Origin of the sequence: Actinomycetospora soli, assembly GCF_021026295.1 — a bacterium.
Lineage (GTDB): Bacteria > Actinomycetota > Actinomycetes > Mycobacteriales > Pseudonocardiaceae > Actinomycetospora > Actinomycetospora soli.
The window spans coordinates 53699-109964 of record NZ_JAJNDA010000004.1 but is presented as its reverse complement, the minus strand read 5'-3'; the positions used below and the strand labels follow the sequence as shown (position 1 = coordinate 109964).

At 75.1% G+C, this 56266-nt stretch carries 57 protein-coding genes (2 of these 57 cut by a window edge); 25 read left to right on the top strand and 32 right to left on the bottom strand.

The window, feature by feature from the left end:
- The 4 genes in view from LN037_RS07510 to LN037_RS07495 are tightly spaced (at most 56 nt apart) and all read left to right on the top strand, a layout consistent with a single transcriptional unit that may run on beyond the window.
- Window positions 1-573: the 3' end of an MDR family MFS transporter gene (locus LN037_RS07510; RefSeq protein ID WP_230751327.1), read on the top strand. The gene continues 876 nt to the left of window position 1, outside the view; only the last 573 of its 1449 coding nucleotides appear in the window; its start codon lies off the left edge, out of view; its stop codon occupies window positions 571-573.
- Complete coding sequence (locus LN037_RS07505; protein WP_230751326.1) at window positions 570-1319, top strand: alpha/beta fold hydrolase; 750 nt, start codon at window positions 570-572, stop codon at window positions 1317-1319. Before LN037_RS07510 ends, LN037_RS07505 begins: the two co-directional genes overlap by 4 nt.
- A 10-nt stretch (window positions 1320-1329) precedes the next feature.
- Window positions 1330-2211, top strand: a complete 882-nt coding sequence (locus tag LN037_RS07500) for a polysaccharide deacetylase family protein (RefSeq protein WP_230751325.1) — start codon at window positions 1330-1332, stop codon at window positions 2209-2211.
- 56 nt (window positions 2212-2267) lie between these two features.
- Entirely contained in the window at window positions 2268-3980 is a 1713-nt protein-coding gene (locus tag LN037_RS07495; RefSeq protein ID WP_230751324.1) for an FAD-dependent oxidoreductase, read from the top strand.
- Between the two features lie 18 nt (window positions 3981-3998).
- Here the strand turns inward: LN037_RS07495 and LN037_RS07490 are convergent, their stop codons facing one another.
- Complete coding sequence (locus LN037_RS07490) at window positions 3999-4571, bottom strand: TetR/AcrR family transcriptional regulator (RefSeq protein ID WP_230751323.1); 573 nt, start codon at window positions 4569-4571, stop codon at window positions 3999-4001.
- A 77-nt stretch (window positions 4572-4648) separates the two neighbouring features.
- Between LN037_RS07490 and LN037_RS07485 the strand changes: the two genes are divergently transcribed.
- A complete protein-coding gene (locus LN037_RS07485; protein WP_230751322.1) occupies window positions 4649-5272 on the top strand; it encodes a pyridoxamine 5'-phosphate oxidase family protein in 624 nt (207 codons plus the stop codon).
- 82 nt (window positions 5273-5354) lie between these two features.
- Here LN037_RS07485 and LN037_RS07480 read toward each other — a convergent pair whose 3' ends face one another.
- From LN037_RS07480 to LN037_RS07465, 4 genes are all read right to left on the bottom strand, one after another.
- Window positions 5355-5588 carry a hypothetical protein gene (locus LN037_RS07480; protein ID WP_230751321.1) on the bottom strand — a complete coding sequence of 78 codons (234 nt, stop codon included), beginning with the start codon at window positions 5586-5588 and terminating at the stop codon, window positions 5355-5357.
- A 59-nt stretch (window positions 5589-5647) separates the two neighbouring features.
- On the bottom strand, window positions 5648-5884 hold the full coding sequence (locus LN037_RS07475; RefSeq protein WP_230751320.1) for a hypothetical protein: 237 nt from the start codon (window positions 5882-5884) through the stop codon (window positions 5648-5650).
- 93 nt (window positions 5885-5977) lie between these two features.
- The gene (locus tag LN037_RS07470; protein ID WP_230751319.1) at window positions 5978-7327 is read right to left on the bottom strand and encodes an MFS transporter; all 1350 of its coding nucleotides are present in this window, start codon (window positions 7325-7327) and stop codon (window positions 5978-5980) included.
- Window positions 7328-7400: 73 nt separating this feature from the next.
- Window positions 7401-8021, bottom strand: coding sequence for a TetR-type transcription factor C-terminal domain-containing protein (locus LN037_RS07465; protein WP_230751318.1), 621 nt, complete (start codon window positions 8019-8021; stop codon window positions 7401-7403).
- An 89-nt stretch (window positions 8022-8110) separates the two neighbouring features.
- Between LN037_RS07465 and LN037_RS07460 the strand changes: the two genes are divergently transcribed.
- Genes LN037_RS07460 through LN037_RS07450 form a run of 3 tightly spaced genes read left to right on the top strand, consistent with a single transcriptional unit; the run spans window position 8111 to window position 11339 of the window.
- A complete protein-coding gene (locus tag LN037_RS07460; RefSeq protein ID WP_230751317.1) occupies window positions 8111-8926 on the top strand; it encodes an SCP2 sterol-binding domain-containing protein in 816 nt (271 codons plus the stop codon).
- The gene (locus LN037_RS07455; protein ID WP_230751316.1) at window positions 8923-9738 is read left to right on the top strand and encodes an alpha/beta fold hydrolase; all 816 of its coding nucleotides are present in this window, start codon (window positions 8923-8925) and stop codon (window positions 9736-9738) included. Before LN037_RS07460 ends, LN037_RS07455 begins: the two co-directional genes overlap by 4 nt.
- On the top strand, window positions 9735-11339 hold the full coding sequence (locus LN037_RS07450; RefSeq protein WP_230751315.1) for an AMP-binding protein: 1605 nt from the start codon (window positions 9735-9737) through the stop codon (window positions 11337-11339). Before LN037_RS07455 ends, LN037_RS07450 begins: the two co-directional genes overlap by 4 nt.
- A gap of 4 nt (window positions 11340-11343) precedes the next feature.
- Here LN037_RS07450 and LN037_RS07445 read toward each other — a convergent pair whose 3' ends face one another.
- The 6 genes from LN037_RS07445 to LN037_RS07420 form a co-directional block, all read right to left on the bottom strand.
- A complete protein-coding gene (locus LN037_RS07445) occupies window positions 11344-12276 on the bottom strand; it encodes a 2Fe-2S iron-sulfur cluster-binding protein (protein ID WP_230751314.1) in 933 nt (310 codons plus the stop codon).
- Window positions 12273-14123, bottom strand: coding sequence for an NAD(P)H-dependent oxidoreductase subunit E (locus LN037_RS07440; protein ID WP_230751313.1), 1851 nt, complete (start codon window positions 14121-14123; stop codon window positions 12273-12275). The genes LN037_RS07445 and LN037_RS07440 overlap by 4 nt, the downstream gene beginning before the upstream one ends.
- Before the next feature lie 9 nt (window positions 14124-14132).
- On the bottom strand, window positions 14133-16058 hold the full coding sequence (locus LN037_RS07435) for a molybdopterin oxidoreductase family protein (protein WP_255693572.1): 1926 nt from the start codon (window positions 16056-16058) through the stop codon (window positions 14133-14135).
- Between the two features lie 75 nt (window positions 16059-16133).
- Entirely contained in the window at window positions 16134-16835 is a 702-nt protein-coding gene (locus LN037_RS07430) for a PAS domain-containing protein (protein ID WP_230751311.1), read from the bottom strand.
- Window positions 16836-16909: 74 nt separating this feature from the next.
- On the bottom strand, window positions 16910-18409 hold the full coding sequence (locus LN037_RS33455) for a HAMP domain-containing sensor histidine kinase (protein ID WP_230751310.1): 1500 nt from the start codon (window positions 18407-18409) through the stop codon (window positions 16910-16912).
- Window positions 18406-19116, bottom strand: coding sequence for a response regulator transcription factor (locus LN037_RS07420; protein WP_230751309.1), 711 nt, complete (start codon window positions 19114-19116; stop codon window positions 18406-18408). The genes LN037_RS33455 and LN037_RS07420 overlap by 4 nt, the downstream gene beginning before the upstream one ends.
- A 172-nt stretch (window positions 19117-19288) precedes the next feature.
- Here LN037_RS07420 and LN037_RS07415 point away from each other — a divergent pair, with 172 nt between their 5' ends.
- Complete coding sequence (locus tag LN037_RS07415; RefSeq protein WP_230751628.1) at window positions 19289-19936, top strand: hypothetical protein; 648 nt, start codon at window positions 19289-19291, stop codon at window positions 19934-19936.
- 326 nt (window positions 19937-20262) lie between these two features.
- On the opposite strand, the gene LN037_RS07410 is transcribed toward LN037_RS07415, so the two are convergent.
- Window positions 20263-20655 (bottom strand): SRPBCC family protein, encoded by a 393-nt coding sequence (locus tag LN037_RS07410; RefSeq protein WP_230751308.1) that lies wholly within the window; start codon window positions 20653-20655, stop codon window positions 20263-20265.
- A gap of 216 nt (window positions 20656-20871) precedes the next feature.
- Here LN037_RS07410 and LN037_RS07405 point away from each other — a divergent pair, with 216 nt between their 5' ends.
- Window positions 20872-21219 (top strand): hypothetical protein, encoded by a 348-nt coding sequence (locus LN037_RS07405; protein ID WP_230751307.1) that lies wholly within the window; start codon window positions 20872-20874, stop codon window positions 21217-21219.
- Here the strand turns inward: LN037_RS07405 and LN037_RS07400 are convergent.
- A complete protein-coding gene (locus tag LN037_RS07400; protein WP_230751306.1) occupies window positions 21212-22378 on the bottom strand; it encodes an MCE family protein in 1167 nt (388 codons plus the stop codon). The genes LN037_RS07405 and LN037_RS07400 overlap by 8 nt on opposite strands.
- A gap of 93 nt (window positions 22379-22471) precedes the next feature.
- On the opposite strand from LN037_RS07400, the gene LN037_RS07395 reads away from it, so the two are divergent.
- From LN037_RS07395 to LN037_RS07385, 3 genes are read left to right on the top strand one after another with little or no spacing between them, the layout of a single operon-like run.
- Window positions 22472-23353, top strand: coding sequence for an oxidoreductase (locus LN037_RS07395; RefSeq protein WP_305058219.1), 882 nt, complete (start codon window positions 22472-22474; stop codon window positions 23351-23353).
- 14 nt (window positions 23354-23367) lie between these two features.
- Window positions 23368-24429, top strand: a complete 1062-nt coding sequence (locus tag LN037_RS07390) for a glycosyltransferase family 4 protein (protein WP_230751305.1) — start codon at window positions 23368-23370, stop codon at window positions 24427-24429.
- 34 nt (window positions 24430-24463) lie between these two features.
- Window positions 24464-25129: an SDR family NAD(P)-dependent oxidoreductase gene (locus tag LN037_RS07385; RefSeq protein WP_230751304.1), complete on the top strand. Its 666-nt coding sequence runs from the start codon at window positions 24464-24466 to the stop codon at window positions 25127-25129.
- Here LN037_RS07385 and LN037_RS33450 read toward each other — a convergent pair.
- Together LN037_RS33450 and LN037_RS07375 are read right to left on the bottom strand one after the other, a co-directional pair.
- Window positions 25114-25734, bottom strand: coding sequence for a response regulator (locus LN037_RS33450; protein WP_230751303.1), 621 nt, complete (start codon window positions 25732-25734; stop codon window positions 25114-25116). The two genes, LN037_RS07385 and LN037_RS33450, sit on opposite strands and share 16 nt — an antisense overlap.
- Window positions 25731-27062, bottom strand: a complete 1332-nt coding sequence (locus LN037_RS07375; protein ID WP_230751302.1) for a sensor histidine kinase — start codon at window positions 27060-27062, stop codon at window positions 25731-25733. The genes LN037_RS33450 and LN037_RS07375 overlap by 4 nt, the downstream gene beginning before the upstream one ends.
- Before the next feature lie 95 nt (window positions 27063-27157).
- On the opposite strand from LN037_RS07375, the gene LN037_RS07370 reads away from it, so the two are divergent.
- The gene (locus LN037_RS07370; protein ID WP_230751301.1) at window positions 27158-27871 is read left to right on the top strand and encodes an SDR family NAD(P)-dependent oxidoreductase; all 714 of its coding nucleotides are present in this window, start codon (window positions 27158-27160) and stop codon (window positions 27869-27871) included.
- Here LN037_RS07370 and LN037_RS07365 read toward each other — a convergent pair.
- From LN037_RS07365 to LN037_RS07340, 6 genes are all read right to left on the bottom strand, one after another.
- The gene (locus LN037_RS07365; RefSeq protein WP_230751300.1) at window positions 27868-28440 is read right to left on the bottom strand and encodes a DUF305 domain-containing protein; all 573 of its coding nucleotides are present in this window, start codon (window positions 28438-28440) and stop codon (window positions 27868-27870) included. The genes LN037_RS07370 and LN037_RS07365 overlap by 4 nt on opposite strands.
- Before the next feature lie 48 nt (window positions 28441-28488).
- Window positions 28489-28851 carry a DUF6153 family protein gene (locus LN037_RS07360; RefSeq protein WP_230751299.1) on the bottom strand — a complete coding sequence of 121 codons (363 nt, stop codon included), beginning with the start codon at window positions 28849-28851 and terminating at the stop codon, window positions 28489-28491.
- 169 nt (window positions 28852-29020) lie between these two features.
- Window positions 29021-30478, bottom strand: a complete 1458-nt coding sequence (locus LN037_RS07355; protein ID WP_230751297.1) for a class I SAM-dependent methyltransferase — start codon at window positions 30476-30478, stop codon at window positions 29021-29023.
- A 44-nt stretch (window positions 30479-30522) separates the two neighbouring features.
- Window positions 30523-30996, bottom strand: coding sequence for a hypothetical protein (locus LN037_RS07350; protein ID WP_230751296.1), 474 nt, complete (start codon window positions 30994-30996; stop codon window positions 30523-30525).
- Between the two features lie 91 nt (window positions 30997-31087).
- Window positions 31088-31393 carry a hypothetical protein gene (locus LN037_RS07345; protein ID WP_230751294.1) on the bottom strand — a complete coding sequence of 102 codons (306 nt, stop codon included), beginning with the start codon at window positions 31391-31393 and terminating at the stop codon, window positions 31088-31090.
- Between the two features lie 41 nt (window positions 31394-31434).
- Complete coding sequence (locus LN037_RS07340; protein ID WP_230751293.1) at window positions 31435-32139, bottom strand: RraA family protein; 705 nt, start codon at window positions 32137-32139, stop codon at window positions 31435-31437.
- Between the two features lie 203 nt (window positions 32140-32342).
- Here LN037_RS07340 and LN037_RS07335 point away from each other — a divergent pair, with 203 nt between their 5' ends.
- Complete coding sequence (locus LN037_RS07335) at window positions 32343-32780, top strand: ATP-binding protein (protein ID WP_230751292.1); 438 nt, start codon at window positions 32343-32345, stop codon at window positions 32778-32780.
- 32 nt (window positions 32781-32812) lie between these two features.
- Here LN037_RS07335 and LN037_RS07330 read toward each other — a convergent pair whose 3' ends face one another.
- Together LN037_RS07330 and LN037_RS07325 are read right to left on the bottom strand one after the other, a co-directional pair.
- On the bottom strand, window positions 32813-33616 hold the full coding sequence (locus LN037_RS07330; protein WP_230751290.1) for an enoyl-CoA hydratase-related protein: 804 nt from the start codon (window positions 33614-33616) through the stop codon (window positions 32813-32815).
- A gap of 338 nt (window positions 33617-33954) precedes the next feature.
- Complete coding sequence (locus tag LN037_RS07325; protein ID WP_230751288.1) at window positions 33955-35574, bottom strand: adenylate/guanylate cyclase domain-containing protein; 1620 nt, start codon at window positions 35572-35574, stop codon at window positions 33955-33957.
- Window positions 35575-35759: 185 nt separating this feature from the next.
- Between LN037_RS07325 and treS the strand changes: the two genes are divergently transcribed.
- Complete coding sequence (gene treS, locus LN037_RS07320) at window positions 35760-37976, top strand: maltose alpha-D-glucosyltransferase (RefSeq protein WP_230751287.1); 2217 nt, start codon at window positions 35760-35762, stop codon at window positions 37974-37976.
- Window positions 37977-38080: 104 nt separating this feature from the next.
- On the opposite strand, the gene LN037_RS07315 is transcribed toward treS, so the two are convergent.
- Entirely contained in the window at window positions 38081-39745 is a 1665-nt protein-coding gene (locus LN037_RS07315; protein WP_230751286.1) for a Na+/H+ antiporter, read from the bottom strand.
- Between the two features lie 97 nt (window positions 39746-39842).
- Here LN037_RS07315 and LN037_RS07310 point away from each other — a divergent pair, with 97 nt between their 5' ends.
- The 3 genes from LN037_RS07310 to LN037_RS07300 are packed head-to-tail and all read left to right on the top strand — an operon-like array spanning window position 39843 to window position 42506.
- Window positions 39843-41054, top strand: a complete 1212-nt coding sequence (locus LN037_RS07310; RefSeq protein WP_230751284.1) for an MFS transporter — start codon at window positions 39843-39845, stop codon at window positions 41052-41054.
- A 10-nt stretch (window positions 41055-41064) separates the two neighbouring features.
- Window positions 41065-41736: an ABC transporter ATP-binding protein gene (locus tag LN037_RS07305; RefSeq protein ID WP_230751282.1), complete on the top strand. Its 672-nt coding sequence runs from the start codon at window positions 41065-41067 to the stop codon at window positions 41734-41736.
- Window positions 41733-42506: an ABC transporter permease gene (locus LN037_RS07300; RefSeq protein WP_230751281.1), complete on the top strand. Its 774-nt coding sequence runs from the start codon at window positions 41733-41735 to the stop codon at window positions 42504-42506. Before LN037_RS07305 ends, LN037_RS07300 begins: the two co-directional genes overlap by 4 nt.
- On the opposite strand, the gene LN037_RS07295 is transcribed toward LN037_RS07300, so the two are convergent.
- Entirely contained in the window at window positions 42503-42820 is a 318-nt protein-coding gene (locus tag LN037_RS07295; protein WP_230751279.1) for a hypothetical protein, read from the bottom strand. The two genes, LN037_RS07300 and LN037_RS07295, sit on opposite strands and share 4 nt — an antisense overlap.
- Window positions 42821-42941: 121 nt before the next feature.
- On the opposite strand from LN037_RS07295, the gene LN037_RS07290 reads away from it, so the two are divergent.
- Complete coding sequence (locus LN037_RS07290) at window positions 42942-43676, top strand: LLM class flavin-dependent oxidoreductase (RefSeq protein WP_230751277.1); 735 nt, start codon at window positions 42942-42944, stop codon at window positions 43674-43676.
- 9 nt (window positions 43677-43685) lie between these two features.
- On the opposite strand, the gene LN037_RS07285 is transcribed toward LN037_RS07290, so the two are convergent.
- Window positions 43686-44048: an STAS domain-containing protein gene (locus LN037_RS07285; RefSeq protein WP_230751275.1), complete on the bottom strand. Its 363-nt coding sequence runs from the start codon at window positions 44046-44048 to the stop codon at window positions 43686-43688.
- Window positions 44049-44272: 224 nt separating this feature from the next.
- On the opposite strand from LN037_RS07285, the gene fdh reads away from it, so the two are divergent.
- From fdh to LN037_RS07265, 4 genes are all read left to right on the top strand, one after another.
- Window positions 44273-47539, top strand: coding sequence for a formate dehydrogenase (fdh, locus tag LN037_RS07280; protein ID WP_230751273.1), 3267 nt, complete (start codon window positions 44273-44275; stop codon window positions 47537-47539).
- Window positions 47540-47580: 41 nt separating this feature from the next.
- A complete protein-coding gene (locus LN037_RS07275) occupies window positions 47581-48204 on the top strand; it encodes a DUF4383 domain-containing protein (protein WP_230751271.1) in 624 nt (207 codons plus the stop codon).
- A 72-nt stretch (window positions 48205-48276) separates the two neighbouring features.
- Window positions 48277-49158 carry a Rieske (2Fe-2S) protein gene (locus tag LN037_RS33445; protein ID WP_230751270.1) on the top strand — a complete coding sequence of 294 codons (882 nt, stop codon included), beginning with the start codon at window positions 48277-48279 and terminating at the stop codon, window positions 49156-49158.
- Between the two features lie 12 nt (window positions 49159-49170).
- Window positions 49171-49824, top strand: coding sequence for a hypothetical protein (locus LN037_RS07265; protein WP_230751268.1), 654 nt, complete (start codon window positions 49171-49173; stop codon window positions 49822-49824).
- Here the strand turns inward: LN037_RS07265 and LN037_RS07260 are convergent.
- Window positions 49791-50558, bottom strand: a complete 768-nt coding sequence (locus LN037_RS07260; RefSeq protein WP_230751266.1) for an esterase/lipase family protein — start codon at window positions 50556-50558, stop codon at window positions 49791-49793. The genes LN037_RS07265 and LN037_RS07260 overlap by 34 nt on opposite strands.
- A 132-nt stretch (window positions 50559-50690) precedes the next feature.
- On the opposite strand from LN037_RS07260, the gene LN037_RS07255 reads away from it, so the two are divergent.
- Complete coding sequence (locus LN037_RS07255) at window positions 50691-51635, top strand: SDR family NAD(P)-dependent oxidoreductase (RefSeq protein ID WP_230751265.1); 945 nt, start codon at window positions 50691-50693, stop codon at window positions 51633-51635.
- A gap of 152 nt (window positions 51636-51787) precedes the next feature.
- Here the strand turns inward: LN037_RS07255 and LN037_RS07250 are convergent, their stop codons facing one another.
- The 5 genes from LN037_RS07250 to LN037_RS07230 form a co-directional block, all read right to left on the bottom strand.
- Complete coding sequence (locus LN037_RS07250; RefSeq protein ID WP_230751263.1) at window positions 51788-52381, bottom strand: hemerythrin domain-containing protein; 594 nt, start codon at window positions 52379-52381, stop codon at window positions 51788-51790.
- Between the two features lie 569 nt (window positions 52382-52950).
- Entirely contained in the window at window positions 52951-54588 is a 1638-nt protein-coding gene (locus tag LN037_RS07245) for a phytoene desaturase family protein (RefSeq protein ID WP_230751261.1), read from the bottom strand.
- 8 nt (window positions 54589-54596) lie between these two features.
- Window positions 54597-55982: a cytochrome P450 gene (locus LN037_RS07240; protein WP_230751259.1), complete on the bottom strand. Its 1386-nt coding sequence runs from the start codon at window positions 55980-55982 to the stop codon at window positions 54597-54599.
- Window positions 55979-56212: an acyl carrier protein gene (locus LN037_RS07235; RefSeq protein WP_230751258.1), complete on the bottom strand. Its 234-nt coding sequence runs from the start codon at window positions 56210-56212 to the stop codon at window positions 55979-55981. The genes LN037_RS07240 and LN037_RS07235 overlap by 4 nt, the downstream gene beginning before the upstream one ends.
- A gap of 45 nt (window positions 56213-56257) precedes the next feature.
- Window positions 56258-56266, bottom strand: partial view of an AfsR/SARP family transcriptional regulator gene (locus LN037_RS07230; RefSeq protein ID WP_230751256.1) — the final stretch only. Its footprint extends 735 nt past the window's final position; the window shows 9 of its 744 coding nt (coding positions 736-744); its start codon lies off the right edge, out of view — the gene reads right to left on this strand; its stop codon occupies window positions 56258-56260.

Genomic DNA, 56266 nt, shown 5'->3' with positions numbered 1-56266 from the left:
TGCCTCATCGGCGCCTCGGCGATCCTGCTGCCGCTCTACCTGCAGACGGTGCTCGGCGTCTCCACGTTCGTCAGCGGCCTCGCCGTCCTGCCCGGCGGCCTGGTGCTCGGCCTGCTCGGCCGCCCCGTCGGGTCGCTGTTCGACCGGGTCGGCGCGCGTCCGCTCGTGCTGCCCGGGGCGGTCATGACGGCGGGTGCGCTCTGGCTGTTCGCGACCCTCGGCGAGGGCTCCCCGCTGGCCGCCGTCATCGGCATCCACGTGCTGCTCATGGCGGGTCTCGGCCTGATGATGACCCCGCTCATGACGGAGGCCCTCGGGTCGCTGCCCGACCATCTGTACTCGCACGGCAGCGCCGTCCTCTCGACGCTGCAGCAGGTCGCGGGCGCGCTCGGCACCGCGGTCTTCGTGACGGTGGCCGCGCTCGGCAGTGCGGTCGGGGCCGCGGCGCCCGACGCGGACGGGCTGCAGGTCGCGTTCGTCGTCGCGGGCGTCGTCGGGCTCGTGGCACTCGTCGCGGCGTCGTTCGTCCGGGCGCGCCCGGCTGAGGACCGCGCGCCAGAATCCGTCGCATGACCGTCGTCCTCGTCCACGGCAACCCCGAGACACCCGCCGTCTGGGACCCGCTCGTCGCCGCGCTCGGCCGCGACGACGTCGTGCGCCTCGCCCCGCCCGGCTTCGGTGCGCCGGTGCCGGACGGGTTCTCGGCGACGGTCGACGGCTACCGCGACTGGCTGATCGCCGAGCTGGAACGCCTCGACGGACCGATCGACCTCGTCGGGCACGACTGGGGCGGCGGGCACGTGATCAACGCGCTGCTGGAGCGCCCGGAGCTCGTGCGGAGCTGGGCGAGCGACATCCTCGGCGCCTACGAGCCCGAGTACGTCTGGCACGACCTCGCGCAGGCGTGGCAGACGCCCGGCGTGGGGGAGGAGCACATCGCCGGCATGCTCGGCGGGCCGGTGGAGACGAAGGCCGCCCGCATGGAGGGCTTCGGGATCCCGACCGCCGTCGCCGCGGCGATGGCCGCCGCGCAGGACGAGACGATGCAGGCCTGCGTGCTCACGCTCTACCGCGACGCCGCCCAGCCCGCGATGTCCCGGCGCGGGGAGTCCCTCGAGCGGCTCGCCGCCCGGCCCGGGCTCGGCATCGTCGCGATCGAGGACACCTTCGTCGGCGATGAGGCCATGCGACGACGCGCGGCCGCCCGGGCGGGCGCGCAGGTCGCGGTGCTCGACGGGCTCGGGCACTGGTGGATGTGCCAGGACCCGGAGCGCGGCGCGGCGGCGCTCTCCGCGTTCTGGGCGGGCCTCGCCGGGTAGTCCTGCTCGCATGCCGAAGGACATCCTGGTCAGCTACGGAGTCGACATCGATGCCGTCGGGGGGTGGCTCGGCTCGTACGGCGGGGAGAACTCGCCCGGCGACATCTCGCGGGGTCTCTTCGCCGGGGACGTCGGGGTGCCGCGGGTGCTCGAGCTGTTCCGCCGGTACGGGCTGCGGCAGACGTTCTTCTGGCCGGGCCACTCCGTCGAGACCTTCCCGCAGCAGTTCGAGGCGTGCGTCGCGGCCGGGCACGAGATCGGCGTGCACGGCTACAGCCACGAGAACCCGATCGCGATGTCGCGGCAGCAGGAGTCCGACGTCCTCGACCGCTGCATCGCGCTGATCGAGGAGCGCAGCGGCACCCGGCCCACCGGCTACGTCGCGCCGTGGTGGGAGTTCTCGGAGATCACCAACGAGCTCGTCCTCGACCGCGGGCTGCGCTACGACCACTCGCTCATGCACGACGACTTCACGCCGTACTACGTCCGGGCCGGCGACTCCTGGACGAAGATCGACCTGGACCGCGACGCGGCGGACTGGATGAAGCCGCTGGTGCGCGGCGAGGAGACCGACCTCGTCGAGATCCCGGCGAACTGGTACCTCGACGACCTGCCGCCGATGATGTTCGTCAAGGGCAGCCCGAACTCGCACGGCTTCGTCAACCCGCGCGACATCGAGCAGCTCTGGCGCGACCAGTTCGACTGGGTGTACCGCGAGATGGACTACGCGGTGTTCACCATGACGATCCACCCGGACGTCTCCGGACGGCCGCAGGTCCTGCTCGCCCACGAGCGGCTCATCGAGTACATCTCGGGCCACGAGGGCGTGCGGTGGGCGACCTTCGACGAGATCGCCCAGGACTTCCAGGCCCGCTCGCCGCGGCGGTCGTAGAACCTTCAACCGCGAGTCTTGCGGCCCGACGTCGGGAAGCATCAGGATTCCGGTCCATGGTGACCACCGACGTCGTCGTCGTGGGGAGCGGTCCGGCCGGGGCGTCGATGGCGCTCGCGCTCGCCCGGCTGGGCGTGGACCACATCGTGGTGACGCGCTACGAGACCCTCGCGGCCGAGCCCCGCGCCCACATCACGAACCAGCGCACGATGGAGGTGCTGCGCGACCTCGGGGTCGCCGAGCAGGTCGAGGCCCTGGCCACGCCCCAGGACCTCATCGGCACGACGACGTTCTGCGAGTCCCTGGCGGGCGAGGAGCTCGGCCGGGTGCGCTCGTGGGGCACCGACCCGCGCAGCCGCGCGGCGCACCGGCTCGCGAGCCCCGCGGGCATCTGCGACATGCCGCAGAGCCTCATGGAGCCGATCCTCGTGCAGGGCGCCCAGGCGGCCGGGTCGCGGATCCGGTTCTCCACCGAGTACCTCTCCCACGCCGTCGACGACGACGGGGTGACGGTCACCGTCCGGGACCGGCTGCGCGGCGACGAGTACGAGATCCGCGCGAAGTACCTCTACGGCGCCGACGGCGGACGGTCGCGGGTCGCGGAGAACGCCGGGCTGCCGATGCGCGGCGAGATGGGCGTGGCCGGGTCGCTGAACATCGTGTTCCGCGCCGACCTCTCGCCGTGGGTCGCGCACCGGCCGAGCGTCCTGTACTGGGTGCTGCAGCCGGGCTCGGACATCGGCGGCATCGGGATGGGCGTCGTCCGGATGGTCCGCCCGTGGAACGAGTGGCTGACGATCTGGGGCTACGACGTCGCCGACGGCCCGCCCGATCTCTCCGAGGAGTTCACGACGGGGCTCGTGCGGCAGCTGGTGGGCGTCGAGGACCTCGAGGTGGAGATCGTCGGCAGCTCGGCCTGGACGGTGAACCACATGGCCGCCGAGCACTACGGCAGCGGCCGGGTGTTCTGCGGCGGCGACGCGGTGCACCGGCACCCGCCGTCGAACGGGCTCGGGTCGAACACGTCGATCCAGGACTCGTTCAACCTCGCCTGGAAGCTCGCGTACGTGCTGCGCGGCTGGGCGGACCCCTCGTTGCTCGACACCTACAGCGCCGAGCGCGCGCCGATCGGCCGCCAGGTGGTCGACCGCGCGAACCGGTCGATCGGCGAGACCGGCCGCATCTTCGACGCGCTCGGCCTGAGCGACACCACCGACGCCGCGGTGATGCGGGAGAACATGGCCCGCCGTCGGGAGCCGGGGGCGGAGAAGCAGCGGCGGGCGCTGCGCGAGGCGATCGCGTTCAAGGCCTACGAGTTCGACGCGCACGGCGTGGAGCTGAACCAGCGCTACGTCTCGTCGGCCGTCGCGGCGGACACGGTCGCGGCGGACCCGCTGGCGACCGTCGAGGACCCGGAGCTCAGCTACGTGGCGACGACGACGCCGGGGGCGCGGGTGCCGCACGTCTGGCTCGCCGGCCGCGACGGGGACGTGTCGACGATCGACCTGGCGGGCCACGGGCGGTTCACGCTGTTCACGGGGCCGGGCGGGACGGTGTGGCCGTCGACCGAGTGGCTGCGGGTGATCGTCGTGGGTCCCGGCCAGGACCTCGAGGACCCCTACGGCGACTGGGCGCGCCTGCTCGAGGCGGAGGGGATCGGCGACGCCGGCGGCGTGCTGGTGCGCCCGGACCACCACGTGGCGGCCCGGTTCGCGACGGTGCCCGACGACCCGGCTGAGGTGTTCGCCGCGCTCACAGGTGAGCAGTAAGGGTTGCTATAGCGACCGTTACTGCTCACCTGCGCGCAGCGCACCCAGCGCGGCCAGCGCCCCGCGGACGGCCGCCTGCTGCGGGGCGGGGTCCTGCTGGGCGCGCGCGAGGACGAAGCCGCCCTGCACCACCGCGACCACCATGGCGGCCGCGGCCTCGACGTCCGCGTCGGGCCGCAGTTCGCCCGCCGCCCGCCCCGCCTCGAGCACGTCGGTGAGCCAGCCCTGCAGGTGCCGGAAGTAGCGGTCGGCCACCCCGCGCAGCGCGTCGTCGCCGACCACCTCGGCGTCCTGGACGAGCCGGCCGATGCGGCAGCCGCGCAGCGGGTCGCGGAACCGGCCGAGGAAGGCGGCGACCCGCTCCAGTGTCGGGAGCGACGGGTCGTCGGCGCCCTCCACCGCGTCGGTCATCTCCGCCGCGACGTGCTCCATCGCGGCGTGCGCGAGGTCGGCCTTGCCGCGGAAGTGGTGGTACATGCTGCCCTGGCCGACGCCCGCGCGGGCGAGGATCATCGCCGGGCTGGTGGCGGAGTAGCCGCGCTCCCACAGCAGGTCGGCGGTCGCCTCGACGAGATTCTCACGCGTGCTCACGACCCGAGTGTACCTAGTGGTATGTACAGTCGGCTCTGTAACGACCAGTATGTACAGCACATCACCGAGGAGGAGCCATGAGTCGGTTCGCGCACCTGACGTCCACCGCGCCGGTCCGGGCGGTGCAGGAGGAGCAGGGGAGTCGGCGGGCGAACGAGCGCCGGCTCGTCGGAGGTGACAGGGAGCGGGACGCCCTCGGGCCCGCCGAGACCGAGTTCGTCGGCGACCTCGACGGCTTCTACCTCGCGACGGTGAACGACGACGGGTGGCCCTACGTCCAGTACCGGGGCGGCCCGCCCGGGTTCGTGCACGTGCTCGACGAGCACACGCTCGCGTTCGCCGACGTCCGCGGGAACCGGCAGTACCTCAGCGCCGGCAACCTGCGTACGAGCGACAAGGTCGCGCTGTTCTTCATGCGCTACTCGACGCGCACCCGGCTCAAGGTGCTGGGCCGGGCGCGGTCGGTGCGTGTCGACGAGGACCCCGCCCTCGCCGCGCGTCTGGCCGACGTGCGCACCGACGGCGTGGTGGAGCGGCTCCTCGTGATCGACGTCGAGGGCCTCGACTGGAACTGCCCGCAGCACATCACGCCGCGCTTCACCGTCGACGAGATCGAGCAGGGGATCGTGGGACTGCGGGCGCGCATCGAGGAGCTCGAGCGGGAGAACCGGCGCCTCCGGGCGGTCGGCTCCGCGTCGTGACCCCCGCCCGCGGCCCGGCCGCGGACGTGCGGGAGCCCCGGGGACACCGGTGTCCCCGGGGCTCCGGTGGGCGGGACGTGGCTCAGGCGCGGGGGGTGACGGTGATCCCGCCGGTGGTCACGGGCAGGGCCGTGAGCTTCAGGCCGGTGACGAGCGGACTCGCCAGCGAGCAGTCGGGGATCACGCCCGCGTTGACCGGGGCGAAGGCGATGGTGTCGCCGGTGGCCCCGCCGTCGTGGGCGTAGATGACGATGCCGGTGAGCGCCGGGTTCGGCGGCGGCACGCTGCCCGCGCCGAAGGGGTAGTAGAAGGACACGTCGCTGCCCCGGACGTCGGCGCAGGTGATCGGACCCCGCGGCGCGACGATGTTCGCCGTCAACGGGGCGGCGGCCGGAAGTCACCCGTCACGTCGCGGTTGTCGGCGCCGCGCTGACAGAGGTCGAACTCGAAGGAGTTCAGGAGCGTCGCGCCGTTGCCGACGGCCGTGCCTGCGCCGCAGCCCCCGGTGCCGTGGTTCTCCCACGCATCGGCGACGCCGGTGAGGAGCAGGGCCAGCCCGGTGACGACGACGGCGACGAACGCCCCGCTCGGGTCGTTGCGTTCGTCATGCACCGGGAACGACGGTCGACACGGCACGTTATGCGGACGTGAACGGCCGGTCCGTTCGAGAGAGGGGTACCCCTCCCGGCGGACCGGCGCCCTCACCTACCGCGACACGGGCGCGCGTTCGGGCTCCGACACCTCGTAGAGGTCCCGGCGGAAGCGCTCGCGGATCGACGCGACGGCGACGAAGGTGACCGCCGCGCAGGCGATGATGTACACGGCGACCGACCAGGACGCGCCCGTGGTGGCCAGCAGCGCCGTCATGATGAACGGGGCGAGCCCGCCGGCGAGGACCGAGGCGACCTGGTAGCCGAGCGAGGCGCCGGAGAAGCGGACGTCGGCGGGGAACATCTCGGCGTAGAGCGTCGCCTGCGGCCCGTACATCGTGGCGTGGATCGTGAACGCGACCAGCAGCGCGAGCAGCACCAGCGGGACCGACCCGGTGTCGATCAGCCAGAACAGCGGGAACGCGAAGACCGCCATCGACACGCAGCCGATGAGGTAGAGCTTCTTGCGCGACCCCATCCGGTCGGTGAGCGCCCCGAAGAACGGCATCGTGACGAGCTGCGAGAGCCCGGCGACCATCACGCACACGAGGATCGACGTCCGCGACATCCCGACCTCGGTCGTCGCGTACCCGAGGATGCCGGAGATCAGGATGTAGAACACCGCATTGACGACGAAGAACGCCCCGGCCGCCTGCACGATCGCGAGCCCGTGGTGGCGTACCGCCGTCACCAGCGGCGCCTTGCGCAGACCTGCCTCGCGCGCCGCGGCCGCCGACCGCTCGCGCAGTTCGTGGAACACCGGGGTGTCCTCGATCTTCAGCTGCACGTAGACGCCGATCCCGATCAGCAGCAGCCCGGACAGGAACGGGATGCGCCAGCCCCACGCGTCGAAGGCGGCGGGCGCCATCGTGGCGGTGAGGATCAGGAAGAACAGGTTGCCGAGCACCGCACCGGCGACGGCACCGGTCTGGACGAGGCTGCCGTAGTAGCCGCGGTGCCGCTCCGGTGCGTGTTCCACGAGGAGCAGCGCCGCGCCGCCCCACTGCGCGCCGACGCCGAGCCCCTGCACCAGCCGGGCGACCACGAGCAGGATCGGCGCCCACACCCCGATGCTGGAGTAGGGCGGGAGGACGCCGACCGCGAAGGTCGCGAGCCCCATGATCAGCATCGCGGCCACGAGCGGGGGCTTGCGTCCGAACCGGTCGCCGACGTGGCCCGCCACGATCCCGCCGATCGGCCGCGCGACGAACCCGACCGCGAAGGTGGCGAACGAGGCGAGCGTCCCGGCCACCGGATCCGCGGAGGGGAAGAACTGGGGGCCGAGCACCAGCGCGGCCGCGGTCGCGTAGATGAGGAAGTCGAACCACTCGAGGGTCGTCGCGAAGACCGCCGCGGCGGCGAGCCGCCGCATCTTCGCGGGAGCGATCTCGGTCCCAGCCGTCACGGCGTGCCTCCACCCGTCTCGGTACGAACGATCGTTCGTAAGCTACGAGTCAGGTCCCGGGCCTGGCAAGACCTCACCGCGCCAGCGGTGCCTCGAGGAGGGCGAGGGCGTAGCGCGCCTGCTGCTCGGCGAGCTGGCCGCGGGAGAGCCGCCCGTCCGGGCGGTACCAGCCGGACACGGCGGACAGGGCGGTGAGCACCGTCCGGGCGGCGTCGTCGGGGTAGGGCGTCGCGAAGGTCCCGTCCGCCACGCCCTGGCGCACGACGTCCTCGAAGAGGGTCTGCGTGGCATCGCGTTCGGCGACGAGGGAGGCCCGGTCCGCCCCGGTCAGGTACCGGACCTCGTTGGTCGACACGACCATCGCGACCTGGTGGTCGACGATGAACCGCACGTAGGCGCGCACCAGTTCGCGCAGGCGGGACGCCGCGTCGTCGCCGGCGTCGTCGAGGGCGACGTGCAGGCGCGCGGTCAGCTCGTCGTTGGCCCGGCGCAGCACCTCGGCCAGCAGCCGCGACTTGCTGGGGACGTAGTTGTAGAGGTTCGACAGGCTCGTGCCCGCCCGCTTCGCGACGTCGCGCATCGAGGCCCCGTGGAAGCCGTGGGTGCCGAACGCGTCGAGGGCGGCGTTGAGGATCGCGGCCTCGTTCCCGCGGCCGGTGTCGGCCACGAGGGTGGCCGGGGAACGCGCGTTCATGACGTCGAGGCTAGCGGGCTTGACGGCGCGCGAGGCCGGTGATTCGGTGATGAACGATCGTTCGTGTGTCAGACCCCGAGGAGGAGAGCGTGGTCGCAGCTCCGACCGCCATGGACACCGGCCGGTGGTTCGAGGACTTCGCCGTGGGGGAGCGCTTCACCAGCGCCGGCCGTCCGGTCACCGCCGACGACCTCGCCGCCTTCACCCGCCTCTCCGGCGACGACCACCCGCTGCACGCGGGCCCCGGGGCGATGCTGCAGGGCCCGTTCGGGATCGCGGTCGCGATGGGGCTGATGCAGTCGCTCGGCCTGCACGGCGAGGCGGTGCAGGGCCTGCTCGACACGCACTGGCACTACCGCGCCCCGATCCGCGTCGGCGACGTCCTCCACCTCGAGCTCATGATCCTGCGTGCACGGCGCACCCGCTCCGGCACCCGCGGCACCGTGACCCGCCACATGCGCCTCGTCGGCGACGACGGCGCCACCCGCCAGGAGGGCACCACGACCGCGCTGGTCGCGGCGCGTACCTCCGGTCCCGACGACGACGGGCGCGCGTTCGGCACCGTCGGCTGGGGTCGGGCCGTGGTCGACGCGCTCGACCCGGAGACCGCCGCGGTCCTGGAGACCTGGGACGGCACCATCGGGCTGCGCTGCGACGACGACGAGGTGCACCTGCGGGTCTACCGGGGCGCCGTCATCGACGTGAGCCGACGCGCGCCGCACGGCGCGACGTTCACCCTCGTCGCCGACGCCGCCACGTGGCTCGAGCTGGTCGAGGCGCCGGACAACCCGCTCCTGCGGCTCGCGATGACCGGACGCGTGTCCGCGACCGGGGACGGCTACGAGTACCTGCGCCTGACGCGCGCGCTCCACCTGATCGTCGACGCGGCCCGGGCGATCGCATGACCGGCTACCGCAGCGTCGACGACACGTTCGCCTTCGTCGAGGACCACGGCGATCCGGCGTCGCCCGCTCTCCTCTGCCTGCACACCGCCGGCCAGTCGGGCGTGCAGTGGCGCCACGTCGTGCCCGGCCTCGTCGAGGCCGGCCACCGCGTCGTCGTGCCCGACCTGCCGGGACACGGGCGCTCCGAACCGGCCCCGGGCGGCCCGGTCGACGACCTCGGCGCCTACGCGGGCTGGCTGCTCGCCCTGGCCGACGCGCTGGGGCTCGACCGCTTCGCCGTCGCCGGCTGCTCGATCGGCGGCAAGATCGCGCTGGACCTCGCGGTCCGGGCCTCCGACCGGCTCACCGCCGTCGTCGCGATGGCCGCCGACGCCTGGACCGGGGGCTCGCCGAGCCCGCGCGGCCTCCGTCGGGAACTCGTCGACGTCGCCGCCCCGAGCCGCGCGGACCGCACCGAGCTCGGCACGCTCGCCGTCGTGGGCCGCGCGACCGACCCCGAGCGGGCGCGCCTGATCGCGGCGATGCACCGTCGGGAGGACCCCGTCGTCTCGAACTCGGACCTGCTCGGGTGGGCGTCGCACGACCTGCGGGAACGGCTCGGGGAGGTCTCCTGCCCGCTGCACCTCGTGGTGGGCGCGGATGACCTGTGGCTCGACGTCGAGCGCGTGCGGTGGGCGGCCTCGCGCATCCCCGGCGCACGGTGCACGGTGCTGGACGGTGTGGGGCACTACCCCATGGAGGAGATTCCCGGCTTCGCCGCCGTGCTCGACGGCTGGCTGCGGGACCTGACGACGGGCACGGAGGCGGCATGACCGAGCAGCGCGACGTCGCGCCCTTCCCGACGCCGGGTGCGCGTCCCGCGGACCTGCCCGACCTGGTCGGGCGGCTCGCCCGGCGCGACCCCGACCGGGTCGCGATCCACGAGCGGACCGCCGACGGCCTGGTCGCCGTCACCCGCGGCGAGCTGTGGCAGCGCGTCCGGGCGCTGGCCGAGGAGCTGCGCGGGCGCGGGGTCGACGCGGGCGACGCGGTCGCGGTGTGGATGCCGAACTGGACCGAGGCGCTCGTCTGGCAGTGCGCCGTCGCCGCGCGTGGCGGGCACGTCGTCGGGATCAACACCCGCTACGGCGTCGAGGAGGCGACGCACGTCCTCGCCCGGGCGCGCCCGGTGCTCGTCGCACTGGCGCACGGGTTCCACGGGCTCGACCTCGCGAGCCGGCTCCGAGCCGCCGTCGAGGGCTCCGGCGTGCGCCCGCAGGTGGCGCTCGTACGCGGCGACGGCACCACACCGGACGTCGGCGGCCTCGGGACGTGGACCCCGGAGCGGACCGACGGGCCCGAGCCGGAGCGCTCCGACCCGGACCGGCTCGCCGTCGCCTTCACGACGTCGGGCTCCACGGGGCTCCCGAAGCTCGCCGCGCACACCGGCGCGGCGGTGCTGACCCACGCCGTCGCCGGCGCCGCCGCGCTCGGGCTGACCGAGGACGACGTCATGCTCGGCGCGCTGCCCCTGTCCGGCGTGTTCGGCTACAACGCGGTGCTGGCCGGGCTCGCCGCGGGCGGGGCGGCCCTGCTGGAGCCGGTGTTCGACGCGGACGACACCCTCGACGACATGGCCGCCGTCGGGGTCACGCACCTCGCGAGCGGCGACGACCTCGGGCTGCGGCTGGTCGAGGCGCAGCGGGAGCGACCGCGGGACCTGTCGTCGTGGCGGTGGTGGGGCGTGGCCGACTTCCAGGGGCGCTCGCACGAACTGGCGGCGTGGCTGGACGGCCTCGGGGTCGCGACGGCCGGGGTCTACGGCTCGTCCGAGGTGTTCGCGCTCGCCGCGACCTGGCCGCTGTCCGAGCCGATCCCGCAGCGCTGGGCCGGTGGCGGACGCGTGGTGCACCCCGGCATCGAGGTGCGGGTGCAGGGCGGGCCGGGCGTCGAGGGCGAGCTGGAGTTCCGCGGGCCCAACGTGGTCGACGCCTACCTCGGCGCCTCGCCGGAGACGTTCACCGACGACGGGTGGTTCCGCTCCGGCGACCTCGGCGTGGTCGTCGACGAGGGCGCGTTCGTCTACGTCTGCCGGGCGGGCGACGCGCTGCGGCTGCGCGGCTTCCTCGTCGACCCCGCCGAGATCGAGCTGCGGCTCGCGGCGCACCCGGCCGTGCACACGGCGAAGGTCGTCGGGATCGAGGGTCCCGACGGCGGATCGGTGGCGGTGGGGTTCGTGACCCTCGACGCCCCGGCGACTGCCGACGACCTGCGCGCCTGGTGCGCCGCGACGCTGGCGGCCTTCAAGGTCCCGGCCGCCGTGCACGTCATCGACGAGATGCCGACGACGTCCGGCACGAACGGCTCGAAGATCCGCACGGGTGTGCTCGCTGCGCTCGCACGTGAGCACTCACGGTCGCTGCAGCGACCGTGAGTGCTCACCTGTTCTGCACGTGCTGGAACCCGAACCGGCCCTTGATGCACAGGTGGCCGTGGGTCACCGAGTGGTCGTGCGGGGAGGTCACGTTGACGATCGTGTTGTCCTGGACGTGCAGCTCCAGGGTGCAGCCGACGCCGCAGAAGGAGCAGATCGTCGACGTGACCGTCTCGCCCTCGGGGTCCCAGGTCCCGGCCTCGCGCCGCTCGTGCTCGGCGACCGACTTCAGCGCGCCGGTGGGGCAGACGCCGATGCAGTTGCCGCAGTACACGCAGGCCGAGTCGGGCAGCGGGACGGCGAACTCCGTCGAGATGGTCGCGTCGAACCCGCGGCCCGCGACGGCGATCGCGAACGTGTTCTGCGCGTCGGTGCCGCACGCCTCGACGCACTTGTAGCAGAGGATGCAGCGCGCGTAGTCCCGCACGTACAGGTCGTTGTCGACGGTGACCGGCTGCGCGACCGTCGCCCGCGTCTCGCCGTCGGGAAGGCTGTGGTGCCCGGCGTGCCGGTTGCCGCGCTCGCCGGCCGCGGCGGGCGGCCCGGGCGGGCCGTAGCGCTCCGGGTCGGCGCCGTACTCGATCTGCCAGCGGGCGACGTCGTCGCCGGCCTCGGACAGGTCGTTGGCGCTCGCGAGCAGCTCCAGCACCATCTTCCGGCTGTGCGCGACCCGCTCCGTGTCGGTCCGGACGACCATGCCGTCCTCGACCCTGCGGGCGCACGACGGCACGAGCGGTCGGGAACCCTCGACCTCCACCACGCACACCCGGCAGGCGTTGACCGGCGTGAGGTTGGGGGCCTGGCAGAGACGTGGGGTGTCCGCGCCGGCGTCGTCGAGGACGTCCATGATCGTCGCGCCCTCGGGGACGCGGTGCTCGACGTCGTCGACGGTGACGCTGACGAGACGGCGGATGGTGCCGAGGTCGACGACGGTCACGAGGTCTCCTCTCCGATCAGTCCGAGGGCGAGCGCCGAGCGCACCGCGGAGGCCGCGGTCTGGCCCAGGCCGCAGATGGAGGCGTCGGTCATGACGCGGTCGACGTCGCGCAGCAGCTGCAGCTCGACGGTGCGCCCGCCGATCTCGCGCCCGCGCACGATCCGCGCGAGCGCCTCCTCCTGACGGACCGTGCCCACCCGGCACGGCACGCACTGCCCGCACGACTCGTCGCGGAAGAACCCCGCGATCCGGCGCAGGACCGCGGCGAAGTCCGTCGAGGAGTCGAAGCACAGCACCACCCCGGAGCCCAGCGTCGCGCCGATCTCGCGGGTGCCCTCGAGGGTGAGCGGGACGTCGAGCTGGTCGGGGGTGACAAACGAGCCCGCCGCGCCGCCGAGCAGGATCGCGCGCAGGTCGGCCGGGACCCCGCCCGCGAGCTCGAGCAGTTCCCGCAGCGTCGTGCCCATCGGCACCTCGTAGACGCCGGGCCGGGACACGACGCCGGACAGGCAGAACAGCTTCGTCCCGGTGGAGCGCCCCGAGCCGACCGACGCGAACGCCGGCCCGCCCTCGGCGACGATGCGCAGGACGTTGACCAGCGTCTCGACGTTGTTGATGACCGTCGGTCTCCCGAACAGCCCGGCGACCGTGGGGAACGGCGGTTTCGCCCGGGGCTCGCCGCGGCGGCCCTCGAGCGAGTTCATCAGCGCGGTCTCCTCGCCGCAGATGTACGCGCCCGCGCCCCGCCGGACCTCGATGTCGAACACCCGGCCCGACCCCATGACGTCGTCGCCCAGGTAGCCGTGCCGCCGGGCCTCGGCCACCGCCCGCTCGATCGCCCGTTCCGCCGCGGGGTACTCGCCCCGCACGTAGAGGTAGCCGGTGCGCGCCCCGACCGCGATGCCGGCGACCGTCATGGCCTCCACCAGGGCGAACGGGTCGGCCTCCATGAGGACGCGGTCCTTGAAGGTGCCGGGCTCGGACTCGTCGGCGTTGCAGACGAGGTACTTCTCCGGTTCGGGGGAGCCGGCGACGGCGGCCCACTTCGTGCCGGTCGGGAAGGCCGCGCCGCCGCGGCCGGTCAGCGAGGCCACGGTGATCTCGTCGACGACGCGGGCCGACCCGACCGCGAGTGCCCGGCGCAGCCCGGCGTAGCCGCCGGCGGCGCGGTAGGAGTCGAGGTCGGCCGGGTCGACGACGCCGACCCGCGACAGCAGCTCCAGGTCCGGCGCCCCGGCCTGCGGGGTGCTGACGACGGGATCCGGTCCGGGCACGTCCTCGCCGTCGAGGGCGTGCACGACGGCGTCGGCGGTCGCGGGGGCGATCTGGGCGTGGTCGCCGCCGGGCTCGTCGTCGTGAGGGGAGGATTCGAGCGCTCTCGTGGCGTCAGGGTTCCCCTCGCGCTCAGAGGGCGGGGACGCGGAGGCGCGCTGCAGGAACACCGCAGGGGCGCGTTCGCACAGGCCGAGGCACGGGCTGCGGGTCCACGTGACGTCGTCGCGCTCGCCCGGGGCGCCCAGCCGCTCCTCCATCGCGGCGCACAGGTCCTCGCCGCCGAACGCGGCGCACCCGACGTCGTCGCAGACGTGCGCCACCCGCGGCGCCCGCGGGGTCACCGAGAACAGCGCGTAGAACGTCGCGACCCCGTACGCCTCGGCCGGCGGGACGTGCAGCCGCTCGCAGACGTAGGACAGCGCGCCCCGGCTGATCCAGCCGACGCCGTCCATCACGGCGTGGAAGGCCGGCAGCAGGAGGTCCCGCCGCGGCTCCGACACCGTCCCGACGACGCCGTCCACGGCCGCACGTTCGGCGTCCGTCGCCGCGTCGGGCAGCAGGACCAGATCCACGCGTTCCTCCTACGACCCGGCCACGGGCACGCGCACCGTGGCGGACAGCTTCTCGATGCGGATCGCCGTCGCCTTGAACTCCGAGGTCCCCGACTGCGGGTCCCAGGCCTCGTTGGTGATCAGGTTGACGTCGACCTGCTCGGAGAAGTGCGGCGTGATGAACGCCAGCCCCGGGCGGGCCGCGGCGTCGAACCGGACGGGGGCCTCCACGGCGCCGCGGCGCGAGACCACCCGCACCCGCTCGCCGTCGTGCAGGCCCAGCGCGAGCCCGTCGGCCGCGTCGAGGCACAGCGCCTCGTCGCGGCGCAGCGGGGAGGCGTAGCCGCCGGTCTGCACCCCGGAGTTGTACGAGTCGAGCCGGCGCACCGTGGTGAGCCGCAGCGGGAACTCGGGCGAGAGCTCGTCGAGCGGGCCCGCGTGCTCCACCGGCGCGAACGGGGCCGGCGCCCCGCGCAGCGCGGGATCCCGCTCCCAGAGCCGGGTGTGCATCGTCGGGGTGCCCGGGTGGTCGAGCGACGGGCACGGCCACTGCAGCCCGCCCTCGGCCTCGAGCCGCGCGTAGGACATCCCCGCGTGCCAGTCCAGTGAGAGCGAGCGCAGCTCGTCCCAGACCTGCTCGGCGCTCGGCGTGCCCCAGTCGTGACCGAGGCGCCGGGCGAGGTCGCAGAGGATCTCGGTGTCGGGCCGCGCGAGGCCGGGCGGGTCGAGGGCCTTGCGCACCCGCTGCACCCGGCGCTCGGACGAGGTGACGGTGCCCTCGTACTCGCACCAGTCGGCGCAGCTGGGCAGCACCACGTCGGCGAGCTCGGCCGTCGCGGTGCGGAAGATGTCCTGGACGACGAGGTGGTCCAGCCCGGAGAGCAGGGCCCGGGCGTGGGCCACGTCGGCCTCGGACTCGGCGGGGTTCTCCCCGACGACGTAGGCCGCGCGGATCTCGCGGCGCTCCATCGCCTCGAACATCTGCGACAGGTGCAGGCCCTTCACCGGCGGGACCGAGCTGCCCCACGCGGCGTCGAAGCGGGCGCGATGCGCGTCGTCGGTCACGTCGTAGCCGCCGGGCAGCTTGTTGGGGATCGCCCCCATGTCGCCGCCGCCCTGCACGTTGTTCTGCCCGCGCAGCGGGACGAGCCCCGAGCCCCACCGACCCACGTGGCCGGTGAGCAGGGCCAGGTTGATGAGGGCGCGGACGTTGTCGACGGCGTTGTGGTGCTCGGTGATCCCGAGCGTCCAGCACAGCTGCGCCCGGTCGGCGCGGGCGAACGCCAGCGCGGTCTCGCGGATCAGGTCGGCGTCGACGCCCGTCACCGCGGCGGCGCGCTCGACCGACCACTGCTCCACGGTGCGCCGGTACTCGTCGAACCCGGTGGTCGCGCGCTCGATGAACGCGCGGTTCTCCAGCCCGGCGTCCAGGATCGCCCGCCCCATCCCGTGGGCCAGCGCGATGTCGGTGCCGACGTCGAGCGGCAGGTGGCCCTTCGCCCAGCGCGCCGTCGAGGTGCGCCGCGGGTCGACCACGTACATCTCGGCCCCGTTGCGCAGGCCCGTCAGCACGTGGTGGAAGTAGATCGGGTGGGTCTCACGCGCGTTGGAGCCCCAGAGCAGCACCAGGTCGGTCTCCTCGACCTCCTGGTAGGCGCTGGTGCCACCACCGGCGCCGAACACCGCCGTCAGACCGACGACGCTGGGAGCGTGTCAAGTGCGGTTGCAGGAGTCCACGTTGTTGGACCCCATCACCACCCGCGCGAACTTCTGGGCCATGAAGTTCAGCTCGTTGGTCGCCTTCGAGCACGAGAACATCCCGTACGCCTCGCCGGGCACCCCGCGGAAGCCGGCGGCGGCCCGGTCGAGGGCCTCCTCCCAGCTCGCCTCGCGGAGCTCGCCGCCGTCGCGGACGAGCGGCGTGGTCAGGCGGACGTGGCGCGGTGCTCGCATCAGAAGACCTCCGAGCGACGACGATGTGCTCACCGTCACGCTAAACGCCACGGAGATCGAATGCGACCTCCGTCACGATCACCCGGGTCGGTCGGGCAGGTCCGGCCGGGCGAGTCCGCGGAGCAGGTCGCCCAGCCCGACGACGTCGGGGTCGAGGCGCGTCGCGAGGATCCGCTCGGCCACCACGATCAGGGGCAGCGCCGCGGCGTTGGCCAGGTGGGCCACCAGGGCGGCCGCGGCGCCCTGCGGCAGCTCGGTGAGCTCCGCGAGGACGTCGATGGCGCGCACCAGGAGCCGGTCGTGCTCCCGGGTCACGTCCAGCGCCCACGGCGCCGCGGTCGTCGGGTCGGGGAGGGTGAACGGGACCGTGGGCGGGCCCGCCGTCACGGGGGGCTCCGGGCGGAACGGCGGGCGCGCGGTGGCCCCGGCGGCCCGCGCGGCGGAGGCCGAGGGTTGGTGCGTGGCCAGGTGGACGAGGTAGCCGTGCAGCCGCAGCGCCTCCGACGGCGCGCCCAGGGGGTAGCCGATCGCCGTCACCTCGTGGATCTCGCCCGTGACGGACACGATCCGATGTCGGTGGGTGTAGGCCAATCGGTTGCTGCAGGCGTCGGCGATGACGTGCTCGACCTGCGCCCGATCGGCCGGGTGCTTGTGCGCGACGACGAGGGCACGGCTCGGTCGGACCTGGCCCGGGACGTACCCGAGCAGGTGGAACATGGCGTCGTTCCACTCCCAGCGGTCGACCCCGGGGCACCACGTGTACTCGCCGATCCGGTCCATCCCACCCCCGACGGCGTTCGGTTGGACGTCACCGAACAGTAACGACGGTGCCACGATCGGGGGAAGGCCCCGTTTCAACCAACGGACGGGCGCACGCGGCCCAGCGTGAGGACGAGATCGGACCCCGACCCGTCCGCCGCCGGGCGGTACTCGAGGTCGCCCCCGTGGGCGCGGGCGAGGGCCCGCGCGATCGAGAGGCCGAGACCGGCCCCGCCGGCGTCGCGCGCCCGCGCCTCGTCCAGCCGCACGAGGCGGTCGAAGATGCGCTCGCGGTCGGCCTCGGCGACCGGCTCGCCGTCGTTGTGCACCACGACCCGGGGTCCGGGGGACACCTGCACCCGCACCGACCCGCCGTCGGAGACGTGGCGCCGGGCGTTGTCGAGGAGGTTGACGAGGACCCGGCGCACCTTCCCGACGTCGACCGACGCCGGCACCGGTCCCGACGCGTCGACCGCCACGTCGAGGTCGGGCGCGAGCAGGCGGAGGCGGTCGACCTGCTCGGTGGCGAGCGCGGTGAGGTCGACCTCCTCCCGCTCGAGCTCCTGGCCGCCCTCGATCCGGGCGAGGTCGAGCATGTCGGTGACGAGCGCGGAGGCGCGGGAGGTCTCCCGGACGAGGGCGATCGCGAGCTCCTCGCGGGTCTCGCGGTCGTCGTCGGAGTCGCGCACCAGGGTCTCGGCGAGCGTCTGCATGCCGGCGAGCGGCGTCCGGAGCTCGTGGGCGGCGTCGGAGAGGAACCGGCGCGTCGTCGCCTCCGAGCGCCGGGCCTCCTCGGCGGCGGCGCGCTCGCGGCGCGCGGACTCGTCGGAGCGGTCCTGGGCGGCGTCGAGGGCGTCGAGCATCTCGTCGAACGCGGCGGCGGTGCGACCGATCTCGGTGTCGCTCGTGCCGGGCCGCAGCCGGCGGCCGCGGTCGCCGGTGGTGATCGCGCGGGCCACCCGGGTCATGCCGTCGAGCGGGCGCAGCGCCGCGGTGACCCCGCTGAACAGCAGCAACGCCGAGCCGATCACGCCGACCAGGCCCACGCCGACCATCACCCCGCGCAGCCGGTACTCCACCGCCTCGACGTCGCCGGGGTCGGCCGTGAGCACGATGACGGTGCCGTCGGCGAGCGGCTTCGTCACCGTCAGCGTCCCGCTGCCCCCGCGGACCGGGGGTGGCCCGGGGGTCGGGCGCCCGGTGGGTCCGCCCGGCCCGCCCGGTCCGCCGCGCGGCCCGCCGTCGCGTGGTCCGCCGTCGGGCGGCCCGGGCGGGGTGGGCACCCCCTCGAGGACGGCGCCGTCGGCCTGCCGGCGGACCGCGCTCACGCCCGGCCCGTCGAGCAGGCCGACGAGGTCGTCGGCGGGCACCTGCTGGGCGACGAGCTGGTCGACCCGGGCGGCCCGTTCGGCGAGCCGGTCCTGCTGGTCGCGCTCGAGTGCCGCGGACAGGACGAGGTCGAGCACCACGCCCGCCACCAGCAGGGTCACCACCATGACCGCGACGACCGTCGCCGTCACGCGGAACCGCAGCGACCGCGTGGGGACCGCGGTGCGGTCCGGACGACGCCGGAGCCGGTCGCGCGGGCCGCTCACGACGGGGCCGCCTCGGTCGGGTCGTTCGCCCGCAGCGTGTAGCCGAGCCCGCGGCTGGTGTGGACGATCCGCGGTCCGTGCGCCTCGAGCTTGCGCCGCAGGGCCGAGAGGTGGACCTCGACGAGGTTCGGGTCGTAGGCGTCGTAGCCCCACACCTGCGTGAGGATCTGGTTCTTGCTCACCGTGCGGCCGCGCTGCTCGGCGAGGTAGCGCAGCAGCCGCAGCTCGGTCGCCGTCAGCTTCAGCGGCACCCCGGCGCGGGTCGCGACGCCCGACTCCTCGTCGATCACGAGGTCTCCCACGACGAGCGCGGTCGGCGTCCGCCCCCGCCGGCGCAGCACGGCGCGGACCCGGCTCGCGAGCTCCTCGAGGAGGAACGGCTTCACGACGTAGTCGTCGGCCCCGGTGTCCAGGCCGCGCAGCCGGTCGTCGAGCGCGTCCCGGGCGGTGACCATGACGATGCCGGCGTCGGTTCGGTCGCGGACCACGGTCAGCAGGTCGAACCCGTCGCGGCCCGGCAGCATCACGTCGAGGATCACGAGGTCGGGACGGAAGCCGTCGAGGGTCTCCTCGAGCGACCCGCCGTCGGGAAGGCCCCGTGCGACGTGCCCCGAGCGGCCGAGGGCGCGGACGATCGACTCGCGCATGGTCGCCTCGTCCTCGACGACGAGCACCCGCGGCGCGTTCGGATCCGTCTGGGGGCCCATGACGTGCCATCCCACCAGGCGCGACTGAAGCCCGCCTGAAGTGCGCACCGGGTCGCTGAAGCCTCGCTGAGGAACGGCGCGCGGCCCCGCGACCTCAGGGTGGCTTCAGGTCCGCTCCCCATCGTCGGTGCCGAGCCGCGGAGCGCGGGACGAACGAGACGAAGGACGTGCGATGAGCGAGTACGACCCGGAGACCGCGCCGGTCGAGCCGGTGCCGCAGCGGTCGCGCTGGGCCCGGTTCCGGGACTCGGCGCGGGAGCGACGCCCGCGCGGCCGGGCGGTCGGCATCCTCGGGACGGTCGGGGCGTTCGTGCTGGGGCTGGTCGTGGCGGGCGTGGTGCTGCTCGCGACGCCGCTGGGCTCGGCGTGGGCGGGGCCTGGTGGTCCCGGGGGTCCTGGTGGTCCTGGTGGTCCTGGTGACGGGCCGGTGGCGATGGCGGCGCAGCGGGGTCCGGACGGTGGGCCGGGTGGTCCGGGTGGTCCTGGTGCGCACGGCCCGGACGGCGGGCCGGCCGGACGGGGTGGTCCTGGTGGTCCTGGTGGCCCGGCGGGTGGCCCCGGGCGCTGTGCCCCGATGCCGCCCGCGCCGCCGAACGGGCAGGCCCCGGCTGCGCCCGACGGGCAGGCGCCCGCGGCTCCGGCCGCCCCGAACGGCCAGGCACCCGCTGCTCCGGCTGCCCCCAACGGCCAGGCACCCGCTGCTCCGGCTGCCCCGAACGGCCAGGCACCCGCTGCTCCGGCGGCGCCGAACGGCCAGGCGCCGTCCCCTGCTCCGGCGGCGCCGAACGGCCAGGCGCCGGCCCCTGCGCCGGCGGGCTGACGCCGTCGCCGCACCGCCCCGGTCGTGCTCCCCGCGGCCGGGGCGGTGGTGCGTCCGGACCATGATCACGACTTCGGTGGCGACACGCCCACGATCTGCTGCGACTCGCCACCGAAGTCCTGATCACGCTCGGCGGTGGTCGCTGCAGCACCCCCGGACCATGATCGCGACCTCGTGTGCGACACGCCCAACTGGTGATGCGACGCGCTCACGACGTCCCGATCATGTCCAGGCGCTCCGTCCTGGTCAGCAGCGCGACCCACGAGCGTGGCGCGCGGCTGACATCCAGCGTCAGCCGTGTGCCACCGCTGACGTAAGGCGACCGGTCATCGCGACTCCAGGATCCCGCGCAGCGTCTCCAGGTCTGCTGCGACCGCCGCGACGTCGGCCGCGACGTCGTCGTCGCTCATGCCGGCCCGGGGACGGACGCTGAACACCACCTCCGCGTCGTCGCCCCACGGGACGACCCGCATCGGGTTGAGCACCTCGACGCCGTCGGGCAGGCGCACCACGTGGTCGAGCACCCCGAACGCGTTCGGCTCGCAGAAGCGGACGTCGACGGTGCCCATGGGGGAGGTGGCGGTCCACCACCCGTCCTCGCCGGGCACGAGCGCGGCGGACGCGAGGCCCGCCGCCCACGCGGGGAGGTGTGCGGGGTCGGCGGCGAAGTCGTACACCTCGCGCCAGGGACGGGCGATCACCGTGGAGACGTGGGGCACACCGCCATCACACCACGCGTGACCAGCCCGGCGGCGCGGTGCGGCACCGTCGGGTGACGGCCCCGGAGCGCGGTCGACGCTGGGTCGATCGTGGTCACCCGATGCGTGGGAGACCGTCCGGGAACCGTGTCCCGCACACGGACGAGCGCGTTGTCGACACGTCTTCCGGACGGGCGTCCGCCCGTCCTCCGATCCTGGGAAAGGACGTGCAGGTCCATGTCGACGCTGCGTCGCACCGTGCTCGCCACCGCTGTCATCTCCACCGGCCTGCTCTCGAGCGCCGGCATGGCGTTCGCGGGCGACAACCCGCACGGCGACCACCACGGCCACGGCGACCACCACGGCCACCACGGCACCGTGCAGAAGGGGCTGCTGAACTCGAGCGACTTCGCCCCGAACACCCCGATCAACGCCTGCAACAACAACGTGCCGGTCAACGCCGTCGGCGGTCAGGTCCCGGTCCAGGACAACGTCCTGTCCCTGCCGATCTTCTCGGACGCGAAGCACGGGAACGCCGCGACGAGCGCCAAGTCCTGCTCGGCGCCGATCGACGCCGTCAACTAGGCGAGAGCCCCGGCACGACGATCGCCGGACCACCCGCCGTCGAGATCCCGCGTCCCGACGGCGGGTCCGCGCCCGGCGCGTTCTGCGTCCCCCGCACGTTCACCGGCGCCGCCTCGCGACAGCCCACCGAGGTGTCCATCGGCAGGGCGTCGGTCGCCGTCGCGGCCCGCCACCCGGCGTCGGGCTGCAGGTAGCCCGCCCGGCACGACGGCGGGTCGTTCGCGTTCAGCACGATCCCGAAGTGCAGCCGCCCGTCCCCGGGCAGCACCGTCGGGCCGATCGCCCCGGCGGCCCACGGCCCGGTCACGAGGAACTGTTCGAGCCCCGCCGTGCGGGGCTCCAGGATCCCCACCGCCACCAGCAGGTTCGCGAGGGTCCGCCCCAGGTCCGGCCCGGCCTCGCGCACGAGCGCCGTCACCTGGTCCGTGGCCCGCGGTGCGGCCGCGACCACCGCCCGCACCCCGCCGTCGGACCGGCGCAGGGTGTCGGTGAACGCGGCGAGGTCGCGGGCGAGGGCCCGGAACTGCCCGCCGAGCGCCACCTGCGTCCCCAGCACGGTGCGGCCGTCGCGGAGCAGCCCCGTCGTCACCGGCAGGGACCGGCGCGCGTCCGCGACCAGCAGCTGCGAGGAGTCGAGCAGGCGGCCGAGGTCGGGCCCGGTCCGGTCGAACGCGACGGCCAGCTCGTCGACGGTGCGGCGCAGGTCGTCCACCGGCACGGCGCGGGCGAGGCGGTCGATCGCCCCGAGCCCGACGACCGATCCGACCGGCAGCCCTGTGCGCTCCACGGGGATCACCGAGCCGTCGCCGAGCACCGGCCCGTCCGCCGACGGCGGCTGCAGGTCGACGTAGACCTCGCCGATCGCCGACCGGTTCGTCACCACCGCCACGGCCGACGCCGGCACCGCCGGTGCGTCGGCACGCAGCCGGATCACCGCCTCGACCCCCGTCGCCGTGATGCCGAGCCGGTCGACGTCGCCGACCGGGACGCCCCGGTAGACGACCTTGTTCTGCACGGTCAGCCCGCCCGAGTCCGCGAGCTCGAGGCGGACCTCCGGCGGGCGGAACCCGACGAGCGGGCCGATCCCGGCGTAGCGGAACGCCACGAAGACCACGCCGACCACGGTGATCACCGTGAACAGCCAGAGCTTCGCGCGCACGGGTCGATCAACGATGCACGATCGGGTGGGACGCGCAGTCCCAGGAAACGTGTTCCCCTCGCAGCCTCACGTCCGGCCGGGCAGCCTGGGGCCATGTCCATCACGACGGAACTGCCCGGCGGCACCTACCACCTCGGCGACCTCGAGGTCACCCGTGTCGGCTACGGGGCGATGCAGCTCGCCGGCCCGCACGTCTTCGGTCCGCCGGCCGACCGGGACGCCGCGGTCGCGGTGCTGCGCGAGGTGGTCGCGCTCGGCATCAACCACATCGACACGTCGGACTTCTACGGCCCGCACGTCACCAACGAGATCCTCCGCGAGGCCCTCGCGCCCTACCCGGACGACCTGCGCATCGTCACGAAGGTCGGCGCCGCCCGCGACGAGCAGGGCGGCTGGCCGCCGGCGCTCGAGCCCCACCAGCTCCGACAGGCCGTCGACGACAACCTGCAGCGGCTCGGGCTGGAGACCCTCGACGTCGTCAACCTGCGCATGCCCGGCGGCGACGACACCATGACCCCGCAGCCGCAGGAGCCGATCGAGGAGCGGTTCGGCGTGCTGGCCGAGCTGCAGCAGCAGGGCAAGATCCGCCACCTCGGGTTGTCCACGGTGAACGCCGAGCAGATCGCCGCCGCGCAGCGCATCGCGCCCGTGGTCTGTGTGCAGAACCCCTACAACATCGCCCGGCGCCACGACGACGAGCTCATCGCCTCGCTCGCCGCGCAGGGGATCGCCTACGTGCCCTACTTCCCGCTCGGCGGTTTCTCGCCGCTGCAGTCCGCCGAGCTGGACGCGGTGTCGCAGCGGCTCGGGGCGTCGCGGCTGGCGGTCGCGCTCGCGTGGCTGCTGCAGCGCTCCCCGAACATCCTGCTCATCCCCGGCACCTCGTCGGTGGACCACCTGCGCGAGAACGTCGCGGGCGCCGGGCTCGAGCTGCCCGCCGACGCCGTCGCCGAGCTGGACGCCATCGGCTCGTGATGTGATCGGTGGCGATGCGGATACGGGTGGAGCTGCCGGAGCAGTCGGACGTCGAGGCGCACACGGCGGCGAACGCGCGGGGCGAGATCCCCGACCGTACGCCCTACGGCCTGCACCACCTGGCCGAGGTCGACGACGTGGACCTCGAGTTCCGCCGCCCGCTGACCGGGCGGGCGGCGTGGGTGGCTCGCAAGGTCCGCAACCGGCTCGACGGCTACGAGCCGGTGGCGGAGCTGCTCGGGGCCCCCGCGCGGCGCGGCGCCGACGTCGTCTACTGCATGGACGAGCGCACCGGCTTCCCGGCGGTCGCCGTGCCGGGCGGGCCGCCGGTCGTCTCCGGGCTGGTCTGGGTGCAGGGACCGGAGACGTACTCCCGGGCCGCGCGACCCGTCGTCGGGACCCTCCTGCGGCGGTTCGCCGGGATCGTGACCCTCGGGCCCGGGATGTACACCGACCTGGTCGAGGGCTGGGGCCTCGACCCCGCACGCGTGCACCCGTGCCGGTTGGGGATCGACACGGAGTTCTTCGCGCCGCGGCCGTGGTCGGAGGCGACCCCGCTCGTCGCGGGGGTGGGTGACGACGAGGCCCGCGACCACCCGCTGCTCGTCGAGGCGGTCCGCCGGCTCTCCGCCCGACGACGGGTCCGGCTGGAGATCGGCACGACGATGGACGGGGTCGAGATCCCGGCCGACCTCGGCGTCGTGCACCGTTGCCGGATGGAGGGCGCGGTGCGGGCGATGTACGGGCGCTCCACGGTGGTCGCGCTCGCGCTGCACCCGACGACGCGGGGGAGCGGGTCGACGGTGGTGCTCGAGGCGGCCGCGAGCGGACGACCCGTCGTCGCGACCCGGACCGCGGCCATGGAGGCGCTGGTCGACCCGTCGCGGGGAATCCTGGTCGAGCCCGAGGACCCGGACGCCCTCGCCGAGGCGATCGGCGCGCTCCTCGACGACCCGGAGCGGGCCCGGGCGATGGGCGAGGCCGCCCGGGCGTGGGTCATCGAGCACCACAGCAGCGCGCAGATGAACGACGACATCCGTGACGTACTGCGCGGAGTGGTTGCCGGGCGCCGATGACGGGTCACCCGGTCGGGTGAAGAATCGGGCCCTGGTGACCGGTGCCTCCTCCGGGATCGGCGCGGCGTTCGCGCGCGCCCTGGCCGCCCGGGGCCACCCCCTGCTGCTCGTCGCGCGGTCCACGGAGGCCCTCGCCGAGCTGGCCGGGGAGCTGGACGTCGACGTGCGCGTGCTGGTCGCGGACCTGACGACGGCCGAGGGCCTCGCCCGCGTCGAGGCGGAGCTCGGCGGGGTCGACCTGCTCGTCAACAACGCGGGCTCGGCCACCTACGGCGAGCTGGGCGAGCAGGACCCCGCGGACCTCGACGAGTCGGTGCTGCTCAACGTGCTCGCGCCGACCCGGCTGACCGCCGCGGCGCTGCGGTCGATGCCGGCGGGCAGCGGGATCCTCAACGTGTCGAGCACCGCGGCGGGCCGCGACGACCCGGCGATCGCCGCCTACGCCGCGGGCAAGTCGTACCTGGAGACCCTGTCCCGGGCGGCCCGTCCGGAGGCCGGCGAGCACGGGATCCGGGTCACCGTGGTGCGTCCGGGCCGGACCGCCACCGCGTTCCACGAGCGGTCGGGCGAGGAGTCCGGGCACCTGCCGGCGTGGCGGTGGCAGTCGCCGGACACCGTCGCCGAGGCCGCGCTCGACGCCCTCGAGCGCGGCGAGGAGGAGGTCACCGTGGCGCCCGGGGACGGTCACGAGCGCAGGTGACGCTCCGTCCACAGCGCGGCCTGCGTGCGGTCGGTGACGCCGAGGCGCTGGTAGATGTGCGTGAGGTGGTTCTTGACGGTCCGCTCGGTGATCGCGAGCCGGCGGGCGATCTGCTTGTTGCCCAGCCCGTCGGCGACGAGCAGGAGCACCTCGGACTCGCGGTCGGTGAGGTCGACCGTGCGCGGCGGGTCGGACCGGGCGCTCAGCAGCACGCGCGCGGCGCGGCCGTCGAGCGGTGCCTCCCCGCGGGCGACCTGGCGCAGGCCCTCGAGGATGGTCTCGGGTTCGGCGTGCTTGAGCAGGTAGCCGTCGGCGCCGGCGTCGAGGGCCGCGAGGACGTGGCGCTGGTCGGCGAACGAGGTGAGCACGAGGATCCGGACGTCGGGCGCCAGGTCCCGGATACGGCGCGTCGCCGCCGCCCCGTCGGTGCCCGGCATCGACAGGTCCATGAGCACGACGTCGGGGCGCAGGGCCTCCACCCGCTCCACGGCCTCGTCGCCGTCACGGGCCTCCCCGACGACGTCGAGGTCGGCCACCGTGGAGATCAGGGCGACGAGTCCCTGCCGGACGACCGCGTGGTCGTCCACCACGAGCACGCCGGTCACGAGCGCGGCACCGTCACGACGACCGTCGTGCCCGCCCCCGGCGTGGACCGGACGTCGACGGCGCCGCCGGCGTCGTCGACCAGGTCGCTCAGCGCCCGCAGCCCGAGGTGGCCGTCGGCCGCACGGGCGGCGGCGTCCGTCGGGTCGAACCCACGCCCGTCGTCGGCGACCGCGAGCCGCCACCGGCCCGGGTCGGCGACCAGCGTGATCGCCGCGGTGGCTGCGCCGGCGTGCGTGACGACGTTGCGCACCGCCTCCTGCGCGGCCCGGTAGAGCAGCGCCGCCTCGGCGGGCCCCACCACGTCGACCGCCTCGAGCGCGACCGACACGACGAGCCCCCGCCGACGCAGGCCGCCCGCGAGGTCCTGCAGGGCCGGGCCGAGCCCCTCCTGGGCGAGGTTCGGCGGGTAGATGTCGACGAGCAGCGTGCGCAGCGACCCGATGCTCTCCCGCAGCCGCGTCGCCGACTCGGTGACCACCGCGGACTCGGGACCTCCCCGCAGCCGGCTCGCGTCGAGGCCGTAGGTGATGCCGGTGAGTTCCTGGACGACGCCGTCGTGCAGGTCCTGCGCGATCCGCCGTCGTTCCGCCGTCGACGCCTCCACCGCGTGGCGCAGCAGCCGCTCCCGCTGCCGTTCCCGGCGCTGGAGCTTGCGGGCCAGCACCACGGCGAGCGGCACCTGCACCAGTTCCAGCAGCAGCAGGGCGCCGACCGAGAGCGGCGCGAAGGATCGCCACGCGTCCCACCCGGCCTCGACGACGGCGTCGTAGCGGAAGTAGGCCTCGTAGAGCAGCGGCGTGCCGCCGGGTGTCCGGATCGCGTGGTAGACCTCGAGTACCTTGCCGTCTCCGGAGCCGTCCTCGGCGACGCCCGCCGCCTCGTCGTTCGCGTCGAGGACGCGCCGCTCGTCCGGGGCGAGCGGATAGCGGTCACCGATCTCACGGCGGTCGTCGCTGTAGAGGATCCGTCCGTCGGCGTCCCAGATGAGCACGCGGATCAGCGAGTCGCCGAGCACCGCGCGGGTGACGGCGTCGTCGACCGCGTCGATCGCCTCCGGATCGCCGGTGAGCAGCCCGTCGTCGAGCCGCGGCTCCACCACGCCGTGCGCGGTCACCGACGCGAGCTGCGTGACCTGGTCGATCGCCACGTCGGTCGCCTGCTCCCGAGCCACGAGCGCGATCGCCGCCGCCAGCCCGAGGGTGACGAGCACGCCCGCGACGGTGAACCCCGCGACCAGGCGCGGCGCGGTGGCGCGCAGGAGCCGGCGCCTCGGGGGCCGGGATGGCGGGGACGCCGGGACGGGCGCCGCGTCCACCTCTCCGATCACGACGGCGAGACTACGCAGCTCACGGGCTCCGACCGGGGGTACCGGGACCATCGTCCAGTGGTCCCGGGTCCGTCGGTGCCCGCAGTCTGGCGATCATGACGATGACCCCGCTCCCCGTGGTTCCGCCGCCCGCGCGTCCGCTCGGGACGACCGCGCTGGTGACCGGGGCGTCGTCGGGGATCGGGGCCGCCTTCGCGCGGGAGCTCGCCGCCCGTGGTCGGCCGCTGGTGCTGGTCGCGCGCTCGCGGACGGCGCTGCACCGCCTCGCGGCGACGCTGCCCGTGCCGGTGCGGGTGGTGGTCGCCGACCTGACGGTGCCCGCCGACCTCGCGCGCGTGGAGGCGCTGCTCGGCGGGGTGGGGCTGCTGGTCAACAACGCGGGGGCGACGCGGTTCGGTGGCCTGCGCGGACAGTCGCCGGCGGATCTCGAGGCGTCGGTGCTGCTCAACGTGCTGGCGCCCACCCGGCTGACCGCCGCGGCCCTGCGCTCGATGGCGCCGGGCAGCGGGATCCTCAACGTCTCCTCGACGGCGGCGGGCCGCGACGACCCCGCGCTCGCGACCTACGCGGCGGGCAAGGCGTACCTGGAGTCGTTCTCCCGGGCCGCCCGGCGCGAGGCGGCCGAGCGGCGGATCGGGGTGACGGTGGTGCGGCCCGGCCGGACCCGGACCGCGTTCCACGCCCGCGCCGGGGAGGACTCCGGGCACCTCCCGGCGGCGCGCTGGCAGACCCCGGAGGCGGTCGTGCACGCCGCCCTCGCCGCGTACGAGCGCGGCGAGGACGAGGTGACGGTGGCGCCGGGCCGTTAGGCCTGCAACAGGCGCTGCATCTCGGCGATCTCCGCCTGCTGGGCGCCGATGATCGCCTGCGCGAGCTCCCGGGCCTGCGGGTTGGTGCCCTGGGCGAGCTCGGCCTGCGCCATCTGCACGGCCCCGGTGTGGTGGGCGATCATCATCGTCAGGAACGCCCGGTCGAACGCGGGTCCGGAGAGGGCACCCAGGTCGGCCATCTGCTGCGGGCCCATCATCCCGGGCATGCCGGCCATGGCCATCGGCTGCTCGTCGCCGGCGGGCACCGGCGCGCCCCAGGCGGTGAGCATCGCGGTCATCTGCTCGATCTCGGGGCCCTGCTCGCCCTCGATGCGCGCGGCGAGGTCCTTCACCTGCGGGGACGCGGCCCGGCTCTCGGCGAGCCGCGACATCGCGACCGCCTGCCGGTGGTGCGGGATCATGCCCTGCGCGAAGGCCACGTCGGCGGGCTCGTGGGCGGCGTCGACGGCGGCCGCCGGGGCAGCGGGGGTCTCGGGCGTGCTCGTGCACGCGGTGAGCAGGACGAGGGCGACGGCCGTCAGCAGGCCGGCGAGGGTGCGGGAACGCATGGGACTTCCTCCGGATCTGGGGTCGGGACGCGGTCGTGGCGTCCCGGCCTACAGCCGGAGGACCTGGAGAGCGGCGAGCCGTCGGGGGACGGGGACCGGGGCGGGCCCGGCGAGCACCGGGGTGGGGCCGCGGGCGAGGCCCGGACGGCGGGTCGGGGCGGTGACGAGGACGAGCACCGCGGCGGCGAGGAGGGTCGCGAGCGCGACGAGCACGGCGACGCAGAGGTGCTCGAGCATCGTCGCGTGGCCCGCGGGCTCCTCGTGACCGTGGTCGTGCGCCGCGACGACGCTGCTCCCGGCGGTGTGGTGGACGCTCGGCCCGACCATCTGGTGCATCCCGACCAGGCCCGCGAGCAGGGCGAGCACGAGCAGCACGCGAGCCGAGCCCGGGGTGCCGCGCGACTCGATCACGGTCCCGACGATAACCCGCATCGAACGAAGGGCCCCTCCGGTCGAGTAGAGCGACCGGATGGGCCCTTCGTTCGGAACGGTGCGCCGGGTCGGCGCCCTGGCGGTGGGCGCCCACGGCCCGTCTATTCGACCGAAGGTGCCCTTCGGTCAACGAGACGGCGGCAGCCGCTCAGCGCCGACGCAGCCCCCGGACGAGGCCGCGCACCACCGACGGCGCGGGCGTCCCCGGCGGACGGCGGTACCGCTCGGGCATGCCGAGCAGCACGAAGCCACGCAGCAGCTCGGCGGTGCGCTCGGTCGGGCGCCCGGCCAGGAGCGCCGCGTACGTGGCGGCGTCGAGGCGCTCGCCCGCCGAGGTGTAGCCGCGCATGGCGGCGTTCTCGAAGGCGTACCAGGTCGAGGGGAACCGGAACGCGAGCTCCACCCCGTCGTCGTCGGGGGACACCTCGAACACCGGGTTCAGCGTCGGGCGGCCCGCGGCGTGCGGCGGCTCGGTGAAGGCGCCGTGGTCGGCGAACACCCGCGGGTCGGTGGACGTGACGAGCATCAGCCACTTCGCGCCGTCGAGCTCGGCGGGGTGGCGCGGGGACGCGAGCTGCGGCCCGTACCCGGCGAGGTAGTCGGCGAGCAGCTCGTCCTCGCAGGTCAGCCGCCACGGGGCGTCCCGGAGCAGACGTACGTACCCGGCCGCGTCGCGTTCGAGGGGCCCGTCGGTCGGGGCGAGCCGGACGTTGCCCAGCCGGTCGAGCAGCACCGTGTCCGCCACGGCCACGCGCCGGAGCTCGTCGAGCGCGCCCTGCTGGACGTCGAAGTAGTGGAACGCGTCGGAGCACACCGAGGCGGCGAAGGCGTCGTCGTCGAAGGGCAGCGCGTCCACGCGGTCGGAGCACACGAACCGCTGCGTGGGCGCGACGTAGCGCCGCGCCACCCACAGCTGCAGGAAGTTCCGGTCCACGCCCACCACGGCCCGCGGGTCGTGCCGCGTCGCCAGGTGGTGCGCCACGTGCCCGAAGCCGCAGGCCAGGTCGAGGACCGGGCGCGACCCGGCGTCGGGAAGGGCCTGCAGCAGCGACGCCGTCGCGAGGAACCGCGGCTGCCCGAAGCGCGCGAGGAAGTAGGGCAGCAGTTCGTCGTCGATGCGGTCGCTGGAGCGCGCGTAGGCGAGCTCCATCCAGTCCTGTGCGGTGAGCCGGTCGTGCTCGGCGAGCATCGCGCGGACCTCGGCGCGCCGGGCCGCGAGCGCGATCCGGGGCCACGGGCCGCGGGTGAACGGCAGCCGCAGCCCGGGGCGCGACGACGGCGCCGGCGGCGGGAAGGCGAGCAGCGCGACGAGCGCGTCGAGCGGACGGTCGGCGGCGAGCAGGGCGACGAGCTCGTCGGTGGTCGGGCCCGCCACCTCGCAGCGTCCGGTCAGGTGGTCCTGCGAGTCGACGCGGCCGCGGCGCAGCACGGGGATGTCGTCGATCTGCGGGAAGGTCGTGCAGGCGCAGCGCAGGAGCCCGAAGGTCCCGCCCGGCAGCGGCTGGGAGGGCGTCGGGGTGAGGACCGGGTGGGCGCCGCAGTCGGGGCAGCGCAGCGCCGGGCCGGTGGTGGGACGGACGGTGGGCAGGGCAGGGGAGAGCGTCACGGGACCTCGCGCGGGGAGTCGACGGGGGAGCGGCGCGGACGGGCTCAGGGGCGCGGCGGACCCCGGCGCGGCAGCCGCCGCGCGAGATCGACCCCGGCCAGGGGTACGACGACGGGGGCGACCACCGGGACGGGGCGGGGCCCGTCGGGGACGAGGGTGGTGAGCAGGCGGGCCAGCGACGGCACGGGGACCGCCGCGAGCAGCGGCTCGCTCGCGGCGGCCGTCACCACCAGCAGGGTCACCGCCACCTGCAGCGCGAGCGGCGGCGTGCCGGTGGCCTGCGGCGCCAGCGCGGCGACGACGAGGGCCGCGGGCTGGGCGAGGACGGCGAGGTTGAGCAGCGCGAACGTGCCCCACGCACGGTGGGGCAGGCACACGCGGGCGGCTCCGACGGTGATCGCGGCGAGTGCGACGCCGAGCACGTGGACGCCGTCGGCCCGGGCGAGGACGTCGAACGCGACCGCGGTGATCAGCACCACGACGGCGCTGAATCCCCTCGGTGTCATTCGGTCGGCCACGGCGGCGAACCGTAGCAACGGCCTTTGGCGCGATCGAGCCGCCCCGTGGACGCGCCCGGAACCGGGTGACGGGCGCGCGGCGTGGCGTCCGTCAGGGGTCGGTGACGGTCAGCCGTTCGGCTCCCGACGACGGGTCGGGCTCCGGCTCGAGCACCTTCCCCTGCTCACCGATGACCGACGCGTCGCCCTCGACCGACCACGTGCGCCCGTCGGCCTCGACCTCGGCGCCGTCGGCGGGGGCCGGGTCGTCGAGCCGACCCGCGTAGCGGAACTCGTCGTCCTCCAGCAGCCAGGCGTCGTCGGGCCGGCCGACGGGGTCACCCGCCGTCGGGCCGCCCTCGGGTCGGTACTGACGCGGGGTGTCGGGCTGGGGCCGGACGGGGCTCTCGCGGGTCATCTCGTTCTCCCTCTCGCGGGCTCGCGACAGGAATGCCCTCCTCAGGGCAGGTGTACGCCGACCGCCTCGCGTCGGGCGCGGATCACGTCGTCGACCCCGGTGGCCTCCGCGAGCCCGGCGCCCCGCGCCATCGCGTCGAGCCAGACCCGCTCGCGGTCCTCCACCGCCTGCGTCAGGCGCACGACCTCCTCGACGTGCTCGCGCGGCACGACGACGAGGCCGCTCGCGTCCCCGCGCACGACGTCGCCGGGCCGCACCGCCACGCCGCCGAGGACGACGTCGACGTTGATCGCGCCCGGTCCCTCGTTGGAGGCCGTCGTCGGGTAGACCCCGCGGGCGAAGACCGGCAGGCTGATCTCGTCGATGCCGTCGGCGTCGCGGATCACGCCGTCGATCGCGATGCCCACCGCGCCGATCCGCGCGAGGGTCCCGCTCATGATGTCGCCGAGGACCGCGGCGTCGGTGCGGCCGCCGCCGTCGACGACGAGCACGTCCCCGGCGCGGGCCAGGTCGGGGGCCTTGAGCAGGAAGAGGATGTCGCCGGGCTTGGTCCAGACGGTCAGCGCCGGCCCGCAGAACTCCTTCCCGCCCGCCTGCCGGACGATGCCCGGCCCGACCACCGAGACCGGGCCGCCGGAGTCGGCGATCTGCGTCGTCGGGAAGGCCGCCAGGGCCGCGACCGCCGCCGGGTCGGGCCGGTGGTCGGCGTCGTCGATCGTCCACTGCTGCGGGTGCGCCTTGCTCACGCCCGGGGAGCCTTCCGCAGACGCCGCGTGCGCGCACTCCACCGTCGACGAAAGGCCGGTGGTCGTGGCGGGACGCCCGCCGACCGTTCCGCTCCCGACCGGGGCGTGGAGGGACGGTGGAGGGGGTTATCCGTTCGTGACCGAGCGAGCTGCATCGATCGCGACCGAGACACGGCGGGTCGGGCCACCGGAAGGACCGAACGATGGACGCCGTCGAGTTCGAGCGCGTCGAGTACAGCGCCGACGTCGACCAGGGACCCCGCATCCGGGACGACCTGCGCCAGTGGCTGCGGTCGTCGGCGGTGCCGAGCGGCGTGGTCGACGGGATGGTGCTGGCGGCCAGCGAGGCGATCGACAACGTCGTGGTGCACGCCTACGACGACGTCCACCGCCGCGACGGCGCCGCCCGCATCGACCTCACCGTCATGCTCGACGACGGCGAGGTGCTGGTGACGGTCGCCGACGGTGGCCGCTGGCGCGCGCCGGAGAGCGTCGACCTCGAGCACGACGTGGTCGGCCGCCCCGCCCTGCACGGGCGCGGGATCACGCTGATGACCTCGCAGGTCGACGAGGTGGCGATCCGCCACGGCGACCGCGGCACGACGGTACTGCTGCGCTCGAGGTGGGCTTCGCCCATGTGAGTAGTTCTGACGGTGATAGCCGTCAGAAGTACTCACAGGGCCTCCGGCCACCTCGGTGCCCGCTTCTCCGCGAACGCCGCCAGGCCCTCGGCGCGTTCGGGGCCGTCGATGATCGATGCGACGGCCGCGTCGGTGTCGGCCCAACCGCGGGCGTCGGCCTCGAGCACGGCGGAGTCGACGGCGGCGAGGGTGGCGGTGACGGCGGCGGGGGAGCGCTCGGCGATCCGCTGTGCCACGGCCAATGCGGTCGCCTCGGCCCCGCCCGGCTCGGTGAGGTCGGTGACGAGGCCGAGCTCGTGCGCCCGCGCGGCGTCGATCGGGTCGCCGGTGAGCAGGAGCCGCTTCGCAACGGCAGGCGTGAGGGCCCGTGGCGTGCGGAACAGGGCGCCGCAGTTCGCGACGAGCCCGAGCCCCACCTCGGGCAGGGCGAACCGGGCGGTCCGGGACGCGACGACGAGGTCGCACGCCAGCGCGATCTCGAACCCGCCACCGAACGCGATGCCCTCGACGGCCGCGATCAGCGGGGTCCGGCGGCGCCGGGCGACGACGCCGTAGTTGCCGCCGCGGGGGGTCGGCTCCCCGGGTCCGACCGCGACATCGGTCCCCGCGCAGAACGCCCGCTCCCCGCCGGCGAGGACCCCGCAGCGCAGGCCGGGGTCGTCGTCGAGGCGGTCCAGGGCGGCGTCGAGCCCGCGGGTCATCGCGGCGTCGATCGCGTTGTGCTTCTCCGGGCGCGTCATGCGGATCAGCAGCACCGTCCCGTGCTGCTCGGTCCGCACCCGGGTGGCGACCTCCTCGGCGGTCGGCTCGGGTTGGTCGGGCCAGGGGTAGGTCACGGTCGCGACCCTACGGTCGGCGGACGTCGCGCGCGGCGGTCTCGCGGGGGCAAGATCCTGTTGCGCCGCGCGATGTGGTCGCTGGGCGATCACTATGCGCGGCGGAACAGGATCTTGGGTGTCGGTGGGTCCGTCGGCGGCGGAGCCTGCCTCGGGGCGGGGGCTTCTCGACGGCGGGTGCGCCCGCCGGTCTTCGGGTCAAGATCTTGTCGGGCCGCGCGATGTGGTCGCTGAGCGATCACTATGCGCGGCGGAACAGGATCTTGGCAGCCGGCGTCTCCCCGAGGCCCGTCCGGCGCGCGCGCCCGGCCGGCCCGCCGACCTGGCCGTCGCCTGGGTCAGGCGGGTTCGTGTGCGGGTGTGGGGTCGCCGTTGGAGGACGGCTGGGTGGCGCGTCCGGCCAGGCGGGTGGGGGCGTGGATGGTGGTCTCGGTGGTGCGCCCGCGCAGGGTCCTCGAGCCGATGGTGGTCCACCGGTCGGTTTCGTCGCCGGCCCGCTCGAGGGCGGCGCCGGAGCCGACGACGCCGCCGTCGACGTCCTTGGCCAGGTCGCAGAGGCGGGCGGCCTCGTTCACCGGGTCGCCGATCACGGTGTACTCGTAGCGGCGGCGGTCGCCGATGTTGCCGGCGACGGCTTCTCCGGCCGAGACCCCGATCCCGGCGCCGAGTTCGGTGGTGGCGGGGAAGACCTCTTCGGCCAGTCGGGCGGCCATCACCCGCCCGGCGGCCAGCGCGCGGCCCGCGGCGTCGGGGAGTTCGGTGGGGGCGCCGAACACGGCCAGGGCGGCGTCGCCCTCGAACTTGTTGATCCACCCGCCGTGGTCCTCGACCACGTCGATGACCACCGCGAAGAACTCGTTGAGCAGTTCGACGACCTCCTGCGGGGGGCGGGTCGCGGCCAGGGTGGTGGAGCCGACGAGGTCGACGAACAGGACGGCGACCTCGCGGACCTCGCCGCCGAGTTCGACGTCGTTGTCCATGGCGTGGCGGGCGACGTCCTCGCCGACCTGGCGGCCGAACAGGTCGCGGACGCGTTCGCGTTCGCGCAGCCCGGAGACCATGGTGTTGAACCCGGCCTGGAGCAGGCCGAGTTCGGTGGTGTCGAAGACGGGGACGTCGACGTCGTAGTCGCCGCGTTCGACCTTCTTCAGCGCCCGGCGCACCGCGAGCACCGGGGCGGCGGTGGACAGGGCGGTCAGGGTGATCACCGCCCCGCCCAGCACCAACGCCACCCCACCCAGCACCACCACGACGACCGCCAGCCGCGTCACGTCGTACGTGCCCAGCGCCAACGCCGCGACCGCCGCGAGCACGACGCCCAGCAGCGGCACCGCCGTCCCGAACACCCACCCGCCGAGCGTCCGCATCAGCACGCCCGGCAGCACCGTGCCCGACGGCGGGCGGGCCGCCAGCACCCGGCGCGCGGCCGGCCGCAGCACGACCTCGACCAGCCGGTAGGTGATCGACACCGTCGCGAGTCCGCCGAGCAGCACGGTGGCCGCGACCTGCAGCGCGATCCGCCACGAGTCGAAGACGTTGAGCAGCAGGAACACCGCCGACGCGACGCCCCACAGCGTCGTCTGCACCGCAGCGAGCCGCACCGGGCCGCCGAGCACCACCTTCCGGAAGCGCCGCTCCCACCCGCGCCGCTGGCGCTCGTCGGCGTCGACCCGCAACGGCCGCACCCGCATCAGCAGGTGCCCCCACCCCGCGCCGACCGCGACGGCGAGCACCACGTAGCCCGCGAACACGACGAGGTTGCGCAGCAGCAGGGCGGGCGCGTCCACGAGGTCGTGCGGCAGCACCCACGCCGCGAGCACCAGCACCACGCCGGCGCCGATGACGTTCGGCAGGACCACGACCAGGAGCAGCAGCGCGCGGAGTCCGGCGGTCAGCCCACGGTCGCCGGCGCGCGCCTCCACGGGCGGGCCGGACCGGCGGGGACGACGACGGGCCACGACTCCTCCAACCGGTACCACGGGTACCGGAAAGATAGCGTCCAACCCGACCGCACCCGACGTCGGGAAGGCTTGATCGAGTCAGCTCGACGACACCCCCGACCGGGCGCCGATCCCGACGACGGGTCGCCCCCGCCCGCGTGTGACCATGTCGCCTCGTTACGCGCGAGAGAAGAGGGACGTCGGTGGCGGACGGGGCGGGCAGCGGGATGTCGGGCGAGGACACGGGGCCGATCGAGCTGACCTACGCCGAACACTTCCATCCCGCCCGGCCCCGCGCGCTGCGGCACCGCCCGAAGGTGCGCTCGCCGTTCGAGCGCCGCGCCGCGGGTCGGGACGGCGAGCCGATCGGCACCAACCCGGCCTACGTGGCCTGGCTGCGCGGGCAGTCCATGCTGGCCGACGCCGACACGATCGCCCGACAGTTCTCCGGTCGCGGCACGATGTGGCAGAACCCGTTCGCCGACCCGGACCCGCGGGGCGCCGTGGAGACGGCGAGCGTGTGGTTCACGGCCTACCCGCTGTCGTTCATGACCCGCCCCGGCCAGCCGTTCCTCGCCGCCATGGCCGAGGAGGACCTGTGGCGGGCGTTCGCGGCGATCGGCGTCGAGGGCGTGCACACCGGCCCGGTGAAGCGCGCGGGCGGCATCTCCGGGTGGGAGCACACCCCGAGCGTCGACGGCCACTTCGACCGCATCTCGACGGTGATCGACCCCGCCTTCGGCTCCGAGGCCGACTTCCGCGCGATGTGCGGCATGGCGACGTTCCACGGCGGCACCGTGATCGACGACGTCGTGCCCGGCCACACCGGCAAGGGCGCCGACTTCCGCCTCGCCGAGATGGGCTACGCGGACTACCCCGGCATCTTCCACATGGTCGAGATCGACCCGGAGGACTGGTCGGAGCTGCCCGTCGTGCCGCCGGGGCGCGACTCGGTGAACCTCGACGTCGCCACCGAGGAGCGCCTGGAGAAGGCCGGCTACATCATCGGCGCGCTGCAGCGCGTCATCTTCCACGCGCCCGGGGTCAAGGAGACCAACTGGAGCGCGACGAGGGCCGTCGTCGGGGTGGACGGCGTGGCGCGGCGCTGGGTGTACCTGCACTACTTCAAGGAGGGGCAGCCCTCGATCAACTGGCTCGACCCGTCGTTCGCGGGGATGCGCCTGACGATCGGCGACGCGCTGCACTCCCTCGCCGACCTCGGTTCCGGGGCGCTGCGCCTCGACGCCAACGGGTTCCTCGGCGTGGAGAAGAGCGCCCTCGGCGGCCCGGCCTGGTCCGAGGGGCACCCCCTCTCCGGCGCCGCGAACCACCTCATCGCCAGCATGGTCCGCAAGGTCGGCGGGTTCACCTTCCAGGAACTGAACCTGACGATGGACGACATCCGCGAGGTCGGGCGGGCCGGCGCGGACCTGTCGTACGACTTCGTCAACCGCCCCGGCTACCACCACGCCCTCGCGACCGGCGACGCCGAGTTCCTGCGCCTCGGCCTGCGCACCGCCCGCGACCTCGGCATCGACCCGGCCTCGCTGGTGCACGCGCTGCAGAACCACGACGAGATGACCTACGAGCTCGTCCACTGGGCCGCCGGGCACCGCGACGAGACGGTCGTGTTCCGCGGCGAGGAGGTCACGGGGGCCCAGCTCGCCGAGACCGTGCGCGGCGAGCTGCTCCACGCGCTGGCCGGCCCGGAGCACCCGTTCAACCTGGTGTTCACCACCAACGGCATCGCCTCGACGACCGCGACCGTCGTCGCCGCCTCGATCGGCATCCACGACCTCGACACCATCGGCCCCGCCGAGGTCGAGGAGATCCGCGCCGTCCACCTCATGCTCGCGATGTTCAACGCGATGCAGCCGGGCGTCTTCGCGCTCTCCGGCTGGGACCTCACCGGGATGCTGACGCTGCCGGTCGACGACGTCGCGGCCCTGGTCGCCGAGGGCGACACCCGCTGGATCCACCGCGGCGCGCACGACCTCATGGGCTTCGCGCCGGACGCCGACCGCTCCGCCGAGGGCATGCCGCGCGGGCGCAGCCTCTACGGCACGCTGCCCGACCAGCTCGCCGACGAGACCAGCTTCGCCCGCCAGCTCCAGGCGATCCTCGCGGTGCGCAAGCACTACGGGATCGCCACCTCCCGCCAGGTCGACATCCCCGACGTCTCGCACCCCGGGCTACTCGTCCTCGTCCACGAGCTGGACAGCGGATCCCACCAGCTGACGGTGCTCAACTTCGCCGCCGAGCCGGTGCGCGGCACGGTGCGCTCCGAGGCCCTCGCCCCGGGCGGCGCGGTGCTCGACATGTTCACCCAGGAGCCGCTGGGCTTCGTCGACGACCTGCACGCCTTCGCCGTCGACCTGCCCGCCCGCCGCGGCATGGCCCTGCTGGTGGAGCCTTCCTGACGACGGGTGTGGTCCCGTCGGCCCGGCGCGTCGCGGTGGCAGCCGTGTGCCACCGCTGACGTCCGGCGTCAGCCGTGTGCCACCGCTGACGTCCGGGCCGCGCCTCACCGCACCGTGAGCGCCGCCTGCTCCAGGTCGAGTTCGTGCTGCAGGCGCACGAACGCCTCCTCGCCGAGCGTCCCCGCGTCCCGCAGCGCCAGGAGGCGGGAGCGCTCGGCCACGAGCATGGCCTGCCCGTAGCGCCGGTAGGTGTCGCGGACGCCCTCCTGCGTGCGCTCGGGTCCACCCTCGTCGCCGGACTCGTCCTCCGACTCCGCCTCGGCCACCGACTCGACGGCCCCGCCCCGGCCCGCGGACTCGGCGCCGCCCTCGGGGTCGAACGCGTCGGAGGCGGCCTCGAACGCCTCGGACGCGGCCGCCATCCGGTTGTTCACCCGCCGCCGCAGCTGCTCGACGACCGGCTCGCGGCCCGGGTTCTCCCGCTCGATCTCCTCCAGGCACTCGAGGGCGGCGTCGGCCGCGAGCCGTCGGGCGCGGGCCTCCTCCTGGGCCTCCTCGCCGGCCTCGTTGCGGGCGCTCGGCAGGCGCCGGGCCAGGGCCGGCAGCGAGAGGCCCTGGCCGAGCAGCGTCACGAGGATGACGACGAAGGTGACGAAGACGATCAGGTCGCGCTGCGGGAAGGCGAGCGGCAGCGTGAGCACGGCGGCGAGCGAGACCGCGCCGCGCATCCCGGCCCAGGAGGTCAGGATCGTCTCCGACCACGAGGCGTGCCGCCGGCCCAGCGCGGTGCCCGCCACCTGCTCGGTGAGCACCATCCACGCGAACCGGACCACCACGAGGGTCACGACGACGGCGACGGTCACCCCGGCCACCGCGAGCGGCGGCATCCCCGAGATCCCGGTGACGACGCTGCGCAGCTGCAGGCCCACGAGCAGGAACACCATGCCCTCGAGCAGCCACGACACCGCGGTGCGCACCGCGCCGGTGACCACCCGCGCGCCCGGCTCCATGATCGTCGTCGCGCGGTGGCCCAGGTAGAGCCCGGCCACCACCACGGCGACGAGGCCGGAGACGCCGAGCTCCTCGGCCGGCAGGTAGACCACGAACGGCGCGACGAGGAAGACGACCACGTCGGTGTAGGGGTGGAGCACCCGGCGTCGGACCCAGCCGATCGCGAGCCCGACCACCGCCCCCACCGCGACCCCGCCGAGCGCGACCACGGCGAACTCGCCGGCCGCTCCCGCGAACGACGTCGCCCCCGCGACCGCGGCGACGGCGACCGTCAGCGCGGTCAGGGCGGCGGCGTCGTTGAACAGGCTCTCGCCCTCGAGCAGCGCCACCACGCGGCGCGGGAGCCGGATGGTGCGGGCGATCGCGGTGGCCGCGACGGCGTCGGGCGGGGCGACGACCGCCCCGAGCGCGCAGGCCGCGGCGAACCCCAGCCCGGGCACCAGCGCGGCCGCCACCGCGCCCACCGCGAGCGTGGAGGCGAGTGTGAGGCCCACGGCGAGCAGCAGGATCGGGCGCAGGTGGATCCGGAAGGCGGGCACCGACGCGGCGAAGCCGGCGCAGTAGAGCAGCACCGGGAGGATCACGACGAGGACGAGGTCCGGGTCGATCCGGTAGTCCGGCAGGCCCGGGATCCACGACGCGGCGACGCCGACGACGAGCAGCGCGATCGGGTCGGGCACCCCCGTGCGTCGTGCCCCGGCGCGGACGAGGGCGGTGACGATCACGAGGCCGACCACCGCGGCGACCAGGTGGACCATTCCGGGAGTGTGCCCGGCGCGCGGACGGCTCACCGCGGGGAGGACCCGGATCACGTCCGCGACCCGACGTCGGGAATGTCCGTTAGCGTGGCTCACGATGAGCGAGCAGACGGCGTGGCGGGTCGGGGCCGGGGCGGTCGCGATCACCACCGCGACCGTGCTGCCGGTGTTCCTGCTCGGGGCCTCGGCGGTGCAGGTCGGCGCGGAACTGGGGTTCGACCCGGCGGTGCTCGGGCTGCTCGTCGCGGCCTACTTCGCGGTGTCGGCGCTGATGTCGCTGCCGGTCGGGAAGATCGTCGAGCGGTTCGGGTCGCGGGTGACGAGCCGGGTCGCGGTGCTCGGCTCGGCGACCGGCCTGCTCGCCACGGCGGCCTTCGCCCGGTCGCTCGTCGCGCTCGCGGTGATCCTGCTGTGCTCGGCGTGGTGCAACGTGATGGGCCAGCTGTCGTCGAACCTGACGCTCGCGCGGTCGATGCCGCAGCGGCGGATGGGGCTCTCCTTCGGGGTGAAGCAGGCCTCGGTGCCGCTCGCGACGCTGCTCGCCGGGCTCGCCGTGCCCGCGCTCGCCCTCACCGTCGGCTGGCGCTGGGCCTACGTCGGCGCGGCCGGGCTCGCCCTCGCCGCGTTCGCGGCCGCGCCGCGCGGTTCGGCCGCCCGCGCCGACGACGCGGTCGGGGACACCGACCGGGCCACGGCCGCCCTCGCCGTGATCGGGGCCGCCGCCGGCCTGGGCGCCGCGGCGGCGACCGGGCTCGGCATCTTCCTCGTCGCGTCCGCGGTCGACCGCGGCATCTCCCCGGGGCTCGCCGGGCTCGTCCTGACGATGGGCAGCGTGGTCGGGCTGGCGATGCGGGTGCTGCTCGGCTGGCTCGCGGACCGCCGCGACGAGGCGAGCGCGGCGACGGGGGGCAGGGGCGGCGGCCACGTCGCGGTCGTCGCCACCTGCCTGCTGACCGGCGCCGTCGGGCTGGTGCTGCTGGCCCTGCCCGGCCCGGTGGCGCTCGTCGTCGGGGTGGTCCTCGGGTTCGGGCTCGGCTGGTCGTGGCCCGGGCTGCTGCAGTTCGCGGTGGTGCGGCTGAACCCGGAGGCGCCCGCGGCGGCGACCGCCATCGTGCAGGTCGGGGTGTACGCGGGCGGGTTCCTCGGCCCGGTCGGGTTCGGCCTGCTCGCCGGGACTGTGTCGTTCACCGCGGCATGGCTGGTCGCCGCAGCGGCAATGGTCCTGGCGGGGGCCGGAGTGCTCGTCGGACGGCGGATGCTGCTGGCCCATCGGGCCGCACGACGCGCCGGCCCGGTGCCGGTGCGCTGAGGAGGAGACGATGACGGCGGGATTCGTCCTGCGCGGGGTGAGCGTCCGCCGCGGCGGGGACACCGTGCTCGACGCCGTGGACGCCGAGATCCCCGGGCAGGGCGTCACGGCCCTGTGGGGCCCGTCCGGGGCGGGCAAGTCGACGACGTTGCGGCTGCTCAACCGCCTCGACGTCCCCGACGACGGGTCGATCACCTACGACGGCACGTCCCTCGACGAGCTCGACCCGCACCGGCTGCGGCGCCAGGTGGGGATGGTGTTCCAGCGCGCGACCCCGTTCGCGGGCACCGTGGCCGACAACCTCGCCGTCGCCGACCCCGACGCGGACCGCGACGGGATGGTCGAGTCGCTGCGGCGGGTCTCGCTCGACGCCGCGATGCTCGACCGCGACGCCGACACGCTCTCCGGCGGCGAGCTGCAGCGGATGTGCCTGGCCCGCACGCTCATCACGGGCCCGGAGACCCTGCTGCTCGACGAGCCCACCTCGGCCCTCGACGCGACGCCCGCCCGCGAGTTCGAGCGCACCGTGCTCGACCTCGTCGACGAGGGCGCCCTGACCGTGGTGTGGATCGCGCACGACGACGAGCAGGTGTCGCGGGTGGCCGACCGGGTGCTGGAGATCCGTGACCACCGCATCGTCGAGAGCGGCGACTGGCAGCTCACCCGGGGGAGGACGTCGTGACCATCAGCTGGACCGGACTGGCCGTCTCGCTGGTCCTCGTCGTGGTCGCCGCGGGCATCTCGCTCGCGTGGCGCCTGGGGCTCGAGCGCAGCATCGTCTGGGCCGCGGCCCGGGCGCTGGTGCAGCTGCTGATCGTGGGCGGCATCCTCGTGCTGCTGCTCATGCCCGGGGTGTCGCTGTGGTGGTCGTGGCTGTGGGTCGCTGCGATGCTGGCCTACGCCGCGTGGACCGCGCGGCAGCGCGCCCCCTCGATCCCCGGGCTGCTGCCGGTGGCCGGGGCGGCGTTCCTGGCCGCGGGCACGGTGTGCCTGGTGGTGCTCTTCGGGCTCGGCGTGTTCCCGCTGACCTCGCGCACGCTGGTACCGATGGCCGGCCTCATCGTCGGCAACGCCATGACGTCCACGGTGCTCGCGGGCCGGCGGCTGCAGGAGGAGTTCGCCGACAAGCGCGCCGAGATCGAGGCCCGGCTCGCGCTCGGGCAGTCCGGCCGCGACGCCGCGCGGCCCTACCTGCGCGGGGTGCTGCGCTCGGCGTTGAGCCCGCAGATCGAGACGACGAAGGCGACCGGCCTCGTCTTCCTGCCGGGCGCGATGACCGGGCTGATCCTCGCCGGGGTGCCGCCGCTGCAGGCCGTGCTGGTGCAGGCCGTCGTCATGTTCCTCGTGCTCGCGGCCGCCGCGACGACGACGAGCGTGGTCGCGCTCGGGCTCGTGCGCCGGCTCTTCACCCCCGACGACCGCCTGCTGGCGCTGAGCCGGGAGAAGGTCTAGGCGGAGGGGCGGGGGAGCAGGCCGGTCGCGGTCACCAGCGCGAGGTAGGCGTCCTCGTAGGAGCGGGTGGCGAGGTGGGCGCAGGCCGTGCTCACCGCGGGGATCGCGCTGCACCCGCCGTCGGGACCCCGCAGCGCCCGCTCGACCTCCGCGCGCAGGTGCCGCTCGAGGTGCCCGGTGGTCACCGCGGGGTGCAGCGTCCGGAGGTCGCCGAGCATCGCGATCGCGGCCGTCACCGTGCGCCGCAACGGAGCGAGGCCCGTGCCGGTGGCGGGCGGGCGGGGCGCGTGCGTGGGGAACGGGTGCACGGACATGCGGGACCTCCGGGGCCGGACGTGCGGACGCGCGAGGGCGCCCGCGGCCTCGGGGGTGAAGCCGGTGACGTGGCTCACTGTAGGGTCGGCGCGGATCGGCTGTCCAGGAAACGGAGGCGCCGTGCGGCTCGGGGCGACGCTCGTCCACCTGTCCGCGGCGCCGCCGTACCCGGTGGCCGCGTGGGCCCGCCGCCTGGCCGGCGAGGGCTTCGCGAGCCTCTGGGCGCCCGAGATCGTGGGGCGCGGCGACCTCGTCCCCGACCCGTTGCTCGCCCTCGCCGTGGCCGCCGGGGTCACCGACGACGTCGAGCTGGGCACCGCGACCGTGCAGGTCCCGCTGCACCATCCCGCCGGGCTCGCGCACCGGATGCTCTCGCTGCACGCGATCTGCGGGGACCGGCTGACCCTCGGGGTGAGCCCCGGGTCGACCGCCGCCGACCACGAGGCGCTCGGCCGCGACTTCCCCGTCCGCTTCCGCGCCTTCCGCGAGCACGTGACCCGGGTGCGCGCCCTGGTCGCGTGCGGGGGTGACGACGCGGCCCGGCTCGCCCCGGCGGGCGCCCGCGTCCCGTTCCTGCTCGGCTCCTGGGGCGTGAACGTGGAACGTGCCGCCCACGAGTTCGACGGCTGGCTCGCCTCGGGGTACCGGACCTCACCCGACGAGATCGTCGCGGCCCACGCGCGGTTCCGCGCCGCGGGCGGGCGCCGCGCCCTGGTCTGCGCGGTCCCCACGACGGACCTCGGCGCCACCCGGGAGGCGCTCGCGCGCTACGCCGAGGCCGGGTTCGACGACGCGATCGTGCTCATCGACCCCGACGGGCCGGACCCGGCCGCCGTCCGCGCCCTGGTGGACTGACACCCGCCGTCAGGAACGGGGGTCGCGCAGCAGCGTCCGGTCGAGGCCGGTCATCGCGAGGGCCCGGCGGCCCCGCGGGCTGACGCAGACCAGGCAGTCGACGCCCTGCCGGACGGCGTCCTCGTGCGCCCGCAGCAGCACCGTCATCCCGGCGGCCGCGAGCAGGTGCACGTCCTCGAGATCGATCGTCATGCGGGTGGCCGGCTGCCGGTCGCGGTAGGCGGCCTGGCCGATCACCTCGGTGAGCACGCGGTCGAGCCGGGGGGCCGCCTCGGCGTCGAGATCGCCGTGCATGCGCACCCGCACCACCCGGGGGCGGACGTCCACCCCGATCGTCGCCCGGACCGGCTCCGGGGGCCTGGCACCGTCCACGGTTCCTCCTCGGGTGGCACGCGTCGCGAGCTGGCGTGCGTCAACCCGAGCTCCTCCGAGGGTAACCGCGGTTCGGCCGGAGGTGTAGCGCTGCGAGGAGGCCGGGCACCCGCGCGCCCCGCGGTACCGGACGCGCCGAGCGCGCGGCGTGGTCGCGCACCTGGCACGCTGCCCGGAGCGGTTGACCTCGCAGCCGGACCGACCCGTCGTCGGAAGGTCCTCACGTGGATCCGCTGAAGCTCGTCCGCCGTTGGCCGGTGGTCCGCCAGCTCACCGGGGCCGACCCCCTCGGGCGCGGCGAGGCCGTGCGCTCGAACGCGCCGGAGCCCTGGACGCCCCGCACCGACGAGGCCGACACCGTGACGCGGTCGGTCTGCCCGTTCTGCGCGGTCGGCTGCGGTCAGCGGGTCTTCTCGAAGGAGGGCCGGGTCACCCACATCGAGGGCGACCCCGACTCGCCGATCAGCCGCGGCCGGCTCTGCCCGCGCGGCTCGTCGAGCCTGTCCCTCGTCACCTCGCCGTCGCGGATCACGAAGGTCCGCTACCGGCGTCCGGGCGGGTCCGACTGGGAGGACCTCGACCTCGACACCGCGATGGACATGATCGCCGACCGCGTCGTCGAGACCCGGGCCCGGACCTGGCAGGACACCGACGACGAGGGGCGCGTCCTCAACCGCACGCTCGGCTTCGCCCACCTCGGCGGCGCCACGCTCGACAACGAGGAGAACTACCTCCTCAAGAAGCTCTACACCGCGCTCGGCGCCGTCCAGGTGGAGAACCAGGCGCGCATTTGACACTCCTCCACCGTCCCCGGTCTGGGGACCAGCTACGGCCGCGGCGGCGCGACCAACTCCCAGCAGGACATCGCGCAGGCCGACTGCGTGGTCCTGGAGGGCTCGAACATGGCGGAGGCCCACCCGGTGGGCTTCCAGTGGGTGATGGAGGCCAAGCGCCGCGGCGCGCAGATCATCCACGTCGACCCCCGCTTCACCCGCACGTCGGCGGTCGCCGACGCCCACGTGCCGATCCGGCCGGGCACCGACATCGCCTTCCTCGGCGGGCTGATCAACCACGTCCTGCAGAACGAGCGGGACTTCCGCGAGTACGTCGTCGCCTACACGAACGCCCCGATGCTCGTCCGGGAGGAGTTCCACGACGCGGGTGACGACGACGGGCTGTTCTCCGGGTGGGACCCGGAGACCCTCAGCTACGACACGTCGAGCTGGCAGTACGAGGGCGCCGACGTGGCGGCGGCGAGCGGGGACCGCGACCAGTGGGACTCCGACGTGCACGCGCCGTCGGCCCGGATCGCCTCGCACCGGCAGACCCACCTGCTCGGGCAGTCCGAGGGCGCGGGCTCCGGCGGCGCGCGGTTCACCGGCGAGCCGGTGCGGGACGACACGCTGCAGCACCCGCGGTGCGTCTACCAGGTGCTCAAGCGCCACTTCGCCCGGTACACGCCGGAGATGGTGTCCGCGGTCTGCGGCATGAGCCCGGAGCAGTTCACCCAGGTCGCCGAGGCGATCTGCGCCAACTCCGGCCGCGAGCGCACCACGATGTGGGTGTACTCGGTGGGCTGGACGCAGCACACGGTCGGCGTGCAGTACATCCGCTGCGCCTCGATCCTGCAGGCGCTGCTCGGCAACGTGGGGCGCCCCGGCGGCGGGATCATGGCGCTGCGCGGGCACGCGACGATCCAGGGGTCGACGGACATCCCGACGCTCTACGACCTGCTGCCCGGCTACATCCCGATGCCGCCCAAGCACACGCGCATGCACCTCGCCGACTTCGTCGAGGCCGACTCGGCCACGAAGGGGTTCTGGGGCAACATGAGCGCGTACGTGGTCAGCCTGCTCAAGGCCTGGTACGGCGACGCCGCGACGCCGGAGAACGACTTCTGCTTCGACCGGCTCCCGCGGATCGACGACGACCACTCGACGTTCACCACGGTGCTGAACATGATCGACGGGCACTGCGAGGGCTACTTCGTCCTGGGCGAGAACCCGGCGGTCGGCACGACGAACTCCAAGCAGCAGCGCCAGGGGCTCGCGGCGCTGCAGTGGCTCGTCGTCCGGGACCTGCAGGAGATCGAGACCGCGACCTTCTGGAAGAACGGTCCCGAGATCGAGACCGGCGAGATGCGCACCGAGGACATCGACACCGAGGTGTTCCTGCTCCCCGCGGCCACCCACGTCGAGAAGGCCGGCTCGTTCACCAACACCCAGCGGCTGCTGCAGTGGCGCCACCAGGCGGTCGAGCCGCCCGGCGACGCCCGCAGCGACCTGTGGTTCGTCCACGAGCTCGGCCGGCGCATCCGGGCGCGCCTCGCGGACTCCGAGCTGCCGCGCGACCGGCAGGTCCTCGACCTGACCTGGGACTACCCGACCGAGGGCCCGCACGGTGATCCCGACGCGCACGCCGTGCTCAAGGAGATCTCCGGGTACCGGGTCGCCGACCGCAGCCCGGTCGACGGCTACACCCAGCTGCACGACGACGGGTCCACCGCCTGCGGCTGCTGGATCTACTCCGGCGTGTACGCCGACGACGTCAACCAGGCGGCCCGGCGGAAGCCCGCGGGCGGGGAGAGCCCGGCGGCACTGGAGTGGGGCTGGGCGTGGCCGATGAACCGCCGGGTGCTCTACAACCGCGCCTCCGCCGACCCCGAGGGCCGGCCGTGGAGCGAGCGCAAGGCCTACGTCTGGTGGGACGAGGAGGCCGGTCGCTGGACCGGCCACGACGTGCCGGACTTCGAGCCCGACAAGCCGCCGTCCTACCGGCCGCCCGAGGGAGCGGCGGCGCAGGACGCGATCGGGGGGAACGAGCCGTTCATCATGCAGGCCGACGGGCGCGCGTGGCTCTACGCGCCGACCGGTCTCGCGGACGGTCCGTTGCCGGTGCACTACGAGCCCGAGGAGTCGCCGACCCGCAACGCGGTGCACCCGGGCACCCGCGCGAACCCCGCCCGCCAACGGTTCGACCGGCCGGACAACCGGTACAACCCGCCGGACGGCGAGCCCGGGGCCGACGTCTACCCGATCGCGTTCTCCACGTTCCGCATCGCCGAGCACCACACGGCGGGCGGGATGAGCCGGTGGACGCCCTACCTCGCCGAGCTCGCGCCGGAGATGTTCGTCGAGGTCTCGCCGGCGCTGGCCGCCGAGCGGGGGCTCGAGCACACCGGGTGGGCCACGATCGTCACGGCGCGCTCGGCGATCGAGGCGCGGGTGCTGGTCACCGAGCGGGCCAAGCCGCTGCGGATCGACGGGCGCACGGTGCACCAGATCGGGCTGCCGTGGCACTGGGGGCCGAACGGCCTGGTCACCGGGGACGCGGCCAACGAGCTCATCGGCATCTCGCTGGACCCGAACGTGCACATCATGGACACCAAGACGGGCACCTGCGAGGTCGTGGCCGGGCGCCGGCCGCGCGGTCCGGCGCTGCCGGAGTTCGTCGAGTCCTATCGCCGCCGGGCGGGGATCGGGACGTCCTGACGGCGGGGTGTGGTCGGTGTGGGCTTCGGGTTACCCGGGTCATGAGCGAAGGACGCACCGACTACGACCCGGCCTCCCAGAGCGACGATCCCGGGCGGTCGTCGGTGCACGACGAGGCCGGGCGGTCGTCGTCGGGGCCCTACGTCCCGTCGGGGCGCGACGAGCAGGGCCACCCCGTGCCGTCGGTGCCGCACGAGGGCTTCCTCGGCCGCCTCGCGACCTCGCTGCTGCTCGGGCAGAGCGTGGTGCTCGCGGTCCTGGCGGTGTGGGCCTTCGTCGCGATGGGGGTGTCGGGCGCCCCGGCCCGGGTGCTGAACCTGACGGTGAGCCCGGCGCACGGGGTGGTGCTGGCGGCGACCGCCGTGCTGGGGGCGGCGTCGACCGTGACCCGGCGCTGGGTCCGGCGCTGGTGCGTCCTGCAGGTCCTGGGCTACCTCGTGCTCTACCTGGTGGGGCTGACCGCCGGCGGCGGACCGGAGCAGCCCGGGTGGATCGCGCTGAACACCCCCGACCACTTCCTGCACCTGGCCCTGGCCCTGCTCGGCTTCGTCATGATGATGCTCTTCAGCGCGCGCATCGTGGAGCCGCCGCCGGGGTCGGAGCCCTACCCGAACAACCGGACCGACGACCCGGACGCCGAGGCGGAGGAGCCCGGGCAGAACTGAGCAGGTGTGGCGGCGGTGGGCGGTCGGGCACCCGCGCCGACCACCACCCCCGGCCCGAGAGGCAGCGACGCCGTGCGCCCCTTCGACGACATCGACCGGATCGCCGCCACCGAGGCCCTCGACCGGGTCGCCGCGCCCGCGCGCGACCTCGTGAACAAGGTCCTGACCAACCAGAAGATCGCCGACGTGCTGCACGGCGTGCCGATCGGCCACCCGCTGCACCCGATTCTCGCCCAGGCGTCGTTCGGCAGCTTCGTCTCCGCCGGGCTGCTCGACCTGGTGCCCCGCACCCGCCGGCCCGCGACCGCGCTCATCGGGGTCGGGCTGCTGACGGCCGTCCCCACGGCCGCCGCGGGCTGGGCGGACTATTCGCAGGCCCACGAGGAGCAGCAGCGCGTCGGCATCGTGCACGCCGCCGCGAACATCACGATGCTCGCCGGCTACGTGATGTCCCTCGGCGCCCGGCTGCGCGGCCGGAGCACGCGCGGCGCCCTGTGGGGCTGGACCGCGCTCGCGGTCGGCTCCGCCGGCGCGGCCCTCGGCGGGCACCTGAGCTACCACCAGTCGCTCGGCGCGAACCACGCCGAGGACTACCCCCACATCGGCCCGGAGGACTGGACCGACGCGGGCGCCTTCGACGACCTCCCCGACGGCGAGCCGACGATGCGGCGCGTGGGCGAGGTCCGGGTCGTCGTGGTGCGCCGCGGCGACGAGGTCCGGGCCCTCGGCCAGCGCTGCCCGCACGCGTCCGCCCCGCTCTCCGACGGGGAGCTGACCGACCGCGACGGCGACACCTGCCTCGAGTGCCCGTGGCACGGCAGCGTCTTCCGGCTCGACGACGGGCGCGTCATGCAGGGCCCCGCGACCGCGCCCGCCGCGGTGTTCCCGGCGCGGGTGCGCGAGGGGCGCCTCGAGCTGCGCGTCGCGACCTGGCCGGGCGTGCCGGCCGGCTGAGAGGAGCCCGCCATGGACGACGAGCGCCTGCTCGCGGCCGTGCTCGACCGGGACGGCGCCGTCCCGACGGCGGCCCTGCCCGAGCGTCACGACGAGACCGCGCAGCTGTTCGGGCTGCTCGTGGCCGCCGTGGTGGTCACCGTGCACGGCGACTCCGCGGCCACCGCGGACGCCGTCGGCTCGGTGCTCGGCCGGTGGCGCTCCGCCGACGAACTCGCGGCGGCCGACCCCGCGGACCTCGCGACGAGCCTCGGCGCGTCCGTCGAGGGCGGGGAGGGGGCCGCGGTGGACGACGCCGCGTCCGACCTCGTCGGGGCCCTGCACGACCTCGCGACGGCGCTCGGGGACCTCGACCTCCCGCGTCTGCGCGCCGACGCGGACGGCGACCCCGACGCGCTCGCGGCGCGGCTGGCGACGCTGCCCGGGCTCGACGACGCGGCCGCGGAGGCGTTCGTCCGCGAGGTGGCGGTGCGGTGGCCCGAGCTGCAGCCCTACGTCGGGGACACCGCCCTGCGGGCGGCCCGCGAGCTGGGCGTCGCCGACGACACCGCCGGGCTGGCCGCCCGCGCCGGCGGGCCCGACGAGGTGCGCCGCCTCGGCGGTGCGCTCGCCCGGCTCGCCCGGGACGGGGCCTACGCCGAGATCCGGGAGCGCGCGGCGACCTGATCGGCGCGGTCGAGCGCGTCAGCGAGCGCGAGGTGGGCCGGACCCGTCGTCAGGAGCTCGAGGTGGTCGCCGTCGACCACCACCTCCCGGGCGTGCGGGACGCGGTTGGCCGGCCCGGGAACCGTGCGGTCCCCGACGCCGACGATGCTGGTGAAGGGGACGTCGACGGCCCAGTCCGCGGCGAGCGCGGCCCGGTAGTCCCGGCAGCACGCGCCGAGCAGGCACGCGACGGTGGCGAGCCCGGGGACGCCCAGGGTGCCGCCGAGGGTCACCACCGCGCCGAGCCCGAGGGCGACCGGGGCGAGGCCGTACATGACCAGCGGTGAGCCCAGGGTCGTCAGGGAGGCGACGGCGCGCGGGGCGTGCGTGGCCGCCACCCGGGCGAACTGGCCGCCCCGGCTGTGCCCGACCAGGTGGACCGGTCGCCCGGCCACCTCGGCGCATGCCTCGACGCGGTCGGCCAACGTCGTCGCGGCGCGGCCCGCGCACCCGACGCCCATCCCCTCGGTCACCACGCTGACGTGGTGACCGCGCTCGGCGAGCATCCGCGCCGTCGGCGCCATCACCGGCATCGTCGCGGCGACCCCGCCCACGAGCACGACGGGTGCCCCCGGCTCGGCGGCCGGCGGGACGGCCGCCACCGCACCGGTCTCCAGGCGGCCCATGACGAGGCAGCCCGCCCACTCCATCCCGGTCCGCACCGTGCGGTGCGTCCACTCCTGCACGCTCGTCATCGACCTCACCGGATCCGTCGGGGATCGGCTGACGGGCTCAACCGGGATGCGTGGTGGTACCCGCGGCGCTCCGGGCGCGGCGCGTGGGGCGTCGGACGTTTGCTGCGGCGAGAGGCCCGTCCACCCGCAGCGATGACTGCTGCACGCCCGAAGCCCGGCGCCCTCGTCCTCGGCGCCAGCCGCGGCCTCGGCCTGCTGGTGGCCGGCGAGCTGGGGCGTGCCGGGTACGACCTGGCGATCGCCGCCCGCTCGGCCGACGACCTCGGGGCCGCCCGGTCCGAGCTCGAGGCCACCGGGGCCCGCGTGACGACCCACCCGGCCGACCTCGCGGAACGCGACGCGGCCGAGGGCTGCGTGGACGCGGCCGAGGCGGCCCTGGGCGGGCTCGACGTCGTGGTGGCGTGCGCCGGGGTGATCGGGGTGGGGCCGCTCGAGGCGCTGTCGGCCGGCGAGGTCGTCGGGCTGCACGACGCGGTGTTCCGCCCCGTCGCGTACCCGGTGCTGCGGGCGGCCGAGGCGATGCGGCGCCGCGGCTCCGGGCGGATCGGCATCGTCAGCTCGGTGGGCGGTGCCGTCCCGGTGCCGCACCTGCTGCCCTACACGGCAGGCAAGTTCGCGGTGCGCGGGTTCTCCGAGGCCCTGCGGACCGAGCTCGCCCCGCACGGGATCACGGTCACGACGGTGCTGCCCGGGCTGCTGCGCACCGGCTCGCCCCGGCACGCCCTCGTGGCCGGGCAGCGCGAGGCGGAGTACCGCTGGTTCGCCGCGCTCGACAGCCTCCCGGTGATCTCGACCTCCGCTCCGCACGCGGCGCGGACGATCGTGTCGGCGACCCTGTCCGGCCGCGCCGAGCGGTTCCTCACCCCGGCGGCCATGATCGGCGCGCGGCTGCACGGGGTGGCGCCGGGGCTGACGACCCGACTGTCCGGGCTGCTCGCCCGCGTGCTGCCGGGCGCCGGTGACGACGGGGGCGTGCCGCGCCCCGGGTGGACGCTGCCCGAGCAGCCGTCGTGGTTCCGGACGTTGACCACGCTGACCCGGCGGGCCGAGTCGCGCCACCAGCCGGCGGATCGCTGACGGGGTCTCCGCCTCCGCGCCTGGTTGACCGAAGGGCACCGTCGGTCGAATAGACGGGCCGTGGGCGCCCCTCGCCAACCGGCCCCGTCGTGAGCGAAGGGCCCCTTCGGTCGAGTAGGCCGACCGGAGGGGCCCTTCGGTCATCGACCGGGTCAGCGGCGGAACAGGTCCCGCACCTTGTCGACGAGCCCCGCACCGGGCGCGGCCGCCGCGAGCGCGGCACCCTCGCGCGGGGCGTGCGGGTGCGGGTGGGTGGGCGCCGTGCGGGCCGTCTTCGCCGCGCGCTCGCCCGCCTCGCGCAGCTCCTCGGCGGGGCACGCGCGGGCCAACGCCGGGAACACGTGGCTCTCGAGCTCGCCGGCGTGCTGCGTGACCAGCGCGTCCACGATCTTGAGGTGGATCCAGAAGTCGCCCTTCATCGGGAGCCGCTCGAGCTGCTGCAGCTGGTCATCGAGCTTCTGCTGACCGGCGTCGATGCGGTCGGCCGCGGCGTCCCCGTCGGGCACGTACCGCCGCACCAGCGGCAGCAGGTGGACGCGCTCGGCCACCGAGTGCCGGACGAGGTCGGTGATCAGCTCGCGGGCGGTATCGACCGCGTCGCCCGCGCCCGACCCGGTCCAGCGCTGCAGGGCGAGGACCAGCCCGGCGGCGTCCCGGTGCTCCCGGGTCAGCCGCAGCAGGAGGTCCTCCCCGTCGGACTCGGGTGCGGGCCGGTTCATGCTCTGGTCGGCGGTGCTGGGCTGCACGGCGGCCTCCCTGTCGTCGCGGGGCGGGCGGCTGCAGGGTCAACCGTCGGTCGCGTACCCGGCGCCCGGGTGGTGGCAACCGGGGTCGCCGCGGGGCCGCAAGATCTACACGCCCGGAGCGAAGTGGTCGCTGAGCGAGCACATCGCTCCGGCGGAACGAGATCTTGGGCAGGCCCGACGGTGGCTGGTGCGGATTGGTGGCTGTCGGCGCGGCAGGCGCGTGCCCGGCGGTGGTCGGCGGCGGTCTGCCGGCGCGCGAGGCCCGGCCGGGCGGCAAGATCTACACGCGCGGAGCGAAGTGATCGCTGAGCGAGCACATCGCTCCGCGGAACGAGATCTTGGGCGGGTCCGACGGTGGCTGGCGCGGGTTGGTGGCTGTCGGCACGGCAGACGCGCGCCCGACGGTGGTCGGCACCGTCATCGGCGGCGGGCTGCCGGCGCGGGCGGCCCGGCCGGACGGCAAGATCCACACGCGCGGAGCGAAGTGGTCGCTGAGCGAGCACATCGCTCCGCGGAACGAGATCTTGGGCGGGTCCCGACGGTGACCCGCGCAGAATTGTGGCCTCGACTCAGTGCACGACCCCGGGACCGGGCCGACCGTGCACGGCCCGGTGGCCCGCACGGATCAGCGCCGCGTAGGCGAGGCCGAGTCGGCCACCCCGGGCGTGGGCGGCCCGGGCGGCCGCGGCGCCCGGTCCGCCGTGGACCGCACCGCCGGGGTGGGCCGACGCGCCGGCGAGGAAGAGCCGGTCGACGACGGTGTCGGGGCGCCCGAGCCCCGGCGTCGGGCGGAACACGAGCTGCTGGTGCGGGGAGGCCGTACCGGCCATGAGGGCGCCGCGGATCAGACCCGGGTTCTGGCGCTGCAGCTCATCGGGACCGGACACGGCGCGGCCCACCACCAGGTCGGCGAACCCGGGCGCATGCCGCTCGAGCACGGCCTCCATCCGCGCGACGTGGGCGTCGACCTCCGCCGGGCCGCGCAGCGCGTCGTGCGGGACGCGGGTGTAGCCCCACAGCGACTCGGTGCCGGCGGGGGAGCGGGTCGGGTCGGCCGTGGTGAGCTGGCCGAGGATCAGGTACGGCGCCGTCGGCACGCGACCGGCCGCGAGGTCGCCGCCGAGGTCGACCAGGCCCGTGGTGTCCGCCCCGACGTGCACCGTCCCCGCCCCGTGCGCGCCGGCCGCGGTCCACGGCACCGGCCCGGACAGCGCCCAGTCGACCTTGAGCACCGCGTGGTCCCACTGGAACCGGTCGAGGTCGGCCCGCAGGCGCGCCGGCAGGTGCTCGCTCCCCACCAGGTCGCGGTAGAGCACCGGCGCGGGCACGTCGGCCAGCACCGCGCGGTCGGCCCGGACCGTGCCACCCGCCGCGTCGACCACGCCGACGGCGGCGCCCCGCGCGACGAGCACGTCGACGACCGGCCGCGCGGTGTCGACCCGCCCGCCCCGCGCCTCGAGCCGGGCCACGAGCGCGTCCGCCAACGCCTGCGAACCACCGACCGGGACGGGGAAGCCGACGTCCTGCGCGAGCATCGAGAGCAGCCAGCCGAACGCGGTGCTGGCCGAGCCGGTGGGCGGCACGTCCGCGTGCATCGCGTTGCCCGACACCAGCACCCGCGCGCCCTCGCCGCGGAACTCCTCGACGCCGAACCGCAGCGCGGGCAGCAGCAGCCGGCGCACCAGACGCAGCAGCTCCGGCGACCCGACGTCGCGCAGCAACCGGGCCGCCCCGCGTACCGGCGGGAACGGGGCGAGCAGGGCCCCGAGCAGCGGGTCCCGCAGCTCCTGCCACTGTTCGGCCAACCGGCGCCAGGCGTCGCCGTCCCCGGCGGCGAACGCGTCGAGGGACGCCGCGGTCTCCTCGACGTCGCGCGAGATCACGGCGGCGCGGTCGTCGGGCAGGACGTGGGCGAGCGGCTGCGGGGCGTGGCTCCAGCGCAGCCCGTGCTCCTCGAGGCCCAACCCGCGCAGCACGGGCGACGCCGCGCCGAGCGGGTGGAAGGCGCTGCCGAGGTCGGTCGACCACCCGGGCGCGGCCAGCTCGGCGCTGCGGGTCGAGCCGCCCGGGGTGTCGGCCGCCTCGAGGACGAGCACCCGCCAGCCGGCGTCGGCCAGGACGTTGGCCGCGACGAGCCCGTTGTGCCCCGCGCCGACGACGACCGCGTCGACCCGTTCCGTGTCGCCCGACGGCCGGACCGAGGTCACCGGACCCGTCACCGCCCGGTCAGGTCGAACGCGAGGTCGAACGGGCTGAGCGAGGCCGGGAGCGACGCCGGGTCGAGCGCCACCGCGGTGCGGGCCACGACCTCGTGCCGCGCGAGCACCGCGGCGATCCACGTGCTCGTCATGAGCAGGACGAGGTCCTGCCCGGGGCACGACGCCGGGCCCTCGCTGAACGGGACGAGCGGGCGGTGGTCGTGCGCGGTCTCGTCGAGCGACCCGCCGTCGGGCGAGAGCCAGTTCTCCGGTGCGAACCGGTGCGCGGTGGGCTCACGGGACTCGTCGCGGTGGAGGAACGTCGCGACGACGAGCAGCCCGGCGCCCGCCGGGACGGAGCCGGTGGCCCAGGTGGTGGCCTCCGTGGTGTCGCGCAGGATCAGCGGGGTCGTCGGCCAGAGCCGGGCCGACTCCAGCACGGCGGCCCGGACCTGCGGCAGCAGCGGCGCCGTGTGGTCGGCGACCTCGGCCATCTGGCGCCGGGCCCGCTCCCGCGCGTCCGGGTCGATCGCGAGCAGCGCCAGCGCCCGGTGGGCGACCATCAGCGCCGGGTCGGCGGCGAAGAGCCACTGCGGGATCTGGTCCAGCACGTCGGTCCCGCCGTCCGGGTCGGCGTCGCGCAGCCGGGCGGCGAGGCTCCCGGGGCCGGCCCGGTCGACGTGGACCGCGAGCCGGTCGCGCAGCGCGGCCCGTGTCCGGCGGTCGCGCGGGGCGAGGAACGACCAGTTCGCCCGGGCCCGCAGCCGGTCCATCAGCGTGTGGACGTGCACGTCGTCGCGCGCCTGCTCGCCGAGCACGACGCGGCGCACGGCGCGCCGCCACGCGCGGTGCGCGGCGTCCCAGGTGAGGTCGTCGGCGTCGGTGAGCAGCCCGTCCACCTCGGCGCGCACGGCGGCGACGATCGCCTCGGCGTCGCCGTGCACGGGGTGACCGGTGTCGAGGGCGTGCTCGTTGACCCGTCGTCGGGACGTCCGGTCGGCGCCGCGGGAGACGAGGACGCCGTGCGGCTGGAACTGGCCGAGCGCCGCGCGCTTCTCGGCGTTGGCGGGGGTGAACGGGTCGGGCGTCCCGCCCAGGACGCGGTGCACGTCCTCGGCGTCGAGCACGAGTGCGAGCTCGCGGCCGGGGACGCGCAGCCGCAGCGGCCCGCGTCCGTAGCGACGACGCAGCCGCGCCGTCTCCGCGACCACGCCGGCGTCGAGCTGCCACCGCTGCGCGAGGCGCACGACGGCGGGTCGGCGGGCGATGACGCCCTGCGCGACGTTCGGCCCCAGCACCCGCGCGAGGACGCGCACGGTGTCGGTCACGGTCGCCCGCGGCACGGAGTCGGTGCCGCGGACGAGCGGGCGGCCGGTGACCGGGCCGCCCGTCGGCGAACTCATCGGGTCGCGGGCTCGGCGCCGGAGAGCCGGGCGAGGAACTCGTGGCAGCGGTGCGCCCGCTGCGAGTCCGCCTCCATCACCTCGCGGAAGAAGTCGGCCACGTCGCTCAGGCCGGCGTTGTCGGCGTCGCGGACGTACTGGCCGTAGTCGTGTCCGGCCTTGAGGGCGTGGTACTGCACCGACACGAGGTCGAAGGTGACGTCGTCGAATCCGGTCTCGCCAGTGGCCATGGTGGTCCTCCCGGGACGTGCGGTGTCGGGCCGGGCTGGGGGAGGTCAACCGGC

Excerpts from the sequence above, each read along its gene's own strand:
- LN037_RS07365 (WP_230751300.1), bottom strand. The coding sequence starts at position 28,440 with ATGCGTTCCCGCACCCTCGCCGGCCTGCTGACGGCCGTCGCCCTCGTC.
- LN037_RS07390 (WP_230751305.1), top strand. The coding sequence starts at position 23,368 with ATGCGGATACGGGTGGAGCTGCCGGAGCAGTCGGACGTCGAGGCGCAC.
- LN037_RS07420 (WP_230751309.1), bottom strand. The coding sequence starts at position 19,116 with ATGGGCCCCCAGACGGATCCGAACGCGCCGCGGGTGCTCGTCGTCGAG.
- LN037_RS07265 (WP_230751268.1), top strand. The coding sequence starts at position 49,171 with ATGGACGACGAGCGCCTGCTCGCGGCCGTGCTCGACCGGGACGGCGCC.
- LN037_RS07255 (WP_230751265.1), top strand. The coding sequence starts at position 50,691 with ATGACTGCTGCACGCCCGAAGCCCGGCGCCCTCGTCCTCGGCGCCAGC.
- LN037_RS07335 (WP_230751292.1), top strand. The coding sequence starts at position 32,343 with ATGGACGCCGTCGAGTTCGAGCGCGTCGAGTACAGCGCCGACGTCGAC.
- LN037_RS07240 (WP_230751259.1), bottom strand. The coding sequence starts at position 55,982 with ATGAGTTCGCCGACGGGCGGCCCGGTCACCGGCCGCCCGCTCGTCCGC.
- LN037_RS07370 (WP_230751301.1), top strand. The coding sequence starts at position 27,158 with ATGACGATGACCCCGCTCCCCGTGGTTCCGCCGCCCGCGCGTCCGCTC.
- LN037_RS07495 (WP_230751324.1), top strand. The coding sequence starts at position 2,268 with ATGGTGACCACCGACGTCGTCGTCGTGGGGAGCGGTCCGGCCGGGGCG.
- LN037_RS07500 (WP_230751325.1), top strand. The coding sequence starts at position 1,330 with ATGCCGAAGGACATCCTGGTCAGCTACGGAGTCGACATCGATGCCGTC.
- LN037_RS07305 (WP_230751282.1), top strand. The coding sequence starts at position 41,065 with ATGACGGCGGGATTCGTCCTGCGCGGGGTGAGCGTCCGCCGCGGCGGG.
- LN037_RS07395 (WP_305058219.1), top strand. The coding sequence starts at position 22,472 with ATGTCCATCACGACGGAACTGCCCGGCGGCACCTACCACCTCGGCGAC.
- LN037_RS07345 (WP_230751294.1), bottom strand. The coding sequence starts at position 31,393 with ATGACCCGCGAGAGCCCCGTCCGGCCCCAGCCCGACACCCCGCGTCAG.
- LN037_RS07415 (WP_230751628.1), top strand. The coding sequence starts at position 19,289 with ATGAGCGAGTACGACCCGGAGACCGCGCCGGTCGAGCCGGTGCCGCAG.
- LN037_RS07235 (WP_230751258.1), bottom strand. The coding sequence starts at position 56,212 with ATGGCCACTGGCGAGACCGGATTCGACGACGTCACCTTCGACCTCGTG.
- LN037_RS07505 (WP_230751326.1), top strand. The coding sequence starts at position 570 with ATGACCGTCGTCCTCGTCCACGGCAACCCCGAGACACCCGCCGTCTGG.
- LN037_RS07485 (WP_230751322.1), top strand. The coding sequence starts at position 4,649 with ATGAGTCGGTTCGCGCACCTGACGTCCACCGCGCCGGTCCGGGCGGTG.
- LN037_RS07275 (WP_230751271.1), top strand. The coding sequence starts at position 47,581 with ATGAGCGAAGGACGCACCGACTACGACCCGGCCTCCCAGAGCGACGAT.
- LN037_RS07450 (WP_230751315.1), top strand. The coding sequence starts at position 9,735 with ATGACCGAGCAGCGCGACGTCGCGCCCTTCCCGACGCCGGGTGCGCGT.
- LN037_RS07315 (WP_230751286.1), bottom strand. The coding sequence starts at position 39,745 with ATGGTCCACCTGGTCGCCGCGGTGGTCGGCCTCGTGATCGTCACCGCC.
- LN037_RS07260 (WP_230751266.1), bottom strand. The coding sequence starts at position 50,558 with ATGACGAGCGTGCAGGAGTGGACGCACCGCACGGTGCGGACCGGGATG.
- LN037_RS07405 (WP_230751307.1), top strand. The coding sequence starts at position 20,872 with ATGTCGACGCTGCGTCGCACCGTGCTCGCCACCGCTGTCATCTCCACC.
- LN037_RS07455 (WP_230751316.1), top strand. The coding sequence starts at position 8,923 with ATGACCGGCTACCGCAGCGTCGACGACACGTTCGCCTTCGTCGAGGAC.
- LN037_RS07430 (WP_230751311.1), bottom strand. The coding sequence starts at position 16,835 with ATGGACCGGATCGGCGAGTACACGTGGTGCCCCGGGGTCGACCGCTGG.
- LN037_RS07310 (WP_230751284.1), top strand. The coding sequence starts at position 39,843 with ATGAGCGAGCAGACGGCGTGGCGGGTCGGGGCCGGGGCGGTCGCGATC.
- LN037_RS07465 (WP_230751318.1), bottom strand. The coding sequence starts at position 8,021 with ATGAACGCGCGTTCCCCGGCCACCCTCGTGGCCGACACCGGCCGCGGG.
- LN037_RS07295 (WP_230751279.1), bottom strand. The coding sequence starts at position 42,820 with ATGTCCGTGCACCCGTTCCCCACGCACGCGCCCCGCCCGCCCGCCACC.